Raw genomic sequence first — 54,042 nt, forward strand, 5'->3', positions numbered from 1 at the left:
CGTGATCAAGACCGTCGCCCGTGACGCTTACGGCTTCCGCAACCCCGAATCCCAACGACTCCGCACCCGCTGCGCCACCACGCGAAAGAGCCGCGGCTGCCTCAACCCCGCTTAACTTCGAAGAGCCCGTATTTCCCAGATAGAAAGCCGTGAAGTGCTGGCCTCCCGGCTCCCAGAGCACGAGCCACTGACCGCCGGCGTGGCGTTGTAGATGGAGCGCCCACGCCCACCCGAGCTCGTCCGGAACGTGCGCCTTGTTGGCAGACACCGCCACGGACAACCGCGGAACTCGGGAGATCATCTTCTCCAAGTCGGAAAGGAAGTCGGTGGTCATCAGGAGCGCCTCACATCACGGCATGTTCGGGAGGGTGCAACGAAAGCGGGCGAAGCTCTGTGGGGCGGAGTTCGGCGTACCGCTGGGCTATGCGGCGGGCGGCCGCGACAGGAAGTGCTGCAGAATGTGCGGGCCACGATGCCCGACGGCCTCGCCGAGGGTCCAGCAGTTGGCCGTGTCCTTCACGGTGAGCATGGCCTCGATCATGTTCCGGCAGGTCAGCCGGGTCTCCCTACGCGGGAAGCAATCAGCCAGCCGCTCCATCAGCCCCGCAAAGCAGCTCGGCCATCGTTCATGCGCTACCGTGACCCCTGCGGCCACCGTGTCTATGTTCGTCGTCACAAACGATCATGATGCTGGTGGCCGTTCCCATGCCCACAGGCGCCCCCACGGATCGCAGCCCTCGAAGATCCCGAACTACAGCTGCCGTAACCGATCACACAGCGTCACACCGAACCATCAACCATTCGACATTGAAATCGCCCTGGTACACCCTCGTAGCCTATTCTATTGGACGAAGCTCCACGAGCAGCAGAGGCCTCGCTTGAGCTTGCGTCTCAGCATTCGTGATGAAGCTACTAATTCGTGGGTCATCACGGAAATCATAGGACGCTATTTCGCCGATACTTAATAGATTCTTTTTCCATTTAGTCGACGTCATTTGTATTCTATCGGAAGTCCCGTCATCGATGGCCCACCCTCTCTGCTGAAGATCACCAGCCGCTTTGCTGATCGCAGCCTGTATATCCGAGCCGCCGGCGTCGATCACCAGGATCTCTAGAACCCGGGTAGTACCATCCCAGCCATCTTCAAGAACTGTTTGCGCGACCACACTACCAACACTACGGACGTCAGCAACGGCACCGGGATCGACTCGGTACTCTTGAGGGAACACCCATGAGCCACAGCTTGAGCTGAGCAGGAGCGCGCAGGATAAAACTACGCTCAACCCAAAGCGCTTCAGGTTCAGATGTCTAAACGCTCTTACACATACGGCAGGTGGCATATATCACAGAAGCCTCTCTATTACATGCCCACGGATTCCCAGTACGAATCTACTATTTCGCGACCAACACCGATCATCCATCGCCTGCGATCCATCGCAGCATCGATGTTCTTGTTATTGTAGTGCATGCGCACTAGCTCCGCACTGGAATAGCCACTCTGGGCCCATCTCGCGAACTGCTTCGCGTTGCTTGCCGCGCAGCCGCAGTAGGCGATTGCCGCTTCCCAGTCGTTGATAGGGCGAGTCGCCGCCTCCCGGCCGGACCTCAGTGGTCCCTCGTAAATATAATACGTGTCCTTCAGGTGGGCCATGCGGGCGGCGGCGAGCCGTATCGACCACCCATCGTTATAAATCAACAGATTTGCGATCTGCTTGTCTGTCATGTTTTCCGCATAGACACCATTTACCTTCTTTCCTGTATAATATTTCTTTAGCAGGTGCTTTGCCTTGTATACCTCCAGTTGGGAGATTCCAAGAGAAGCACCTTTCGCCTCTTTCCAGTAAGAGTATTCACCTGCCCCTATCTTGCTTATTTGGGTTTCAAGGAAGAGACCTTCGTAAATAAGGACAGCTGACAGAGCGCGTTTGTCCACGCCAAACTCTTTTGCTGCATCGGCAATGGCTTGCGCATGTGACACAAGTGCCGAGTATAGGGAGTAGTATTTCCGCGCTTCGCGGGTACCAGGACCTGGTGGGCCTGCATCGCCTCTCGCGAAGCGCGCAGATCCGATATTCTCGGAGCTGGCTTGCAGCATCTTCTTCCAGCCACGGAGCCGTACGTCATCTGGGCTATAGGTCTGGGCTTTCTGCATGGCGTTAAAGCTTTCTAGGCCGCCTACAGAGACCCAAAGCACTGCCAGGGAGTCACCGTCCAGTTCTGGCAACCATCGTGCCATGTAGTCGTTCTGCACCTTTTCGCTGGCGAACCAGAAGTTGGGCTGGTCGACGGGGCGACCATTGGGCATGTACTCCCAGCCGAGTCTCTCGATTTCATCCTGGCCGAGCCAGAAGTTTTTCTCGAATTCCAGCTGGATGAAGCGGATCCAGTCCGCGCCGGGATTGGCAGCGCCGCAATCTCCGACGAATTCTGCGAGGCATGCGATGGGTCCGCCGCCGCCGCCATACATACCGCAGGCTCCGATACAGTAGCCCCCTCCGCCGCTGCTGCCGCCACCGCTCACGATGCCGTGCTGGGCGTAGATGTCGATGGCCGATTGGTAGTCGACGCCGGGTGTGTAGGAGGAGCTCCCGATGCTGGCGGTGGCGTGGCCGGTGGGGTCGGTGCCGGTCAGGGGTGAGGCGTTGGCGTAGGTGTAGCGGTTGGCCTGGACGGAGGGGCTGGGGTTGAGGGTTGCGGTGTCGCGGCTGGTGAAGGTGCCGGTGCCGGGCTGGTACCAGCGGGCGTGCATGTTGACCTTGCCGGTGTCCGGGTCGGTGTACTCGCCCTGGTAGCCGAGCTGGGTCTTGGTGCCGGTCTGGGCGGTGACGGTGCCGAACGGGTCGTAGGCGGTCGAGGTCTGCAGGCTCGTGGTGAAGGTGGCCACCAGGTCGCCGTGCAGGTCGTTCAACGCTGCCACCGCTGCGCCGGTGCCTTCCTTGAGCCCGAGCAGGCCGCCGCCAGGGTCGCGGGCGTACTTGGCTTGGACGGCGCCGCCGCTGTCGGTGATGGCGGCCTGGCGACGACGACGCCAGGCCCGCGCCCGCTGGTTCCACCAACGCGCCCGCCTAGCCACCGCATATACCCTTGGCCGGCGATCCGCGCGGAGAAACTGTTCCACACGCTGGCCCACCGCTACGAACCCAGCGCCACCCAGCTCGCCGCCACCGTGCTCCACGAGCTCCTGCGCCCGTAGCCGGCACGGTCAAGCAACCCGTGCGTTATCCCCGGGGTCGGGGATGCCCACGCCGGGCAGGCGAAGCCGGTGAGGTCCGCGGGCGAGGCTGATCCAGCGGCCGGGGTTGATGAGGCTGTGCCAGGCTGCGCCCATGTCGGGGCTGGTGGACCGGTGGCCGGTCGGGCGGCGAGTTCCACGGAGGTCACACCGCGCGGTAGTGGTGGAAGGTGGCCCCGCTCACGCCCTCCTTTATGTCATGCGCGGGGCCACCAGCTCAGCTCGCCGCCTGGTGACGCAGCGATGAGCCGAGCAGCTTCATGGGATTGGCTCCAGGCACATGCCGTCCAACCGGACAACCAGTTGCAGGGCGAGGCAAGATGCCTGCTGGGCGAACTCGTCGAACCCGACGTAGATGTTGTGCCCGGTGTGGATTGCGGTGCCGCCCGGACCGGGGGTGAAGGTGTCGGCCAGGACTCCCACCGGTTCCGCGCTGGCGGCGGTGTAGACGGCTGAGTTCTTGCGGAGTTGGGGACAGTAGGCCAGCGACTCGGGGATGCACGCGGGACAGGTGGGCGGGGCGTTCGTGAGCCCGCTGTCTCGGCTCATCGCGCGGAACGCGGTCTCGGTGATCACCCACCACATGCGCCCGGTTCGTGGGTCCCTGCCGGTCTTCCCGCAGACCTGACAGAGGCCGCGAAGCATGGCCAGCCACTGACGTCTGACATTCAGCATCCGCCACAGCGGTTGCCCGCGCCGGTTCTGACGGATACGGCCCCGAAGGAAACCCCCGACCCAATCGCTCGGACGTGGATCGGGATATGTGAGCCGAATGTCGCCGAAGGGGTGATGCTTGGCGAACAACAGGCGGTGTTCGATGGCTTCGCCAGACCAGGCGATGACGTAGGGGACACGCAGTGGTGCGGGGCTCTCGGCCGCGCTGCTCGATGGTCGTTGCAGGGTGGTCATCGGCAGGTCTCCGCCTCCCGCCAGGTGTGAACCACGCTCTTGGCCATCGCGAGCGGCGCAAGCCGTCGAGGAGAGTCGGCCTCGATGAGGTCGCATGACGCGCGGTGCCTGCCGTGTAACGTGTCGCCGACTCGCCAAGTGTCGAACTCCAGGATCACCGGGACCGACGTGGCGTTGCGCTCGCGTGCCTGATGAGAACGGTGTTCGGAGGGCATGACTGTGACGCTAAGAACGTGAGCTGTGGTGTCTCAAGGAGGTTGCCGAGCGTTGCCGTGAAGATCCTTGCCTCGGGATCGGCCCACACGTTGTGCGCAATCTTTGGCAACTTTCTTGATGACCTGTCAGGGCGGGCGCAAACTTAGGCATGACACATCCGTTCGGCGAGGAGGATCTCCGATGAGCCTGGAATTCCTGGGAAAGGACCCGGACAGTCCCAACGGCGGCTCGCCAACCATCTGGCAAGACAGCGAAACGGGCGACCTCTGGATTCAGGGCTGGGCGGCCCAGGACTTGGTCGCCGAGATCGGCAAGATCCCTGACGGTGAAGCCGTCGTCCGCATCCCCCGACGCATGCTCCAGTTCCTTCCGGAGGTGAACGGTGACCTCAGGCGCGGCGATTGATGAGGCCCTCCGCCGCTGCAAGCGATCCGCCGTACACCTGGAGATGCGCGACGGATACATGCTGGACGACCCCGACTTCCACGCCTGGCAAGCCGGTCACCGGCTCGATCCCGACGACCGGTCCTCCTGGTGGCGACCCTGGCTCCAGAACATCGTGGACGCCGCCGCGCGGGGAGCCGAAGTAAAGCGAGCCCGTATCGTCTCCGAGCCCGTGAGCGACTACATCCGTTACGAGTACGACGTCACCTTCCCCAACGTCCGCGCAGGCGAGCAGGTGAGGTGGCTTCCCCGCCGACAAGCCACTGACCTGGCGCTCCCGGGGAACGACTTCTGGCTGTTCGACCAGGAGACGCTCCTGATCAACCACTTCAGCGGCAACGGCGACTGGTTGGACGTCGAGCACGTCACCGACCCTGCAGTGATCAAGCTGTGCAGCGAAGCCTTCGAGGCGGTCTGGCATCACGCCATCCCGCACGACGACTACCACGTCGATTGACCCTTGCGCTCCTCATCATCCAGCGCACACGAGGCGCTCCAAATCCTCGCCGCCCGGCTCCGCAGGATCCGTAAGGATGCCCGCCTGTCGGGCCGCGAGCTTGGGCGGCTGGCGGGTTGGCACGCATCCAAGGTCAGCCGGATCGAGCATGCACATCGACCACCCTCGACCCACGACGTACGGGTCTGGTGCCAGCTCTGCGGAGTCCCGGAGCAGGCCGAGGACCTCATCGCCTCTCTGGAGGCGATCGAGGGCATGTTCGTCGAGTGGCGGCACATGGAACGCACAGGACTCCGCCACGCCCAGGAGTCGGTTCTGCCGCTCTGGGAGCGTACGCGGCGGTTCCGCTTCTACGCCCCCAACCTCATACCCGGCCCGCTCCAGACGCGCGCCTACATCGCCGCCGTGCTGACCGCCCTCCAACAGCGCCGCGACCTCCCCGACGACGTCGAGGATGCCGTACAGGTCCGGGTGGATAAGCAGCAGGTCCTCCACAAGGGCGATCATCGTTTCGTCGTCATCGTTGAGGAGAACGTCCTACACCAGCCGATCGGAGGCCCCGACGTCATGACGGGCCAGCTCGGCCACCTGCTGACCGTCAGCACCCTGCCCTCCGTGTCCCTCGGCATCATCCCGTTGGGCGCAGACAGGTCCAGCATGTGGCCCACCGAAGCGTTCTTCATGTTCGACGACGAGGAGGTGACCGTTGAACTCGTGTCGGGCCACCTGACGGTCACGCGGGCGCACGAGATTGCGATGTACTCCCGTACCTTCACGGAACTGGCCGAATTGGCTGTCTACGGCAAAGCCGCCCGCGCGCTGATAACGAGAGCGATTCAAGTCGTAGACGGGCAGGCGTCAGGTTCTCCCTAATCAAGAAGAGGACCACCCCGAAACGGTGGAAGCGTCCCTGCCGACCCTGCGACTACTCAACAGATCGGCCTCCAGCAGGCGCCCCACTTCCCGTTGCATCGTCGTCAGCGGCACTCCGACACGCTGTGCAAGCTCGGTCAACGTGAACTCGCGATCGGGTTGAAGGTAGAGCAAGGTGAGCAGATCCGCCTGATGCCGCGACCGGATCGGCAACAACGGCGGCGGCTCACTACGCATAGACGAAACTTGTCACCCATCTATGCGTACGAAAACACTGTGCGCGCGGGCCAGATGACCGCCCATACTGGGCCGCGTGGATCTCGTGGCGTACGTGCGGGAAGCGTTCGGCTGGGATGAGGACGTCGTGGCGTCCCCGGGGCCGCGGGGTGCCCTCGGGCAGATCTGGCGGCTGGAGGTCGGCCCGGAGCGCTACGCGCTGAAGGAGATCTTCGGCGAGCCGCCGTCGGAGGTGCTGATCAACGCCGAGCTGGCGTTCGCGCGGCAGGCCGCCGCGGCCGGGGTGCGGCTGCCCGCCAGCCACGCCGACCGCGACGGGCGCTATCTGCTCACGACGCCCGATGGGACGTGGCTGCGCCTGTACGACTGGGCCGACCTGCGGCCGGTCGAGCTGACGGCGCAGACCACGCCGCAAGAGCTCGGGGTGCTGCTGGCGCGCCTGCACCGATGCGCCGGACCCATGGCCGTCGAGCAGGATGGCCGGCCGCCCGACCCCTGGTACGACCGGGTGCCCGCCACTGATGAGCTGGCGAAGCTGTCCGCGTCGGGTCCGGCGTGGGCGGCGCGGCTGGCCGACCGGCTCGTCATGGTGCCCGAGTTGTGCGCGGCGGTCGTGCCGGTCGATCCTGCCGGCCTGCTCGTCTGCCACCGGGACCTGCACCCGGAGAACGTCCTGGCCGATCCCGCCGGCGGGCTGGTGGTCGTCGACTGGGACAACCTCGGGCCCGCCGCGCCGGGCCGGGAGCTGGCCCGGGCGCTGTTCGACTGGTTCTGCGACCACTCGGTCGCCGACCTCGACGCCATGCGCGGCATGTACGAGGCCTACGTGCGCGCGGACGGCCCCGGGCGCATCACCCAGCCGGCGGACTTCTCGATGCTGGTCGCCTCCCGGCTCAACTTTCTGCTGGTCCAGGCACGCCACGCCCTCGACCCGGGAGCCGAGCCGCGCCACCGCAAGTGGGCGGAACGCGAGATCGACGAGGCGCTGCGGATCCTGCCGACCCCGCGGCAGCTGGCCGACGTGCTGGAGATGGCCCTCAGGGCTCCTTGACCGCCAGCACGGGGCAGGACCAGTCCAGCGGGCTGCCTTCCAGTGCCCTCCGGAGCGCGAGTGCAACCGCTCTGCCTTGCCAAACCGATATTGGTCATAATTCAGACCGGTCGCTAAAATGACCTGTATGGAGACCATTCCAATCACCGAGGCCAAGGCTCGTATCGCCGAACTCGCCGACCGCGTCGCCCGCGAGCATGACCACTTCACCATCACCCGCAACGGCCGCGCCGATGTCATGCTGATCTCCGTGGCCGAATACCGGTCGATGCAGGAGACTCTCGAGATCCTCAGCGACAACGAGACCTTGGCCGACCTGCGCGCTTCCCGCGAGGACTTCGCCTCGGGAGATACCTTCACCGCCGAAGAAGTCCGTGCTGAGCTCGAGCGCCGCCGGAGTCAGACCGAGTGAGCACCTCACCGCCCGATCCCGCCGAACCGTACACCGTGCTCTTCTCCCGCTGCGCCCGGCGCAACCTCCACGAAGATCTCCCGCTGGACGTCGCCTTCGCCGCCATGGAAACCATCGAAGGTCCTCCCGCCACCAATCCTCACAGGATCGGCAAACCCCTAGAAGAGCCCTACGACGGCTATCACTCCGCCCGTCGCGGCACCTACCGCATCATCTACCGCATCAACGAGGCCAAGCACACCATCGAGATCCACTCCATCAGGCATCGCCGACACGCCTACAGGACCTGATCTCGCGCATTCACGGGCGAATGTACGCCCGTGAATGCGAGCTCGCCGGTCACACCTGGACCGTGCTGGAGATGGCCCTCAGGACTCCTTGACCGCCAGCACGGGGCAGGGCGAGTCCAGCAGGATGCGCTGAGCGGTGCTGCCCATGATGAGCTTGCCGACCGGGGAGCGGCGCGGCACCCCGATCACGACGAGGCTCGCCGACTCCTGCTGCGCCACGTCGAGCACGGCGGCGGCCGGGTCGGTGTCCTGCACCTGCCGCACCTCGTGTCCGTCGCCCACTCGGCGTTCGAGGTCGGCCACCACCGCGGTGTCAGGGTCGATGTACGAGCCGGGGCGGGAGACGTTCACCACCACGAGCCTGGCCTTCCTGAGCTCGGCCTCGGCCAGCGCCTGGTCGAGGACGGCCTGACCGAGCGCCGTGGGGACGTAGCCGGCGACCACTGTCATGCTTCCACCTTCTCTCGGGACGAGTCCTTGCGCTTGGACAGGCGCAGGACCGGGGGCACGACGATGATCAGGACGATCACGGCGAGCAGCGTGGCGGTGATGGGCTGGGTGAGGAACCCGGTCACGTCGCCGCCGAAGATGCGCATCGACCGCCGGAACGACGACTCCAGCAGGCTGCCGAGCACGAACGCCAGCACGAGCGGCCCCGGCTCGTAGCCGGCCTTCTTCATCAGGTAGCCGAGCACCCCGAGACCGACCATGAGGAACATGTCGAAGACGCTCATCCTGACCGTGTAGACGCCGATCATGGTGACGAGGATCGTCAGCGGGGCCAGAATCGCCTGCCGCACCCGCAGGATGCGCACGAACACCCCGATCAGCGGCATGCTCATGGCCAGCAGCAGCAGGTTGCCGACGTACATGGAGTTGACCACGCCCCAGAACAGGTCGGGCTTCTCCGCCACCAGCATCGGGCCGGGCGTGATGCCCTGGATGAGCAGCGCCCCGAACATGATCGCCATGGTGGCGTTCGCCGGGATGCCCAGTGTCAGCAGCGGGATGAACGACGAGGTCGCGGCGGCGTTGTTCGCCGTCTCCGGCCCGGCCACGCCCTCGATGGCGCCCTTGCCGAACTTCTCCGGCTCCTTGCTCGCCCGCTTCTCCACGGCGTAGGCGACCATGGACGACATGGTCGCGCCGCCGCCCGGCAGGATGCCGAGCAGGAAGCCGAGGAACGAGCCGCGGGTGATCGCGCCTTTGGACTGGCTGAGCTCCGCGCGGGGGGGGTAGACCGAGCCGACGGACGCGGCCGGCTCCGGGGGCCGGCGCAGCGACTCCAGGTTGTAGAGGATCTCGCCGACGCCGAACAGGCCCATCGCGACGATGACGAAGTCGATCCCGTCGAGCAACGGGTCGACGCCGAGGGTCAGGCGCGAGACGCCTTCCAGCGGGTCCTGCCCGACGGTGGCCAGCAGCAGCCCGACCGTGGCCATGAGGATGCTCTTGAGCGGCGATCCGGTGCCGAGCGTGGTGATCAGCAGGATGCCGAGCAGGGCCAGCGCGGTGTACTCCGAGGGCCCGAAGTCCAGCGCGAAGCCGGCCACCAGCGGCGCCACGAACGTCAGGCCGATGATCGCGACCGTGCCGCCGATGAAGGAGCCGATGGCGGCGATGCCGAGCGCGGAGCCGGCCCGGCCCTGCCGGGCCAGCGCGTGCCCGTCGATGGCGGTGACCACGCTGGACGCCTCGCCGGGCAGGCGCAACAACACCGAGGTGATGGTGCCGCCGTACTGGGCGCCGTAGAAGATGCCGGCCAGCATGATGATGGCCGCGGTCGGCTCGATGTTGTACGTGATCGGCAGCAGCACCGCGATGGTGGCCGCCGGCCCGAGGCCGGGCAGAACCCCGATCAGCATGCCGAGGGTGACCCCGAGCAGGCAGTAGAAGAGGTTCTCCGGCTGGAAGACCACGCCGAAGCCGTCGATCACCGGGGAGAGGAAGTCCATGTCCAGTCTCACAGTTGGATGATGTGGGGCAAGGACACCCCGAGCCCTGTGATGAACAACAGGTAGAGCGCCGCCGTCGCGACGACCGAGACCACGGCGGTCACCCGCCAGCTCTCCCGGCCGAGCCCCTTGAGCCACAGCACGAGCAGCGCGATGGTCGGCACCTCGAAGCCGACGAGCTCGAACAGGAACGCGTACCCGATCAGCGAGGCGGCCGCGATGGCGACCGTCACGACGTCCTTGGTGAACCGTTCCTCGTCACCGCGCGGCCGCGACTGCAGCACCAGCACCGCGGCGACGACCACCATGGCGACGCTGACCACCAGCGGCCACATGCCGGGCCCGGGGGCTGACAGGCTGCCGACCCCCAGGCTCCACGACATGATCGCGGCCAGCACGCCGATGGTCAGCGGAACCACGGCGGCCACCACGTTCAGCCGGCGTTCGTAGCTCACTGCTGCGCCTTCAGGTCGATGCCGAGGTCCTTGGCCAGGGTCTCGAATCGCTTGAGGCTCTCGTTCAGCTGGGTGCCCACCTGCTCGCCGTTGGCGTCCCAGCGGCCGATGTAGTTGGCCTTCAAGATCTCGTTGTACTCGGGCGAGGCGATGGCCTTGTCAATGGCCGCGGCCAGCTTGTCGCGCACCTCGGCGGGCAGCCCGGCCGGCCCGGCCACGAACCTGCGCTGGTCCACCACGACGTCGTAGCCGGCTTCCTTGGCGGTCGGCACCTCGGGCATGGCCTCGAGACGCTTGTCGGAGAAGACGGCGAGCGCCCGCATCTTGCCCGCCTGCACGTGCTTGAAGCCCTCGGCGATCTGCACGGACGCGGCGTCGACCTTGCCGCCGAGCACCGCGGTCACGGTCGGCGCGCCGCCGTCGAAGGGCACCGGCGCGGCGTTCGTCTTGCCCAGGCCGAACAGCAGGGTCTGCGACAGCTGGCTGCCGGTGCCGGGGCCGGTGGTGCCGTACTTGACGTCGGAGGCCTCGACCAGGTCCTTGAGCGTCTTGTACTTCGAGTCTGCGGGCACGACCAGGACGTAGTCCTCCACCGCCAGGCCCTTGATGAAGGTCATGTCGGTGAGCTTGACCGGGTCGGCGTCCGTCAGCATGAGCGGACCGATGGCGAACAGCGACTGCGGCATCACCGCGATGCGGTAACCGTCTGGCTTGCTACCGAACACATCCTTACCGGCGATCTTGCCGTTGGCGCCCGGCTTGTTCACGACCACGGCCTTGGCGCCGAGCGGCTGCTCGATGCTCTTGGCGAGGGCGCGGGTGAGCAGGTCGGTGCTGCCGCCCGGGTCCGTCGGCACGGTGAACTCCACGGGCTTGTTCGGGTAGCCGGACGCGGCGGCGCTCTTGTCAGCGCTGCCGCCCTGCACGGAGCAGGCGGAGGCGGCCAGCGCGACGGCGGCCAGGAGGACTCCGATTCTCATGATTTTCTCCGTTTTCACCAGCGAGGGAGTGAGGGCTGGACCCAGTCGGGGTGGACCTTGCGCATGGCGGCGACGTCGTCGCGGTCACGCATATCGGGGCGGGCGAGCCAGCGTTCGTGCAACGCGGCCAGCGCGTCCCTGTCGAGCTCGACGCCGAGGCCGGGAGCGTCGCTCACCTCGATCGCGCCGCCGACGAAGCGGTGCGGCTCGGTGATGACGTCCTCGGTCTGCCAGGGGCGGTGGCTGTCGCAGGCGTAGCTCAGGTCGGGGATGACTCCGGCGACGTGGGTCATCGCCGCCAGGCTGATCCCGAGGTGGGTGTTGGAGTGCATGGACAGGCCCACGCCGTACGTGCGGCACAGCGCCGCCAGCTCGCGGGTGGCCTGCAGCCCGCCCCAGTAGTGGTGGTCCGACAGCACGACCTGGACGGCGTCCTTGGCGAACGCCTCCGGCACCTCGGCGAACGTGGTGACGCACATGTTGGTGGCCAGCACCGCGCCGGTGCGCTCGCGCACCTCGGCCATGCCGGCCACGCCCGCGGTCGGGTCCTCCATGTATTCGAGCAGGTCGCCGACCTCCTCGGCCACCCGCACGCTGGCCTCGACCGACCAGCCGCCGTTGGGGTCCAGCCGGAGCGGGTAGCCGGGGAACGCCTTGGCCAGCGCCTTGACGGCGGCGATCTCCTGCTCGGGCTCGAACACGCCGCCCTTGAGCTTGAAGGAGGTGAAGCCATAGTCGTCGGCGAAGCGCTGGGCTTGCCGGACGACGCCGTCGGGGTCGAGGGCGGCGCCCCAGTCGTCGGGCGCCTCGCCGCCGGGGTGCTCGGCCCAGCGGTAGAACAGGTAGCCGCTGTAGTCGACGCGGTCGCGCACCTTGCCGCCGAGCAGACAGTGCACCGGCAGCCCGGTCGTCTTGCCGAGCGCGTCGAGGCTCGCCACCTCGAAGGCGGACACGACGCTGCGGATCAGCTTCTCGTTGTTCCGGGTGCCGCGCAGGCCGGCCGGGTCGAACTCCTTGACGTTGTCCGAGGCTCCGGTCAGCGTCGCGGACGCCAGGGCGTACAGGCCGTTCATGGCGGTCAGGTCGCGGCCGGGGAGGACGTCGGCGAGCTTGCGGGCGACGTCCAGGTAGTCGGTGTCACCGTAGGTCTCGCCGATGCCGGTGACGCCGTCGTCGGTCTCGATCTCGACGATCGTGCGCGGCGTGTACGGCTGGTGCACGCCGAGCACGTTGAGCAGCGGCGGGTCGCTGATCAGGATGGGCGTGACAGTCGCCCGAACGATTCGTGACATGTGAGGGATTCCTTCTAGGCGGCGGCGAGGGCGAGTCCGGTGCTCAGCAGCTCCTCGAGGGCGCGGAGGTGCTCGGGCGTGGGGTCGGCCAGCGGGGCGCGTACCGAGCCGACGTTCGCTCCGCGCAGCCGGGCCCCGGCCTTGACCAGGGAGACCGCGTAACCACTGCCCTGGTCCCGCAGCTCTACCAGCGGGACGTAGAACTCCTTGAGCAGCCGGTCGACGCGCACGTCGTCGCCGGCGTGCAGCGCGCGGAAGAAGGCGCCGGCGATCTCCGGGGCGAAGGCGTGCACCGCGGAGGAGTAGGCCGGCACGCCGATGCTGCTGTAGGCCCGCGCCTGCATCTCGGCGGTGGCCGCGCCGTTGAAGAACAGCCACTCGCTGGGGGCGGCGAGCTTGATGCGCTGCAGCCGGTCGAGGTCGGAGTGGCCGTCCTTGACGCCGATCACGTTGGGGATCTCGGCGAGGGCCGGCACGGTGGCGACGTCGATCCTGACCTGGGCACGCTGGTAGACGATGACCGGCAGCGCGGTGCTCGCGGCGACGCGGCGCACGTGCTCGACCAGCCCTCGCTGCGGCGTCTCGGCCAGGTACGGCGGCAGCAGGAGCAGGGCGTCGGCCCCGGCCCGCTCGGCGGCGGCGGCGAACCTGGCGGCCTGGGCCCAGCCGTAGCCCACGCCCGCGACCACCGGCACGGCGCCGTCGGCCTCCTCGACCGCAACCTTGATCAAACTCGCGTACTCGTCCTCGGCGAGCGAGAAGAACTCACCGGTCCCGCAGCACGGGAACACCGCGCCGGGACCGGCCGCGATCTGCGTGCGCAGGTGGGCACGGAAACCGTCCAGATCGACCCGCTCGTCGGCGTCGAAGGCGGTCAGCGGGAACGACAGCACGCCTGTGTCCATCCCCCGGCGCAGCCGTCCGGATATCTCCTCGCTCGTATACGTGGCAGGCAAGCTGTCTCCATATGTAGATTGCTGAGCATGTGGCGAGCAGTTAAGCTCCATTTTGGTAATGTGTCAACACTTTGACCGAGGCGCGCAGACTCCTGTGAGGTTCAATGACCCATCCCGAGAGCGGGGTGCGTAGCGTCAAGTCCGCAGCGCGGACCATCGAGCTCCTCGAACTTCTGGCCTCCCGCCAGAACCGCCCGGCCCGCCTGCGTGAGCTGAGCGAGGCCCTGGGCGCCCCCCGCAGCAGCCTGTACGCCCTGATCCGCACCCTCGTGGAGCACGGCTGGGTCCGCACCGACGAGACCGGCAGCCTCTACAGCATCGGCATCCGCGCCCTGCTGGCCGGCACGACCTACCTCGACACCGACCCCTACCTGCGCATCGCGCAGCCGCACATCAACGACCTCAGCGCCCAGCTGGACGAGACCATCCACTTCGGCCGGCTCGATCGCAATTACATCGTCTACCTGGCCACCAAGGAGTCGAGCCGGTACGTGCGCCCGTTCAGCCGGGTGGGCCGCCGGCTGCCCGCCTTCAGCACCGCCATGGGCAAGTCGCTGCTGGCCGAACGGATCGGCACCCCGCACGAGGTGCCGATCCCGCAGCCGATCGTCCCGCTGACCGCCAAAACGATCGTGGACCAGGGTGCCCTGCGGCGCGACCTGGAGCTGACCCGCGAGCGCGGCTACGCCATCGACAACGAGGAGAACTATGCCGGCGTGAAATGCTTCGGCTTCGCGCTGCGCTACAGCTCCCCCGCGACGGACGCGATCAGCTGCTCGGTGCCCATCGCCAGCCTGAACGACGAGCGGGAGCAGGAGATCGTCGAAGCGATGGGGAAGGTCAGGCTGGCCATCGAGCGCATGGCGCCGGTCGATCTGTCCGCACCCGGGTGGGTCTGACGGTTGGATCTCCTCTCCGTGGCCCTGCTGGTCGCAGCGGGGCTGGGCTCCGGCCTGGCGGGCTCCATCGGCGGGCTCGCCTCCCTGGTCAGCTATCCGGCGCTGCTCGCCTTCGGCCTGCCCCCTGTCGTCGCCAACGTCACCAACACCGTGGCGATGTTCTCCACCACCGTCGGCACCGCCGCGGGCTCCCGCCAGGAGCTGCGCGGCCACGGCCGGCGCGTCGCCAAGCTCGTCGCCGTGGCAGCGGTGGGCGGCACGGCCGGGGCGTGGCTGCTGCTGGCCACCCCGGCCAAGGCGTTCGAGTTGGCCGCGCCGTTGCTCATCGCGTTCGGCTCGGCGCTGCTGCTGGCCAGGGATCCGCTGCGGCGACTGGCCGACGCGCGGGCGCCGAAGACGGCGTCGTTCCTGCCGGTGGCCGTGGCGGTGGCGCTGGTCGGCGTGTACGGCGGCTATTTCGGCGCGGCCTCCGGCGTCATCATGCTGGCCGTGCTCTGCGCCAGCGTCACCGAGCCGCTGCCGGTCACCAACGCGGTAAAGAACATGGCGACCGGCGCGGCCAACATCACGGCCGCCGTCGCGTACGCGTTCCTGGCCCCGGTTCACTGGGTGGCCGCCGGCGCGCTGTCGTGCGGGTGCCTCGTGGGCAGCTGGCTCGGGCCGATGGTCGTGCGGCGGCTGCCGGAGCGCCCGCTGCGCTTCACGATCGCCCTGGCCGGTCTGGGCCTGGCCGTGAGCCTGTGGATGGCCTGACTACTTCACCGCCCCGCCCGTGATCCCAGAGATGATCTTCCGCTGCGCGACCGCGAAGACGATCAGCAGCGGCAGGCTCATCAGGATGATGTACGCGAAGATCAGGTGCCAGTTGTTGAGGTAGAGCCCGGCGTTGGCGACCTGGAACAGGTTCAGCGGCAGCGTGTCGAGCCGGCCGCCGATGACGAAGAAGGCGTAGAAGACGTCGTTCCACACGTACAGGCAGATGAGGATGGTCGCGGTGGCCAGCACCGGCCGCAGCAGCGGCAGGATGACCGACACGAACACCCGCACAGGGCCCGCGCCGTCCATGCGGGCGGCCTCCTCCAGCGACAGCGGCACGGTGCGGACGAAACCGGTGACGAAGAAGATCACGGTGGACATGTAGATGCCGGCGTAGACGCCGATCATGCCGACCGAGGTGCCGGCCAGGCCGAGCTGGCGCAGCAGGAGCACGATGGTGACGACGGCGGGCGGCAGCACGATGCCGCTGATCGCCAGCGCGTACAGCACGGCGTTGAGCCTGGTGGTGCGGCGGGCGAGGACCCAGGAGGCCATCGAGCCGAGCGTCAGCACCAGCGCCACGGACGGCGCGACGACGAGCAGGCTTCCGAAGAACGCGGTGGGGACCTCGCCCTGCTGCCAGACCTGGGCGAGGTTGTCCCACAACTGCCAGCGCGACGGCAGGGACAGGTCCGGCGAGAGTGCCTCGCCCTGCGACTTGCCCGCGGTGACGACGACGAGCCACAGCGGCACACCCATCACGAGGGCGACGAGCACGACGACGGCGAAGGGCCGCAGCCGGGCGGCGATCCCGCGCGAGCCCGGCGCGGGCACGCGGCTGCGCACCTTGCTGCCAAAGGCCTGAACTGTCACAGGATTTCCTCCCTCTTACGCAGGATCCGGATGACGGGGAAAGCCAGCAGGGCGACCATGAGGAACAACACCAGGCTCATGGTCGTGGCCTGGGCGAACAGTCCCTGGCCGAACGTGCGGTAGATGAAGATGTTCAGGATCTCGGTGCTGCGCGCGGGCCCGCCGCCGGTGAGCGCCTGCACGATGTCGAAGCCGTTCATGGAGCCGAGCAGCGAGGTGGCGACGTTGAACGTGACCGCCGGGGCCAGCAGCGGGAAGCGGACCGACCAGAACGCCTGCCAGCCGGAGGCGCCGTCGATGCGGGCGGCCTCGGTGACGTCCTCGGGGATGGTCTTGAGCCCGGCCAGGTAGATGAGCATGGACAGGCCCATCCACTTCCAGGCGTGGATGACCGCGGCGAGCACGAGGGTCCAGGTGGTGCTGCCCAGCCAGGCGATGCTCACCTGCTGCCCGGTCAGCGCCGACAGCAGGTCGTTGAGGCTGCCGTCCGGCTTGAGCAGGGCCTGGAAGACGTACCCGACGGCCAGGGCGGACATCAGCACGGGGATGATGAAGATCAGGCGTGCGGCGCGGTTGAGCCAGGTGTCCTTCTCCAGCAGCACGGCCAGGCCGAACCCGAACAGGTTCTGGAAGAGGGCGACGAGCACGGCGTAGATGACGGTGATGCGCAGCGCGCTGAACAGCGTGCCGTCCGACAGCAGATAGCTGAAGTTGTCGAAGCCGACGGGCCGGATGTCGCTCTTGAAGCTGGACCAGTCGGTGAAGGCGTAGATGAAGTTGAAGACGGTCGGCAGGAAGAAGAAGACGAAAAGGATCGCGAACGCCGGGATGAGGAACCACATCGGGTGGGTGTGACGCCTGGCGGCCGCCGCTGGGGCGCGGCGGCGGGCGACGGCGAGCGTGAGCGTCTCCTGACCGGTGGGCACGAGGCGCCTCCTAGAAGGGAGGGCGGGAGGCCGCGTGAGCCTCCCGCCGGGCGTACGTGGGTCAGAAGCCGGAGGCCCCGGCGGCCTTGGCGAGCTGCGCGAACTGCTTCTGGGTGGCGGCGGCCACCTGCTCGGGCGTCAGGCTACCGGTGATCATGTCGGCCAGGTTCAGGTACAGGTCGGGGTTGGCCACGGCCAGCGCCTGCATGGACCCGACCGAGGTGCCGACCGACTTGTGCACGTCCAGCAGCGCCTGCGGCACCCCGGCGGGGGTGGGCACGTCGCTGCGCAGCGACACGGTCTTCCTGTCGGCGACGAAGCCCTGATAGCCGGGGCCCATCCAGTACGAGAGCAGCTGCCGCGCGGCGGCCTCCCGCTTGGCGTCGCCGGTGCGGAAGGCGACCAGCGCGTTCGACTGGTCGGGGATGAACGTGCCCACGTTCCCGGACGGCGAGATCGGGAAGAAGCCGATCTTCTTGTCCAGCTCCGCCGTGTCGGCCTTGGCCTGGAGCTGGCCGAAGAACGAGTTCACCTGCATGGCCATCGCGGCCTTGCCGGACAGCAGCGCCTCGCCCTGGTCCTCGAACTTCGCCGTCTTGATGTCGGAGTTGAACAGCCCCTCATCGATCAGCGACTTGTACTTCTTGATCGCGTCCAGGATCGTCTTGTCCTCGAACGTCTCCTTGCCGGTGTTGACCCGGTCCCAGAGACCGCTCTTGGCGGCGTCGGCGAGCTGCACCTGCACCCACCACTGCGTGGCCCACTTGTCACCGGCCATCTCGAAGAACGGGGTGACGCCCTTGGCCTTGAGCTTGCGCCCGGCCTCCAGCAGTTCGTCGAAGTTCTTCGGCGTCTCGGTGATGCCGTTGGCCGCGAAGACCTCCTTGTTGTAGTAGACGCCCTCGACGGCCGGGCTCGTGATCAACGCGGCGTAGCGGGTCTTGTCCAGCAGGCCCGTGATGTCACGCAGCTCCGGCGCCAGGGTCGACACCCACGGCGCGCCGTCGAGCGGCTGCAGGTTGGAGCGGGCGTTGAGCGCGGTGAGCATGGACGCGGTGGGCTGCCAGAAGGCCAGGTCGGGCTTGTCGCCGGTGGCCACCTTGGTCTGCACGCCCTGCTCGTACGGATCCGGGATGGTGACGACCTCGACCTTGGCCCCGGTGGCCTGGGTGAAGGCGTCGGTCACGGCCTTGGGCACGGTGTTGCTGTTCTGGGCGGCCCAGATGGTGAGCGTGACCCCGTCCAGGCGGGCGGTGGGCGAGGGCCAGGCGGTGGGGGCGTCGCCGGCGGCGGGCGTGGCGGGCCCCGCTGCGGGATCGCTGCAGGCGGTGAGTGCCAGGGCTGCGGCGGTCGCGACCGCGGTGAAGGCTGCGAGTCTCACGGTGAGCTCCTTTGCGGGTCAGAGAGGGCGGAGCCGGAGGATGCGGGCGGTGGGTGCGGGGCGTGCGGCGGTGACGGTGAGCTCGGCGGTCCGCGGGTTCCACGTGTGCGTCCAGCCGTTCGCCGCCTCGGGGTAGACGACCTCCACGCTCAGGTCCCGGCCCGACAGGTGGGGCAGGGAGAGCACGGTGGTGTCCATGGCGCCGGGCCGGCGCCAGATCCCCAGGTGGGTGCTGTCCCCGGCACGCAGGCCGAGGGCGAGCCAGGGGTCGTTCCAGCCGGGCAGGCCGAGCGGCCAGCACGGCGTGGCTCGGATCAGGTCCGGGCGGAGGCTCTGGTGGAGCCGGACACCCTCCTTGACCAGCGCGAACTGCTGCGGGGTCATCCTATGCAGGTTGCCGGACAGGTAGAGACGGCCCAGAATGCCCGTGACCAGGGTGAAGGCGATCTCCTCGTCCGTCATCTCGGGCTGGGGGTAGGCCCAGTTGGCGGCCTGCTCGGGCAGCACCGACAGCGGCGCGGCCACCGCGATCGGCGGGTAGCGCAGGAAGTCCTGCTGGTCGCTGGTGGACTGCAGCTGCATGCGGGTCAGCAGCGCGTAGTCCATGCGCATCGCGCCGGAGCCGCAGTTCTCCAGCACCAGGTGGGGGTGCCGGTCCAGGACGCCCTCCAGCCAGGCCAGGTGGGCCCGGTTGTGGGCGAGCAGCCCGGCGCCGACGCTGGTCGCGTCCCGGTCGGTGCCGGCGCCGGGGTTGATGTTGTAGTCCAGCTTGAAGTAGCCGACGCCCAGCTCTTCCACCAGCCGGTCCACCACCTGGTCCAGGTGTGCGACGGCGGCCGGGTGGCGCAGGTCCAGGTGGTAGCGGCCGTGCTCGGCCAGACGCTCGCCGCCGCGCTGGAGGAAGGCCTCGGCGGGCAGTTTGTCGGCCATCGGGCTGCGTACGCCGATCACCTCGGGCTCCAGCCACAGGCCGGCCGTCAGGCCACGGCCGGCGATGTGCGCCAGCACCTCTTCCAGCCCGTTGGGGAAGCGGGTCTGGGAGGGCTGCCATTCGCCGACGCTGTCCCACCAGTCGCCGCCATCGTCGTACCAGCCGGCGTCGACGCAGAAGACCTCCGCCCCCGCCGCGGCGGCCGCGTCGATCAGCGGCAGCAGCTTGTCCGTCGTAGGGTCGCCCATCAGCGTGTTCATGTAGTCGTTGAACACCACCGGCAGCGCGGCCCGGTCGGGGTGCGGGCGCCGCAGCGCCCGCCGGTGCGCGGTCAGGGCCGCCGCCGCGCCCTCCACGCCGTCGTTCGAGACGGCGATCGAGACGGGCACGGAGGTGAACGACGCGCCCGGCGCGAGCAACTCGCTCCACTGGTGGTCCAGGTCGGTCGGCCCGGACAGGGCGACGTAGACGCCATCCATCCGTTCGCCGGTCTCCCACCGCCAGGGGCCGTTGTGCTCGATCTGCCACAGCCAGGTCTGGCCGGTGCGCCGGTCGGTCAGCCCGCCCATCGGCACGTGCTCCCCGCTGGACCAGGTGCCGGTGCTGGTCAGGGCGAACACGCCCTTCCCGTGCTGGCCGTGCCCGGCCACGCCGAGGTCGGCGACATGCTCGCTCAACGGCCCCCGGGACCAACGGCTCTCCCCCAGCCATTCGCTGCTCGCCCGCAACACGTCGAGCTCGCTCACCGGCCGCCCGAGGAAACCCGCCGCGAACGAGGTGACGGCCAGCAGCAGCACGGGCCTGTCGCTCAGGTTGGTCACCTTGACCTGGGTCTGGACCGCGGCCACGCCCTCGAGCGAGCGCATCGTCACCTCGGCGCCCAGCCCCGACGTCTCATCCCGCAACCGCACGCGCAGCTCGCGCCAGTCGCCGTCGCTCGACTGGTCGGAGCCCGCGTACCGCAACCGGCAGCCCACCGCCGTCTCCGACAGCCGCTGCGAGGCGCGGGCCCGGCCCTCGCCGGGGATCAGCACCTCCACCAGCGGCTGCGACACCCGCGCCGGAGAGCCGGCCGGGCCGGCCGACAACTCGCGGAGCGCCACCGGGCGATCCGGGTGGATCTCCACGACGGCGTCGAGGCCGGCATGGCCCCAGCGCAGGGTCTGGGCAACGTCAGCAGGCTTCAAGATCTCTCCTCAGGTAACGCACGACCTCAGCTGAGTGCCGTTTGTGACCGGTCACATCGGCTGTAGGCGTTAGTGTGAGCGGTCACACAACAAGAAGAGAAGCCTCTTTGCGGGATCGTTACGTGCCGATTTCAGGAATGAGGCGGCGGCGCGGTCGACTCGCGGACCACGAGCGCGGGCGGCACGAGGGCGGGCCGGGCGCCGCGAGCTCCGGTGGGCTGCGCCTGGCCGGTCAGCTCGGCCACGGCGGCGTGGAAGCAGGCCCGGCCCAGTCCGGCGAAGTCCATCCGCACCGTGGTCAGGGCAGGAGTCCAGTACGCCGAGCCCGGGATGTCGTCGAACCCGACGATGCTCACGTCGCCGGGTACGTCCTTGCCCGCGTCGTACAGCGCACGCCGAACCCCCTGGGCGATGTCGTCGTTGCCGCACAGGATCGCGGTGACCTCCGGCTCGGCGGCCAGCCGCCGCCCCGCCTCGTAGGCCGACTTGATGTCCCACCCGCAGCCCAGCACCTCGGGGATCTCCGCCCCGGACTGCGCCAGCGCGTCCTGCCAGCCCGCCAGCCGGCCGCCCGGGCCGCCCTCGGACGGGATCGCCACGTGGTGGACGGTGCGATGGCCCAGCTCCAGCAGGTGCCGGGTGGCGTCGGCGGCGGCCCGGCGCTCGTCCAAGGCGATCGCGACCCGGCCCCGGTCGGGCGCGGCCGGCTCCACCACGGCGACGGCGGGAACGTCCGGCGGCAGCGCCTCCAGCACCGCGATGCCCATGGGATCCCACGCGATCACCACCACGCCGCCCGCGCTGGCGTCGCTGACATAGTCCACGGCCTGCTTCACCTCGGCGGGCGCGGCCGACTCCACGACCCTGATGCCCATGGCCAGGCCCTCGGCGCGGGCCGCCTCCTCCAGGCCCTGCAGCGTGGTGGCGTAGCCATACAGCACGGTGTTGGACGTGACCACGGTGATGCCGCGGGCGCGGCCCAGGCTTAGGGCGCGAGCCGCCCGGCTGGGACGGAAGCCGAGCCGCTCGATGGCCGCCAGCACGGCGGTGCGCGTTTCCGGCCGCACGCGCGGGGAGTCGTTGAGCACGCGGGAGACGGTCTGGTAGGAGACCCCCGCGGCGGCGGCGACGTCCCGGATGCTGGGCACGGATCGAGGGCTTGGGCTCACGGTCACATGGTAGGGCGGAGCGCGGACCGGGTCGCCGAGCTGTCCTAGCCCCTACCATGCGCGCATGACCACGCACCGATTCACGCTCACCGCCCAAGGCCCGTTCGACTTCTGCGCCTCGCTGCGGTTCGTCGAGGACTGGCCGGCCACCAGCGTGCTCCCTTCGGACGGGCGGGCGCTGCGCTTCGCCTACTGCGCGGAGTCCGACTGGCTGCCGATCGGCGTGACCGTCATGGGCGTGCCGGGCGGGGTGAGTGTCGCCACGACGCGAGCCGCGGGGCCCGGGATCCGGGGCGAGGTGGCGCGGATCCTCTCCCTGGACGTGGACGGCGCCGGCTTCGCCAAGCTGGGCGAGGCCGACCCGGTGCTCGGCGACCTGCAACGACGCCGCCCAGGACTGCGGCCGGTGTGTTTCTGGAACCCATGGGAGGCGGCGTGCTGGGCGGTGATCGTACAGCGCTCGTCGATGCTCATCGCCTCCCGGCTCAAGCAGCGCATCGCCGAGCGGTACGGCGCGCAGGTGACCGTCGACGGGCGAACCTACGCGGCCTTTCCCCCGCCCGTGACGCTGCTGGAGGCAGGCGGACTGGGCCTGCCCGCGCAGAAGGAGGAGTGGGTGCGCGGCCTGGCCCGTGCGGCGCTCGACGGCCTGCTCACCGCCGATCATCTTCGGTCGCTCGGCCCGGAGGAGGCGCTGGCCGAGCTGCGTGGCCTGCCCGGGGTGGGGCCGTTCTCCGCGGGGCTGATCCTGATCCGCGGCGCGGGCGCGCCGGACGCGTTCCCCGGCGACGAGCCGCGCCTGTTCGCGATTCTGCGCGAGGCGTACGGGCTGCCGGAGGACGCGCCGCCGGCCGCCTACCGGAGGCTGGCCGACTCCTGGCGGCCCTACCGCTCCTGGGCGTCTTTCCTGTTCCGAGCCTCCGCGTACGGCGTCATGGACACGTGAATCCCGGCACCGGAAGTTACGCGTGGCCCGCGGTGTTGCCCTGGGCATGGACAATCGCTACGCGGATGAGAAGGTCATCAAGCGGCTGCTCGGACAGGCACAGACGTGGGCTTTCGTAGGCCTCGGCAACCACCCGCACCGTACGGCCTACGACCAGGCGCGCCTGCTCCAGTCGCGAGGCAGGCGGATCATCCCCGTCCATCCTGCCGCCGAGACCGTGCTGGGCGAGCCTGGATACGCGTCGTTGTCCGACGTGCCGGCGAAACTGGACGTCGTCGCCGTGTACCGGCGTTCGGAGCACGCGGGCGAGGCCGTGGACGAGGCGATCGCCGTGGAGGCCGGGGCGGTTTGGTTGCCCCTTGACGTGATCGACGTGGCCGCGGCTCAGCGTGCTCGCGACGCCGGCCTCGAGGTCGTCATGGATCGTTGCCCTGGGGTCGAATGGGCATTGCGCCGTCCTTCTTAGGTCAAACTCAATTTGCGGTCACCCCTCCGCCCGGATTATTGGGCTAGTTTGAGAGATACGTCCGATTTCACACCGGGGATGCACATCCCAGGCTCCCTCGGTTGCTCCCACAACTCTGAAGAGGAGCGAAGCCATGACTATTCACCGCACCAAGACGGCCGCCCAGGTCTGCATGTCGCTGGTCCGTCTACCGGAGCCGGGTGAAGGCGACAGCGGCGACCGTTCGCGAAGACGCCGTCGCCGCCGGTGACCTGATCACTTCTTGGAGATGATGCGGCCCTTGAACATCGGGTGCTTGGTCTCCCAGTACCGCCAGCCTTCGACCCTGGCCGGCACGTTGGCGATACCTGAGTCGATCTTGACGTGGCGGCAGGTACGCAGCACCGACCACGCCGACCAGCCGACACGGTAACCGAGCACCCGGTACCACATGTTGCCGTACATTCCGTCACTGATCTCCTGGGTGTATTCGTGCCCAGTGAAGACCATGTGCCGCTCTTCGAGGTGAGGAAGGCCCAGCTTCCGCAGTTCCTTGACGACCTCAGTAGTACCGAACGTACGTGTGACCTCGTGCCGCTTCGAGAACTCTGTCTCCAGGAACGCGAGAACTTCATGTTCCCGCGTGACGGACACCGTCATGGAGCCGCCAGGGCCGTCGATGAAGCGGGTGCGGGGAACGAAGAAGTTCCTGGGCGACAGGTGGTGACGTTTGAAAAAGATGCGCGGTTCGCACCAGTCGTGATCGCGAAAAACATGCTGATCGTGCTTCTGCTTCTGCACCTGCTCGTGATCATCGTCGGCGCCCGCACTGGTCGTCAAGGAGGCGACCAACACGACCGAGAGCGAGCCGCTCATGGCCAGCCTCGTCGCCCTCCTCACCGAGTGACGGGGCTTCGGCCGGTCGGGAAGGGGCGTGAACATGTGCCGTTCCTTTCGAAAAATGCGACCACACGGCCGCAGGGCGGAATGCGATCCGTGGTGAGCGAGTCGATCAGACCAGCACGATGCTTACAGTTGATGTGATTCACGTCACAGCGCCACACCGGAGCCGAATCTTTTGCATCGAATAAAGAATTGGCGAAGAATTGTCAATTTGCATTTCCCGCCGCCGATTCATCTGTGCTCGCCCACGAGCCCTCGGTAGCCGGAACCGATGGCCGCGCACCACTTCCTCCCGGTCTGTCCGATCCGCGATGCTGGATCGGGTAACCGGCGAAAGGAACCGATCCATGCACGAGACCGGACGTGTGCTGCCCTCACAGGCCTCGGCGGTCATCATCGGAGGCGGCGCCATGGGCGTCAGCTCGGCGTACGCACTGGCGGCGGCCGGGGTGCACGACGTGGTCCTGATCGACAAGGGGCCGCTGGGCTCCGGCTCCACCTCGAAGGCGGCCGGGGGCGTGCGCGCGCAGTTCTCCGATCGGGTCAACATCGAGCTCGCCGTACGCAGCCTGGAGACGTTCGAGACCTTCGCCGACCGCTTCGGGCAGGAGATCGACCTGCACAAGCCGGGCTACCTGTTCCTGCTCGACTCGGCGGAGTCGGTCGCGGAGTTCGAGAAGAACGTGGCGATCCAGAATGACCTGGGCGTGCCCAGCCGGATGATCTCTGTGCGGGAGGCCGCGGAGCTGTCACCGTTGATCGACACCGACGGGCTGCTCGCCGCCGCCTACTCCCCCAGCGACGGCCACTGCACACCCGAGTCCGTGGTGCTCGGGTACGCGGGCGCGGCCCGGCGGCTGGGCGCGCGACTGCTGCCCAACTGCGCCGCGACCGGCATCGAGACCGTAGACGGCCGCATCGTCGCGGTCCAGACAGAAGGCGGCCGCATCGAGACCGGCACCGTGATCTGCGCGGCCGGCGCCTGGTCTCGGGAGATCGGCGCGTGGGTGGGCGTCGACCTGCCGGTGACCCCGCTACGCAGGCAGATCCTCGTCACCGAACCGATCCCCGAGCTGCCGCCGACCGCGTTCACCATCGACTTCGGCACCACGCTCTATTTCCACCGCGAGGGCCCGGGGCTGCTGCTCGGCATGTCCGACCCGGACGAGACCCCGGGGTTCAAGCTGGACCGATCCGACGCCTGGCTGCCGCGCCTGGGCGAGGCCATGGCCCGCCGCGCCCCGGCGCTGATGGAGACCGGCATCGCCGGCGGGTGGGCCGGCCTGTACGAGGTGACGCCGGACCACAACGCGCTCATCGGGACCGCTCCGGACGTCGACCGGTTCCTTTACGCCACCGGCTTCTCCGGCCACGGTTTCCTCATGAGCCCGGCCGTCGGGGAGGTGGTCCGGGACCTCTGCCTGGGCCGGACGCCGTTCGTGGACGTCACCGGCTTCGACGCGGGCCGCTTCGCCCTGGCCGGGGCGAGGCCCGAGCTGAACATCGTCTGACCGCGACCGTCAGCCGGGTTCGGCGATCTCGAGCAGGATCTTCAGGAGGTCCTGCGGGGCGTCCCGCATGAGGTTGTGCCCGCTGTCCAGCGCGTACGTGGTCCATGAGGGGTCCTCGCGCAGCCGCTGATATGTGGGGGTGAACGGTGATTGGTCCGCCCACCCCGCCGCGTACACATAGACGTTGCGCCGCACGTGCGCCGTGTCCCCAGTGATCGCGAGCGGTTGGAGGAGCGAGGCGAGCGGGTGCGGCGTGGCTCGCGGATCGAAGAAGGGCAGCGGACGCACGGCGTCGCCGGTCTCCACCACGTCCAGGTACCACTGCCGCTCCCGGTCGGAGACCAGGCTCCACATGGAATCGCCGGGCCGCGGCACGACGGCGTCCAAGTAGACCAGCGAGTCCACCCGGTCCGGCACGCGGCCGGCGACCCCGGTGATCACCATCCCCCCGTAGCTGTGGCCGACCAGCACCGCGTCCTGGATGTTCTCTGCCGTCAGCACGGCGGTCACGTCCTGGATGTGGGTCTCCAGGTTCACACCGCCGTGCAGCAGATGGCTGCGCTCGCTGAGCCCGGTCAAAGTCAGCGGGTACGTACGGTGCCCGTGGCGGCGCAACTGTTCGGTGACTTGCTCGAAGCACCAGCCGCCGTGGCACATGCCGGGAATCAGAGCAAAGGTGGTCACTGCCGTTCTCTTTCTCTCGTGGCCGGCGGTGCGGGGCGCGCACGGCCTGCAGGGGTGGCGGCGATCGCGGCTGCCACCGCGCACAGGATCGCGGTCCAGGCGAGTGTGGCGTCGGTCGAGGTGTGATCGGCGAGGATGCCGGCGATCCACGGCCCGGCAGTCTGGCCGGCCGCGAACAAGGTCGTGAAGGCCGCCAGCGTGGCCGTCCAGTCGGCGGGGGACGTGCCGTTCTTGATGAGCGAGGTGACGGCGGCGGGAACCGCCATGAACGTCGCCCCGTAAACGACCGCGGAGGTGAGGATGACCGGCACCGCTGAGGACGTCAGGGCGAGTGCCGCTCCACCCGCGAGGATCGCGAGCAGCACGGCGAGGGCTCTGCCACCGGGCCAGGTGGTGATGGGGCGACTCCACAGGGAGGGCGCCGCCATGACGGCCACCCCCAAGACCGTCCAGGTGAGCGTCACCTGCGCGACCGGCACGTTTCGGTCCGCGAGGTAGGCGGACAGGTACGTGATGTAGGTGATGTAACCGGCGGCGAACAGCAGATAGGCCAGGGCGGTTCGCCAGACCGGCCACACCCGCGCTCGCCCGGCGGTGGCGGCCGACGCCTCCTTGTCCTCACCGGTGCGTGCGGCGCCCCAGCTGACCAGCGTCGCCAGACCGGCGGCGACGCTGAGGCCGACCCAGGCGAGTTGCCAGCGATCCCCCATGGCAGGGATGAGCGCGCCGCTGAACACGATGCCCAGCCCGGTTCCGGCGAAATAGACGGTGATGGGCACGCCGGAGGAGATGTCGGTGGCGATGCGCGCCGCGATCACACCGCCGGCGATGAACACCGAGGCCCCCGCCGCCCCGGCCACGGCCCGTGCGGTCAGCAGCGCCAGGTGGTCACCGCTGACCGCAGTGGCGGCGAGCGCCACCACGGTGAGGGCCATCCCCCAGCGGAAGGTGCCGGCGGTGCCCAGCCGGCGCCGGACGAGGGGTGTCAGCAGCGCGCCGAGGAGGTAGCCGAGCCCGTTGGCGGCGCTCATCACCCCGGCTTCGGCCAGGCTCCAATGCAGGCCGTCACGCATGGCCGGGACAAGCAATCCGTACGCGAAGCGCGCCAACCCGAGCGCCGACGCGGTGCCGAGAGCCAGCCGAAGCGCCTGCCACTGCACCGTCTTCATTGGGCCGTCTTCATTGGGCCGTCTTCATTGGGCCGTCTTCATAGGGGCCGTCTTCACGCGGGCCGGCCTCACGGGCGTCGCGCCAGGAAGCTGACGATCGTACGTGCCAGTGTCACGCGGTGGTCCGACAAAGCATGGTCGGTCGCGAAGACGTGGTGTTCGAGGTGTTCGACGGGCTGCGCCTGGTAGGCCTTGACGACCGGTTCGTGATGCACCTCGTGCGGGGTGACGGTGTCGAGACTGGTGCCGATGAGGAGCACCGGGCGGTCCGCCAGCAGCGGCGCGAGCCTGGCCAGCCGCCACGACTCGCCGCCCGCCTCCATCTCGGCGACGAGCGCCTCCCCGCTGGTGCCTCGCAGCGGGCCGAGCTCACCGGCGAACGCCTCGACATAGCTCGCCCGGAGGCTCGGGTCAGCACGGCACAGCGCTGCCACCGCACCGAAGTCGAACCCGGCCACCGAGACGACCGCGGCGATCGACGGCTCCGCCGCGGCGGTCATCAGGGCGGCGAAGCCACCGAGGCTGTGGCCGATCAACACCAGCCGCCGCGGATCAAGCCGGTGGGCGGAAGCGAAGTCGGGGTCGCGCAGTCCGGCCACGACCGCTGCCGTGTCCTCGAGCACGTGGCCCCACGACCACGAGCCACCGACGCCCCACGAGCCACGATAGTGAAACACCAAAGACGCGTAACCCGCACGGCGCAGCACCTGCGCGAGATCGAAGTTGCGTTCGTTACCCGGGAATCCGTGCAACAGGACGACGACCGGGTGCGGCCCCGGGCCGGCCGGCACATGCAGGACACCCAGCAAGGCCACGCCGCTGCTGTCTAAGGTCACCGCAGGTGTGGCGGCCGGAAAGCCCGGGTCACGAGGAGGGTCGGTGGCAAGCGGGTCCATCATCGAAGGCTCCCCAGATCGAACCGATCGGTACGATCCATGACGCTAGCATCCCATCGAACCGATCGGTACTATCTATGGCATGCCAGTCGCCAAGGGATCGACGATCGACCCGGCACGCACCCGCGCCGCCATCCTCGAAGCGGCCACTCCGGTGCTCTACGAACGCGGAATCGACGGCATCGGCGTCGCTGAGCTGTGCGCCCGCATCGGGGTGTCCAAGGAAACGCTCTACCGGCACTTCGGCACCAAGGACGGCCTCGTGCAGGCCATACTCGAGGCGCGCAGCGAGCGGGTGACCGGTTGGCTGACCGAGGCCGTCGCGGCGGCCGGAGACGACCCCCACGACCAGCTGGCCTCGGTCTTCGACGCTCTCCAGCGGTGGTACGACAGGCCGGCCTTCCGCGGCTGTGCGATGGTGAACGCGTCCGCCCAGCACCACGACGACGCCGTGCGCGCCATCACCACGCGGCATCTGGACCGCTACGTCGATCTCCTCACCGGTATCGCCGCGCGCGCGGGAGCCGCCGATCCCGGCGCCCTGGGCCGTCAGCTGCTCATGCTGGTCGAGGGCGCGACCATCGTCGCCGCACACCACGGCACCGCCGACACGGCCGGACAGGCCCGCACCGCCGCCCTCACCCTGCTGGCGACCGCCTCCTCCCGCTCGGACACCTCCTGACGTCGCGGGGCGCCGCGGCACTACCAGGCAAGCCCCCTCAAGGGCCGGCGAGGTAGCCGTGGGCGACGATGTGGGAGGCGCGGCGGGCGTAGAGCGCGGGGTCGTCGGGAGCGGCCGTGGACAGGCCGTCCACGTACCTGTTGTACATGCAGAACGCGGCCGCGATCAGCACCGTGTCATGGATCTCGAGGTCAGTGGCGCCGGCCTTCCTGGCCGCCTCGACGTCCTCAGGGGTGACCGCGGTCCCGCCGCGCCGCACCGCCGCCGCGAGGCCCAGCAGGGCCCGGAGCTTGTCGGGGACGGGCGCGGTGTCGGGGGCCGAGCAGACATGGGCGACGACCGGCTCACCTCCGGGAAGCTGGGCGGCGGCGAACGCGCCGTGGGACATCGCGCAGAAGCGGCATTCGTTGAGCGCGGAGACGTACGAGGCGATGAGCTCGCGTTCGCCCCGCGACAAGGTGTTGTCGCCGCGCAGCAGCACCTCGGCGAGCTCGCTCAGCACTTTGCCGGTCTCGGGACGGTACTGCAGCAGCCCGACGATGCCCGGAGCATCATTGCCCAGCTCGATGTACGGCATCGATTTCCTCCTGAGAGTCGGTCAGGTCGTGATGATCACCTCCTTGATTACCTCATGCCTGCCGCAGGCAGGAAGGGATCAGGCGGCGTAGTTGCGTACGACGCGGAGCGCCTCGGCGGCGCGCGGGCCCTCGACGGTGAGGCCGGTCTGCTCGGGCGCGAGCCGGCGGGCGCCGACCCGGCAGAACTCCGAGGCCAGCCCGGTGATCCGGTTCGGGGCGTCCGGATCGCCGAAGGTCCAGCGGGTTCCGTCCGGTGCGGTGAGCTCGCAGAAGACCGGGGCGTCCGGGAGGCCTGTGACGGCGAAGGCGTACGGCAGCGTACGGTGGGCCAGCCAGGCCACATGGCGCAGCCGGGCGGTGTCGGGGTAGGCGAGGTCCAGTGGAACGGTGATGTCCAGGGCGTGCGCCCAATGCTCGGCGATCCTGGTCGTGGCCAGGGTGCGCGGCGACAGCGGGGTTCTGACCCAGGACAGGCGCGTGCCCGGTGGATGGGCGCGAAGTGCGTCAGGAGTGGCGAAGGCGGCCTTGCGCCAGCGGGCCAGCACGTCGGCCGGCGGCATCCCGCGCTCCGCGGCGACCATCTCGTCGGCCAGGCCGTCCACGGTGGTCTCGGCGGAGGGCAGGAGGGCCGTCCCCTCCGTGATGGACTGGCCGGTGACCGTTTCCTCGGTCTGGGCGAGGTGCAGGACGACGTCGGAGACGGTCCAGCCCGCGGCCGCCGAAGGTTGGGACCATTGATCCGGGGACAAGGACTCCAATACCGCGTCCAGTTGACGGTATTCCGCAGCCAGATCATCAAAGATGTCCGTCATCGCCTCATCATACAGAACTTTGTTCGGTAGAGGGTTCCACCGGCTGCCACTTTCATATCCATATGCGCATACGTTGAGTCAGATCGACTTCTCCGCACGTACCTCCGAGCAGCAACTGTCCGGTTTCGGGAGGTACGTAATGCACCGCAGAGTCGCCCTGCTCTCCGCCGTCGCGCTCACCGTGGCAGGCGCCCTGGTCCCCGTGGGCGCCGCCCAGGCCAGTGCCTCGACCGGCCTCGACCCCAGGCGGCCCGTCGGATGGTCCGGCGCCGACTCCTGGTCGGAGCGCAGGACCGTCCTGCAGTACTGGACGCCGCAGCGCATGCTGGCGGCGCAGCCCTTGGGCGCGCCCGCACCGCGCCGCACCAGCCAGTGGGACGACCCCAGCCAGGGCACCCCGTGGGCGACCCGCGGCGCCTCGTCCACCACGGCCCGGCGCACCCCGTGGACCTTCGGCAACTCCTCGGCGGTCAGCGCCCAGAGTGCCGCGTGGTCGGTCCGGGGCGTCTCGGCTGAGCAGCGGACTCTGGTGCCCAACAGCCCCGGGCTGCGGTGGATCGACGGGGGCGCGGTCGTGCGCACCGTCGGGCGGGTGTTCTTCACCACGGCGGAAGGCCGCAACTCCTCCTGCTCCGGCACGGCCGTGACCAGCGCCAACGAAAGCGTCGTGATCACGGCGGGGCACTGCGTGAAGCTGAACGGCGCCTCGCACCGCAACTGGGTGTTCGTCCCCGGGTTCGACAACGGCCGGCGCCCGTTCGGCACCTGGGTCGCCACCAGGCTGCTGACCACCCAGCAGTGGAACGCTCGAGAGGACATCAACTTCGACGTCGCCGCGGCCGTGGTCGCGCCGCTGCAGGGGCAGACGCTGACCGACGTGGTGGGCGGGCAGGGCGTGGCGTTCAACCAGCCCAGGCGGCGGCAGATGTACTCCTTCGGGTACCCGGCGGCGGCGCCGTTCGACGGGTCGCGGCTGATCTACTGCAGCGGGCGCGCGTTCGACGACACCGTCATGACCAGCGACCTGGGGCTGCGCTGCAACATGACCGGCGGGTCCAGCGGCGGACCCTGGTTCCAGGGCTTCGACGAGTCCACCGGGCAGGGCTGGCTGAACTCGGTCAACAGCTTCAAGTACAACTTCGCGCCGAACTTCATGTTCGGCCCCTTCTTCGGGAACGAGGCGATGGCCGTCTACCAGGCAGCCCAGAACACCAACGCGCTCTGAGCCGTCATAGCCGAGGTGTCTGGCTGCGGTAGGAATGGCCGAGCTCAGGGCCGAGCCCGAAGTAGTGGCGGAAGTTGTAGATGAGCGGGCTCCAGGCGGCCGGGTCCACGTGGTGGGTGCCGGGGACGACGATGCGCGGGTCCGCGTGGACCTTGCCGACGACGGCCTCGGCGATGACGAACCCACCCGAGACGCCCGGCCGTACCCGTTCGGCGCGAGCCTCCAACTGAAGGGGGCATTCGGCGACGCGCGGCGGCCGTACGGTGTCGGACGGCTCGGCCCGCAGCCCCGCCGCGCCGAACTTGTCCGGCTCGAAGCGGCAGCCGTGCGGCTTGCTCGCGGGCACCGGATGGCGGCCGGTGAGGGGCGCCAGCCGCTCCACCGCCGCCCACTGGTGCGGCGCGGGCAGGTTGATCACCACCTCGGGGCGGCGCGAGAGGTTGTACGCGGTCTGGCCCTCCGCACCCAGCCCGAGCACGATCACCTGGCCGAGCGCCCACGCCGAGGAGATCGGGGCGAGATTGGCCGATCCGTCGTCGTTCTCGGTCGAGAGCAGCACGACCGGGGTGCCGAAGTACAGGATGGCGGGCTCGATGGCGATCATGGACTGAAGCCTAGGAGGCGGACGTTCAAACGGCGGTCGAAGGATCGCGCCGTGCCCGCGGCCCCACACGCGAGCAACCCCGTCAGCCAGCGGCAGCGCGGCCGGCCTGACGGCCGGAGAACAGGCAGCCCCCGAGGAACGTGCCCTCCAGCGCGTTGTACCCGTGCACCCCGCCGCCGCCGAACCCGGCCACCTCCCCCGCCGCGAACAGCCCCTCGACCGGCCGCCCGTCCGGGCCCAGCGCCCGCGAGTCCAGGTCCGTCTGGATGCCGCCGAGCGTCTTGCGGGTCAGCACGTGCAGCATGACGCCGATCAGCGGACCGGCGGCCGGGTCGAGGAGCCGGTGTGGCGTGGCGACGCGGCCCAGCCGGTCGCCGACGTAGCGGCGGGCGTTGCGGATGCCCTGGACCTGGGCGTCCTTGCTGTAGGGGTTGGCCAGCTGCAGGTCGCGTGCCACGATCTGGCGGCGCACCAGGGCGGGGTCCAGCAGCGGCTCCTTGGTCAGCTCGTTCATCCGGGCCACCAGGTCCTCCACGGTGGAGGCGACGACGAAATCCGCTCCGTGCCGCTTGAAGGCCTCCACCGGGGCGGGCGCCCCCTTACCGACCAGCCGCTCCTTGAGGAAGGCCCGCCGGTCCTTGCGCGTGATGTCGGGGTTCTGCTCCGAGCCCGACAGCGCGAACTCCTTCTCGATGATCTTCTGCGTCAGCACGAACCACGAGTGATCGTGCCCCGTGCTCCGCAGATGCCGCAGCGTGCTCATCGTGTCGTAGCCGGGCAGGCACGGGTCGGGCAGCCGCCGCCCCCGCGCGTCGAGCCACAGGGAGGAAGGGCCGGGCAGGATCCGGATGCCGTGCCCCGGCCAGATCGGGTCCCAGTTGCGCACGCCCTCGGTGTAGTGCCACATGCGGTCCCGGTTGACCAGCCGCGCCCCTGCCTGGGCGCTGATCTCCAGCATGCGCCCGTCGACGTGGGCGGGCACGCCCGTGAGCATGCTCTCCGGCGCCGGGCCGAGCCGCTCGGGCCAGTAGCGGCGTACCAGGTCGTGGTCGCCGCCGATCCCGCCGCTCGTGACGATCACGGCGGGCGCGGTGAGCTCGAACTCACCGATCGGCTCGCGGCTGGACGTGACGCCGCGCGGCGAGTCGTCCTCGGCCAGCAGCGTGCCGCGGACGCCCTGGACGGCACCGCCGGACACGACGAGCTCGTCGACCCGGTGGCGATGGTGGAAGGTGACCAGCCCTTCGGCGGCGGCCTGCCGGACCCGGCGGACGAACGGCTCCAGCACGCCGGGCCCGGTCCCCCACGCGACGTGGAAACGCGGGACGGAGTTGCCGTGCCCGTCCGCGCGCAGGCCGCCCCGTTCGGCCCATCCGACGGTGGGCAGCAGCTTGACGCCGAGGCGGTCGAGCCAGGCGCGCTTCTCCCCGGAGGCGAACTCCACGTACGCCCGCGCCCACTGGACCGCCCAGCAGTCCTCGTCCTCGAGGCGGTCGAACCCGGCGCTGCCCTGCCAGTCGCTCCAGGCCAGCTCGAAGGAGTCGCGTACGCCGAGCCGTCGCTGCTCCGGCGAGTTCACCAGGAACAGGCCGCCGAAGGACCAGTGGGCCTGGCCGCCGAGGTTGGCCGCGTTCTCCTGGTCGAGCAGGAGAACCTTCTTGCCTCTGTCGACGAGCTCGCAGGTCGCCACCAAGCCGGCCAGGCCGGCTCCGACGACGATGACGTCAGCGTTCATGCTGGGTGATCCGTCCGTTAGAGCTTTCACGCGATGGACATGGAGACTACCGAGCGGTTCTGTGGGGACCAACGTTGACATGAGCGACATGTACGACCAAGTGGCCGTCGTCACCGGGGCCGACTCCGGCATCGGCAAGGCCACTGCCGTGGCACTGGCCGAGCAGGGGTTCGACGTCGGCATCACCTACCACAGCGACCGCGACGGCGCGGAGGAGACGGCCGAGCTGGTACGCGGGCTCGGCAGGGCCCCGGCCGTGCGCCGGCATGACCTGACCGATCCCGAGCGGGCTGCGGCGGTCAAGGGCGGCCTGCGCCTGCTCAGCCGCGTCCTGGCGCTGGAACTGGCCGACTACGGCATCACCGTGAACACCGTGGCGCCCGGCGAGATCGCCACCCCGATGACCGGGCAGGAGGACGTGCCGCCGCAACCCGGCTCCCGGCCGGGCTATCCGATCTCCCGGCCCGGCGACGCCCGGGAGGTCGCCGCGGTCATCGCCTTCCTCGCCGGTCCCGCCGCCTCCTACGTCACGGGTGCGACCGTGTACGTCGACGGCGGCCTGGGGCTGATGGGCCCGCAGGCCGCCGGGGCGCTCGGGTCGGGCGACTGGCGTACCGGATGACCCGCTCAGTCCTGCAGTTGCTTGCGGAGCTTGGCGAGCACGGCCCGCAGGATGCGGGACACGTGCATCTGCGAGATGCCGAACTCGGCGGCGATCTCGGACTGGGTCATGTTGCCGTAGAAGCGCATGAGGAGAATGTTGCGTTCCCTGTCCGGCAGCGCGTCGATGAGCGGCTTGATCGCCTGCGCGCCCAGCATGTCGTCCAGCGTGTCGTCCTGCGCGGGCAGGAAGTCGCCCAGGTCGGCAGCGTCCTCCTCGCCGCCGACCGGCGCGTCCAGTGACAGCGTGTTGTACGCCGCCGACGCGTCGAGCGTGAGCAGCACGTCCTCATCCGAGATGCCCATCTTGACGGCCAGCTCCGCGACGGTCGGCGCGTGGCCGAGCGTCTGCGTGAGCTCCGCGGTGGCCTTGTTGAGCTCCAGCCGGCGCTCCTGGTAGACGCGCGGCACCCTGATGGCCCAAGTACGGTCGCGGAAATGCCGCTTGACCTCGCCCACCATCGTGATCATCGCGTAGCCGCGGAACTCATGCCCCAGCTCCGGATCGAAGCCGTTGATGGCCTTCATCAGGCCGACGTACGCGGCCTGGCGCAGGTCCTCCATGGGTTCGCCGCGGTGGTAGTAGCGTCGCGTGACGTCGTTGACCAGACCTGCATACATCTCCACCAGACGCTCACGGATGCGGATCTTCTGCAGGTCCGAGGTCTCCGGCCGGTTCATCTCGGCCAGCAACTGCTCGGCGGTCATCTCTTCGAACGCGATTTCCAGGACTGCCATCCGATACTCCAAGAGTAAGTCTCAGGCGCCCCTGCACACCAAAAAAGTCCAGGCAGAGGCACACCACGTCTGTCGCGTGAGTCGAAGCCCTCTGCTGGACTTCGGAATCAGTGATTCCCAACAAATCCTGACTTATCACCATGTTAGATCACGAAACGATCACGCCGCAAGTCGCCTTCCGGGGTGGACGACCTTGCCCCGGTGGCGGAAAGTGGCGGGTGGACTCTCACCTCACGGCGGGCGCGGCCCCTCCGATCTCCCGCGTCCCTGACACAGAGGAGGAAGTATGCCCGCGATCCACCACGCCGAGCACGTCGGGAGCCTGCTGCGGCCACCCGAGCTGCTGCAGGCCAGGCAGGCGCGCGAAAGGGGCGAGCTGAGCGGCGAGGAGCTGGCGCAGCTGGAGGACGACGCGGTGCTGGCCGCGATCCGGCTCCAGCGTGAGGCCGGGATCGAGGTCTTCACCGACGGCGAGATGCGGCGGGCCACCTGGATGGCGGGCCTGCTGGAGTCGCTGGGCGGAGTGGTGCCCGTGGAGGCGCCCACCTCGGCGTGGTTCAGGGACGACGGCATGCCGCCGCCCGAGGAGACCGCGTTCCAGATGGTGGCCGCGAATGCCAAGCTCACCCAGAAGGCGCTTCTCACCGCCGTCGAGGCCGGTTTCATGGCCCGGCACGCGCCCGGCCAGTTCAAGATCACGATGATGAGCTCCTCGATGGGGAATCTCCTGTGGCGGCCGGACCTCAGCCAGTCCGTCTACCCGACGCCCGGCGACATGATGCGCGATCTCATCGCCCTGCGGATCAAGGAGATCCAGGAGCTGCTCGGCCAGGGGGTCACCTGGATCCAGCTGGACTCCCTGAGCTACAACATGGTGTTCGACGCGGACTTCCGCGCTCGCCTCATGGGACCCGGCGCCCCCGGCCCTGAGGCGATACTCGGCGCGACGGTCGCGGTGGACGCGGAGCTAGTGCGCGCGACCAAGGCCATGAACCCCGACGTCACGGTCGGGATGCACATCTGCAGGGGCAACAACCGCAGCGCGTGGATGTCCACGGGCGGTTACGAGCCGATCGCCGAGCGGCTGTTCGGCGAGGTCCCGGTGGACCGGTTCCTGCTCGAGTACGACACCGAGCGGGCCGGCGGGTTCGAGCCGCTGCGGTTCATTCCACAGGGCACCACCGTCGTCCTCGGGCTGGTCTCCTCCAAGGTCCCGAAGCTGGAGTCGCAGGACGACCTGCGCCGCCGGATCGACGAAGCCGCCAAGTACGTCCCGCTGGAGAACCTCGCGATCAGCCCGCAGTGCGGCTTCGCCTCCACGGCCAGGGGCAACCTGCTGACCGTGGACGAGGAGCGGCGCAAGCTGGAGCTGATCGTGGACACCGCCCACAAGGTGTGGGGCTGAGCGCCGTCAGGCGATGGCCTTGAGGTTGAGCACCCAGAGGGTGTCGCCCGCGCTCCGCGCCACCAACGTCCGGCCGTCGTTGAGGTGGAAGTGTTCCTCGACGGCGGCCGCGTCCGGCGGGGCGAACCCGGCGGACACCCCTGCGGACAGGTCGAGCACGCGTTCCCCTCCTTCCAGGACAAGGAACCTGTTCAACGCGGGGCCTTCGAGCGCCATGCCCGGCAGCTCCACCGACCGCCTCCGCCCAGCGCCGTCGCGATCTCCTCGTCCGGCAGGTCGTGCGGGTTGCCGGCCAGCACATTGCATCCTCCGCTCAGTGTGCGCGTCCGCGGCCCTCCGCTCCATGCGCGGACAACAGCCGGTGCCGTGGCAAGGGCTCAGCCCGTCAGTGCGACTCGAGCGACTGGTCCTGTGAGAGGTCGTGCTGCGTGAACATCTCGATGAGGAGGCGGACGGGCAGCTTGGCCTCGGTCGGGTAGCGGAAGGACTGATCGAGATTGAGGCTGTAGCGGTTGCGCCGCCCCACCCGCTCGCGCGCCAGGTAGCCGGCCTCGTGCAGGTCGGTCACGATGCCCTGCACGGCGCGTTCAGTGATGCCGATGCTGGTGGCGATGTCGCGCAGCCGGACCTCAGGGTCGCGGGCGATCTCCAGTAGAACCCGGGCGTGGTGAGTGAGGAAGGTCCAGGAGGAAGAACGCTCGTGGTAACTGCTCACCGATTCTCACGCTCCTGACCTCGGGCAGAGCACCGGCCCCTCCACTGGAACATGCGGCTCATTTCCCGAAGATCCTTTAGCGAACTCGTCTTCTGCCATCTGCCTAGCAGAATAATCTGCCCTTCGGCAGCGAAGGCTCGCGGATGTTTCGGTGCCCAAAGCCGGGTATGACCTTGTTCCGGATGACGATCGTACCGGGCGGAAAGGAGCCCCACATGGAACAGCCGGGTATCGACGGCCGGCGGACCACCGTGCCCCCTGGGCACGTCTCCTGCACTCCGGCTCCGGCCGCCCAGCTTTTCGAGATCGCCGTGCTGGACTCCACCGGCGAGGACGGGCTGGGCCGCTGGTACACGATCGGCTGGGGCGTCGACCGGGTGCATGCTGACAGCATCGCCGAGTCGTTCGTCACGCGGCCGGTCTTCCCGTACGACGCGGCGCAGATCCGGCAGAACGGCCACCTGGTCGGCGAGCACCGCCGACCAGCCCAGTAAGCCTACGAGGACCGGCTTTCCGGCTCGTCGAAGGGCCGCAACCGCATGAGCCGCATCAGGCGGCGCATCTGGCACGGGGTGTCGCGGACACGGGCGTGGCCCTGCTCGGCGAAGGACACCAGTGCCCGGATTCCCGTGACGTCGGTGAAGCCGACCTGGCCGACGTCGACGACGAGCCGGTCGTCGATCCGCTGGACCTGCTCCAGCGTGCTCAGCACCCCGGCGCTGTTGGTCCTGTCGAGATCGCCGATGATCCGGATCAGCGCCGAACCACGCGTCACAGTGCAGGTTACGCGCACGAGATGATCGGCGTACAGCAACTGGTGGGCGGTGGTCATGGGTTCGCCGTCCGCCTTGCTGACGCGGCGCATTCCACATCTCACCCCTTCCTGCTCGCGACGGGAAGGATCGTTCTGGCCGTTATGCCTAAGGTAACGTGCGATGAAGAATACCGGAATAACATTTCTGTATAAAATCTTCTTCCGTGAGACGGCCGTGGCCCCGCCCCTGCGGTTTGGACGCGCCGCGCCGCGCCCGGGCAGCCGCAGCCGAGGCGTGCTGGATTTACGTGTGGCGCCGATGGAACGGCGGCGGCCCCGGCACCGAAGAAGAGGGTGATGCGTGCTGACCCGACGAACCCCCGCAGACGGCGGCTAAGGAGCTCACGACATGACCGCCCATCCCCTCGACCGGCTCACCGCCGACGAGATCCGGCACAACCGCTCGATCCTGGTCCAGGCGGGCCTGGTGGGGCCGGACACCCGATTCCCGCTCGTCCAGCTGCGCGAGCCGCCCAAGAGCGAGGTCCTCGCGTTCACCGGTGAGGCCCCGCCGGACCGTCAGGTGTTCAGCGTGCTGCTCGACACCGGGACCGGCGCCTGCATGGAGACCGTGGTCTCGCTCACCCAGGACAAGCTGGTGAGCAGGCGTGACCTCGACCCGGCCGCCGAGGGCCAGCCCCCGATCATGATCGAGGAGTACGCGCTCGTCGACGACATCGTCAAGGCCGATCCCGGGTGGCGGTCGGCGATGGCCCGCCGCGGCATCACCGACCTGGACCTGACCTGCCCCTGCCCGCTGTCGGCCGGGAGTTTCGACCTGCCCGGCGAGCGCGGCCGGCGGCTGGTGCGGGTGCTCACCTTCGTCAAGCACCGCCCCGAGGACCACCCGTGGGCGCACCCGGTGGACGGCCTCGTCGCGTACGTCGACCTGATCGAGCGACGGGTCATCGAGCTCCTCGATCACCGGCTCGCGCCCGTGCCGGCCGAGGAGGGCAACTTCGACGACGAGAGCGTCGTCGGCCCGCCGCTCGCCACGCTCAGGCCCATCGAGATCACCCAGCCTGAGGGGCCGAGCCACACCGTCGAGGGCAACGTGATCGAGTGGGCGAACTGGCGGCTACGGCTGGGCTTCGACGTGCGCGAGGGGCTGGTGCTACACCAGCTGACGTTCCGCGACGGCGAGCGCGAGCGCCCGGTGCTCTACCGGGCCTCGATCGCCGAGATGGTGGTCCCGTACGCGGATCCGAGCCCGGTCCGGTTCTGGCAGAACTATTTCGACGCCGGCGAGTACTGCCTGGGCAAGATGGCCAACTCGCTGGTCCTGGGCTGCGACTGCCTGGGCGAGATCACCTACTTCGACGCCGTCATGGCCGACGACCACGGGGAGCCGCACACGATCCCGAACGCCGTGTGCGTGCACGAGGAGGACCAGGGCGTGTTGTGGAAGCACAGCGACCTGTTCACCGGGTCGGCCGAGACCCGCCGCTCCCGGCGCCTCGTGTTGTCCTGCTTCGCCACCGTCGGCAACTACGACTACGGCTTCTACTGGTACCTGTACCTGGACGGCTCCGTGCAGTTCGAGTGCAAGTCCACCGGTGTGCTGTTCACCTCGGCCTACGAGGACGGCCGCTACGCCAGCGAGGTCGCGCCCGGCCTCGGGGCGCCGTACCACCAGCATCTGTTCTGCGCCCGCCTCGACATGACGGTCGACGGGGTGACGAACGCCGTGGACGAGGTCGAGATCGCCCCGGTCGAGGCGGGCACGGGCAACCCGTACGGCAACGCGTTCACGGCGACGGCGATGCGGCTGCGTACCGAGGCGGAGGGCGCCCGCCTGGCCGCGCCGGGCTCGGGACGGTCCTGGCACGTCAGCAACCCGGCGGTGGTCAACCGGCTCGGCCGGCCCGTGGCGTACGCGCTGCTCCCGCAGGGCCGCCCGGTCCTGCTCGCGGCCGAGACCTCGTCGATCGCGCGCCGCGCCGCGTTCGCCACCAAACACCTCTGGGTGACCAGGTACGACGGCGCGGAGCGCTATCCGGCCGGCGACTACGTCAACCAGAGCCCGGGGCAGGACGGGCTCCCGGCGTGGGTGGCGCGGGACCGAGACATCGACGGCGCGGACCTCGTGCTGTGGCATACGTTCGGGCTCACGCACGTGCCCCGCTTGGAGGACTGGCCGATCATGCCCGCAGACAGCTGCGGCTTCACCCTGAAACCCGTCGGCTTCTTCGACCGGAACCCGGCACTGGACCTGCCGAGACCGGGAGGCCATCACTGCGCCGCGCCGCGGTGACCGGCAGGCCACCGCGGCGCCTCGCCCTCTCACATGGTCGTGTCCAGGGTCAGGGCGGGGTCCAGCGCCAGCGTGGCCACCGCCAGGGCGAGGAAGACCGTCGCCAGGTAGAACTGCGGCGAGAAGTCGCTCACCCGGAGGTGGGTGTAGAGGGCGCAGACGAAGTACAGGACCAGGCCGGCCGCGGCGGCCGTGCCCACGAGCGGCACGCCGGCCAGCCCGAGCGCCAGGCCGAGCGCGCCCAGCGCCTTGAGCGCGCCGATCGGCCAGATCAACCACGACTCGGGGACGCCGGCCCGCTCCAGCGCGGGCCCGAGCGTCCGCATGATGGGCTTGAACCGGGTCATCGCCGCGAACCCTGAGAACGTGTTGAACGCGATGGTCACCACGGCCGTGACGACATAGGCGGTCGACACGGCTAGCTCGGATCGTGTGCCTGGAAGGCCGCCGCGTGGTCGGCCACCCAGTCGGCGAACGTACGCGGCGGGCGGCCCAGGACCTTCTCCAGGTCTCCCGTCACGGGATGTTGCTCCTGGCCGGCGTAGTGGGTGTATCTGTCCATCAGGGCCCGTACGAACGGCTCGGGCAGGCCGATCCCGATCATGTGATGGGCGATGGCCTCCGGCGGCACCTCCTCGAAGCGCAGCGGCCGGCCGATGACCTCGCCGATGACGGCCACCATCTCCTCGTGCGACAACGACTGCGGGCCGGTGAGCTCCAGCCGCCGGCCCGCCAGGTCGTCGGTGAGCAGCGCCAGGGAGGCGGCCTCCGCCAGGTCCCGCTCGTCGAGCGGCGACTCCTGGAAGGCCGCGTACACGTACCGGACGACGTCCCCTCTGCGGATCTGGGCGCCCCACGCCTGGAGGGCGTTGGAGGCGAAGGCGCTGGCCCGCAGGCTGGTCCAGGCCAGGCCGCTGGCGACGGCGGCCGCCTCGGCCTCCTTGTTGCGGTCGCCGCGCAGGCGGGAGGGTTGCAGGTCGAGCGGGTCGTCGACGTTCAGTGCCGACAGGGCGGCCACCCGCCGCGCACCCCGCTCCGCGGCCAGGGCGAGCAGCCGGTCCGCGGCCGTGCCGATGGTCCGCGAGTGCAGGAAGACGGCCTCGACGCCGTCGAGGTGCGGCGCGAGCGTGTCCGGCCGCGACGGATCGCCTTCGACGATCTCGACGGCGGCCGGCAGACCGGCCTTCTCAGGGGTACGGGTGACGGCGCGGACCTGGGCGCCCGCGCCGGCGAGCCGCTCCACGACGAGCCGTCCGACACCGCCCGTCGCCCCGGTTACCAGAATCTTCATGGCATTCTCTTTCGCTCTCCGAGTGAACTTTCACCCTGAGAGGAGTCCTGGAGACCGGAGTGTGACAGCCGAGCCGCGAATGTGAGCCGCGCCTCACTCCCTGGCTTTTGAAGCGTGCGGCTCGTCGTACTCGACCGCGTAGTCGTACTGCGAGCGATCCTTCAGCGCGAACGCCGCCACCACGCTGATCAACGCGCAGATCGCCATGTAGATCGCGATGGCCAGCGAACTCTGGTACGTCGCGTACAGCCAGACGGCGATCAGCGGCGCCGGCCCGCCTGCCGTCAGCGAGGCCAGCTGGTAGCCGAGCGAGGCGCCGCTGTAACGCAGCCGGCCGGTGAAGCTCTCGGCGATGAACGTGGCCTGAGGACCGTACTGGATGTCGTGGATCGGCGCGGCCAGCACGATGGCCAGGAAGACCAGCGACGGGACGCGGGTGTCCAGCAGCGGCCAGTAGATGAAGGACCAGGCGACCATGGCGGCGGCGCCGATGATGTACAGGCGCCGGCGGCCCACGATGTCCGAGATGTAGCCCCAGAACGGCACGGTGAAGAGCGACACCACGCCCGCGACGATCACGTACGTGTAGACGTCGCTGGCCTCGAACCCCAGCGTCTTGGTGGCGTACGTCAGGACGAAGACGGTGAAGATGTAGAACGGCGCCTGCTGCCCGGTGCGCAGGAGCGCGCTCAGCACGATCTCCCGCCAGTTCCTGACGATGACCTCGCGCACGGGGACCCGCTCGACCTTGTTCTCCGCGAGGACCTTGGCGAAGACAGGAGTCTCCAGGATGCCGAGCCGAATGTAGAGCCCGACCGCGGCCATCACGATGCTGAGCAGGAACGGGATACGCCAGCCCCAGTAGGGGTCGATCGGCTGGAAGATCTGCAGCGCCAGATAGCCGAGCACGAGACCGACGGGGACGCCGAACTGCGGCCAGCTGCCGAGGAAGCCGCGCCGCCCGCCGCGCGACTTGCCCCACTCGGTGGCGAGCAGCACGGAACCGCCCCATTCGCCGCCGACGCTGATGCCCTGCAGCAGGCGCAGAAGGGTCAGCAGGATGCCGCCCCAGATGCCGATCTGCTCGTACGTCGGCACCAGGCCCACGAGCGCGGTGGCGACGCCCATGGTCAGCAGTGTGATGATCAGGGTGGCCTTGCGGCCGATGCGGTCACCGTAGTGGCCGAAGATCGCCGCACCGATCGGGCGGGCGGCGAATCCACCGAAGTAGGTGCCGAGCGCGAGCAGCAGGCCCGTGGTCGGATCGCTCTTCGGGAAGAACAGCTGCGCGAAGATGGTGGTGGCCGCGAAGCCGTACAGGAAGAAGTCGTACCATTCGATCGAGGTGCCCACGGCCGAGGCGATCACCGCCCGGACCAGTTGTCGTTTCTTTTCCTGGCCAGTGGCGTCGAGCGCCCGCTCCTCAACCATCTACCGCTCCTGGGTAGGGTCCCGCTTTCCCGTGACGTTACCTGAAGTGTTGGTGATGGTCACGAGGCAGATTTCGCGGGAAATGGAATGACCGGCTCGGCCGGTGCCGTCGCGGCTTCCGTACGGGCTGGGTTCAGGGTGGAGCTGACGGGTAGCGGAGCGGCAACCAGGGGTGCGAGAGGAGGGCGGTGCGATGCGTCCCATCGCTTCTGCCGTGATCGTCGTGGCCTTGGCGGCCGCCGCCGGTTGTCAAGGCCACGCGGGATTCGACTACAGCTCGACGAACATCCCCCAGAACCAGGGCGCCAACGTCGATGTGGGGAAGACCCTGCATCTGCGTAACGTCTTCCTGCTGGGTGGCGCCGACCCGGCCTCGCCCGCCCCGCAGCAGGCCCTGTACGCGGTGCTGATCAACGAAGGCGACCAGCCCGTGAGGCTCGAACGCATCACCATCGACGGAGGCGGGTCGGCGCAGCTCGCCGGGCCCGTCACCCTGCCTCCCGGCCAGCCCGTCGGCACCGGCGAGAAGCCATTGTGCATGGTCACCGGGGTGCGTCCGCGCGGCACCACGGTGCCGATGACGTTCGTCTTCAGCGGTGCCCAGCCTGTCCGCGTGAACGTCCCGATCAAGGAGGAAACCGGCGTCTACACCCAGCTGACACCCCCGCCGACCGGCTCGCCCTCCCCCACAGCCCCGGGCATCCCGCCCTCCCCCACTCCGCCGGGCACCGCGTCACCGACCCCGTCCTGACCGCCGCTCATGGTGACCTGGTGGCGCCGGACACGCCGGCCCGTGCCGTGGTCAGGGAGCGGTGTCCGCCCAGCTGTGGGACCCGCGGATCACGTTCGACTCAGCAGCGACGATCTTGTAAGGCTTGGTGAAGTCGATCGGGGCCGTTTTCAGCAGGGCCCGGCGGCCGAGGGCGGCGGAAACCCGCGGGCCGGAGATCACCGGTTTCGTCGCCACCGTCACCTGGTCGGTCTCGCTGCCCTTGGCCGCCCACTGGATTGTCCACGTGCCCTTCCCGCCGTCGATCGACAGGAGCGCGATCCTGCCGTCCTGCTCGATGGAGACGGTCCATCGGCTGCGGCTGTTCACCTCCGAGGGTGCGGCCGCGGGGATGGCGCCGGCGGTGGTGAACTCGATGGTCACGCCGTCTTGGGTGGGCCGCATCACCGCGGCGAGGAGATCGGCGTACGGAAGGATCGTTCCCGCGTTCTGGCCGCTCTTGGCGTCGCCGTGCCCGTCCTTGATGGCGGCGCTCTGGAAGGCCGGCGATGGCGAGGGGTTGGAGCATTTCAGCTCCACGCGGGTGGTCCTGGCCGGCTTGACCTGCGCCGTCGTCGAGCAGATGCTCTCGCCCAGGGTGGTCTGGAGGCGGTAGCCGCCCTGCGGGAGCGAGAAGCGGAACCCGCCCTGATCTGCCCGCTGGCCGGCCACCCGGCGGCCCTTGAGGGTGAAGACCTCGACCAGTCCTGGCCGGTAGCCGTTGGCTGACGGCTGTCCGGGAGATGGTCCTCCGACGTGGACGATGCCGCCGACCAGCAGGCCTGTGGCGGGAACCTGGTCACGTACGTCACCGGTCGCCTCGGCTTTCACCGACGTGTCAGGTTCGGCGGTCGTGCCGGTTTTCGCGCGCGGGTCTGTGGTCGGGGGCGTGTCGCGGGGTTCGCCGTCATGCGTGTGCGTCATGGGATCCAGTGACGGTTCCGTCGCGGTGGACGGCTGGGTTTCGCCGGTGAGCGTCTGAGACGCCGATGGTCGCGGCTGATCGGTCTGTGCCCAGTACGCCACCGGGGCCGCGATCGCCACGGCGGCCAGCCCGCCTCCCAAGGTCAGCGCCGTCCGGCGCCGGCCCGCGGTCCTCTCGCCGGTCGGGGAGCCGGACGGGGACACGGTCGGGGAGCCGGACGGGGACACGGACGGGGAGCCCGTCGGGGCAGGGCGAGGCGGCAGCCGGTCGTTCCCGAGAGGGCCCTCGGCGTCCAGGCCGTCCGCGAGGGCACGGGCCGCCGCGGCCAGGGCGGCGGCGCTCGGCCAGCGGCCCGCCGGGTCTTTGGCCAGGGCTCGCATGACCACCTCGCCGACGGCGGCCGGGACGTCATCGGGCAGCGGCGGGGGCATCTTGTGCAGGTGCTTGAGCGCGATCGCGACCGCGTTCTCACCGTCGAAGGGCACCCGCCCCGCCAGGCACTCGTACGCGACCACCCCCAGCGCGTACACGTCCATCGCCGGACTCGGCGCGGCGCCCTCCGCCTGTTCGGGGGCACAGTACGTGGCGGTGCCCAGCACGATGCCCGTGGCGGTCAGCTTGAGACTCTCCGCCGTCCTGGCGATGCCGAAATCGGTCAGCACGACCGTGCCATCGGGCAGGATCATGAGGTTGCCCGGTTTGACGTCCCGGTGCACGACGCCGGCCAGGTGCGCCGCATGGAGCGCCTCGGCGGCCTGCGCGACCAGGTCCATCGTGGCGCCGGGGGCGAGGCGTCCCCGGCGGGTCAGCAGCAGGTGCAGCGGCTCCCCGTCGAGGTACTGCATGACCAGGTACGGCGTACGCCTGCCCGGCATCTCGGCGATCCCGTAGTCGAACACGCCCACCACGCCGGGATGGTCGATGGTGGCCATCGAGCGGGCCTCGGCGTGAAAGCGGGCCACGAACTCGGGGTCGCCGTCCAGCCCGGCTCGTACCGTCTTCACTGCGACGACCCGGTCGAGCAGCATGTCCTGGGCGCGCCAGACCTCGCCGTGCCCGCCGCCGCCGAGCCGCGACAGCAGGCGATACCGGCCCGCCAGCGCCCTGTCGGGAACGATCATCTTCGCGTGGCCGCCCTTCACTCCGGTTTCGAGAGCCCGTTCTTGGAAGACGTCCGGAGTGGGCCACTGGTTCGAAGATCCGGGACATCCGCACGACATTCCCTCATCCCGGCCCGAACAGTGGTGTGATCGCGTCTATACACCGAACCAAGCGCTTGCTACGCTCCGCCCATGGTGTCCACGGTGATCTGGGGTACCGGCAACGTCGGCCGTGCGGCCATCCGCGCCGTCGAGGCGCATCCCGCACTGAAGCTCGCCGGCGTACTCGTCCACGACCCGGCCAAGGCCGGCCGCGACGCCGGTGAATTGGCCGCACTCGGCTATGAGGTCGGGGTGGCGGCGACCACCGACGTCGACGCCGTCCTGTCCACCTCCCCACGCGCTGTCGTCTACGCCGCCTCCGGCGATCTGCGCCCCGATGCCGCCCTGGCCGACGTCATCAGGATGCTCCGCGCGGGAGCCGTGGTCGTCACCCCCTCCCTCTACGCGCTCTACGACCAGCGCGGCGCCCCGCCCGAGTTGCGGGCCCACGTCCTGGCCGCCATCGCGGAGGGCGGCGGCTCGTTGTTCGTCTCGGGCATCGACCCGGGCTGGGGCAACGACGTACTGCCCGTCCTGATCAGCGGACTGGGGTCCGTCATCGACGCCGTCCGCTGCCAGGAGATCTTCGACTACTCCACGTACGACCAGCCCAACTCGGTCCGCTACCTGGTCGGCATGGGCCAGCCGATGGACTACGAGCCGCCGATGCTCGCGCCGACCGTCCCCTCCATGGTGTGGGGCGGCCAGGTACGGCTGATGGCCCGCGCACTGGGGGTGGAGCTGGACGACCTCCGCGAGAGCGTGGAGCGGCGACCGCTCGAGACCACCGTGACCACGCCGGAGATGGGCGAGTTCGCGGCGGGCACGCAGGGCGCGGCGCGGTTCGAGGTACAGGGGATGGTCGAGGGCGAGCCGCGTATCGTCGTCGAGCACGTCACCCGCATCCACCCGTCCTGCGCGCCCGACTGGCCGTCGCCCCCGAGCGGTGAGGGGGCGCACCGGGTGATCATCGAGGGCCACCCGCGCATCGAGGTCACGGTCGAGGCCACCGACGAGGGCGGCAACCGCTCCGCGGGCGGGAACGCCACCGCCGCCGGCCGCCTGGTGAACGCCATCGACTGGCTCGTGACGGCCGAACCAGGACTGTACGACGCGCTCGACGTGCCGCTGCGCCCCGCGACCGGCAAGCTCGGAAGGAAGCACCCGTGATCATCGACGTCCCCGAGGGCAAGGACCCGATCGCGTACGTGTGGGGCGAGATGGTCCCCGGCATCGGCGCCGCCGCCTCCCAGTTCTCGTTGTCGGTCTACGCGAACACGACGCTCGGCCTGCGTGAGTTCGAGGCGGCCCGGCTGCGGATCGCCCAGCTCAACGGCTGCGTCTTCTGCCTGGACTGGCGGACGGAACGCGACGGCCAGAAGGTCGAGGACGGCTTCGCCGACTCGGTGGCCGAGTGGCGCACCACCACCGCCTTCGACGAGCGCACCCGCCTGGCCGCCGAGTACGCCGAGCGGTACGCCCTGGACCACCACGGCCTCGACGAGGCGTTCTGGGCCCGGATGACCGCGCACTACAGCCAGGCCGAGATCGTGGAGCTGAGCATGAGCATCGGCTCCTGGTGGGCGTTCGGCCGGCTCAACCGCGTGCTGGGCCTGGACACCGCCTGCGTGTTGCCCGGCGGCCCATCCCCGGCCGGCGACCAGCATCGATTAGAACGTCGATGAGAGCGAGGAACCCCCATGAGCGACACCGTCTCTCGCCGCGGCTTCATCACCGGCGCCGGCACCCTCCTGGGAGCCGCCGCCCTCGCCGCCCCCGCCCGGGCGGCGGCCGGCCCGATCGCCTCGGGGGCTCACGTCCCCGCCCTGGTGATCGGGACCGGGTACGGCGGCGCCGTCGCCGCGCTGCGCCTGGCCCAGGCCGGCGTGGACGTCCACATGATCGAGATGGGCATGGCCTGGGACACCCCCGGCTCGGACGGCAAGATCTTCTGCAACACGCGCGAGCCGGACTACCGGTCGTACTGGCTGCGTACCAGGACCAAGGCGCCGCTCAACTACTTCCTCGGCTTCCCCATCGACCGGGACATCCCACGCCACACCGGGGTACTGGACGCCGAGGAGTTCGGCGGGATCACGGTCTACCAGGGCCGCGGCGTCGGCGGCGGCTCGCTCGTCAACGGCGGCATGGCGGTCACGCCCCGGCGCGAGAACTTCGGCTTCGTGCTCCCGTCGGTGAACGCCGACGAGATGTACAACGTCTACTACCCACGCGCCAACGCCGGGCTGGGCGTGGCCACCATCGACCCTGCCTGGTTCGACACGACCCCCTACTACCAGTACGGCCGCGTCGGCCGTAAGCACGCCCAGCGCTCCGGCTTCCCGTTCGTTTTCGTGCCCGACGTGTACGACTGGGACTACATGAAACAGGAGGAGGCCGGCACCGTCACGAAGTCCGCGCTGGCCGGCGAGATCCTCTACGGCAACAACCACGGCAAGAAAACACTGCAGAAGACGTACCTCGCCCGCGCCAAGGCCACCGGCAGGGTGGCGATCTCACCGCTCCACAAGGTCACCTCGGTCGCCCCCGCGTCCGGCGGCCGCTACACGGTGACCATCGAGCAGATCGACACCTCCGGGAACGTCACCGCGACCAAGACCGTGACCGCGGACCGCGTCTTCTTCGCCGCCGGCAGCGTCGGCACCAGCAAGCTGCTGGTCAGGCTGAAGGCCACCGGCGTGCTGCCGAACCTGAACGGCGAGGTCGGCAAGGGCTGGGGCGACAACGGCAACGTGATGTGCGGCCGCGCCAACCACATGTGGGACCCGACCGGCAGCCTCCAGTCGGCGATCCCGTGCTGCGGCATCGACAACTGGGCCGCCGGGGGCGCGTTCGCCGAGGTCGCGCCGCTGCCGACCGGGATCGAGACCTTCGCCTCGTTCTACCTGTCGATCACGAGGAACCCGAACCGGGCCCAGTTCTCCTGGAACGCGGCGGCGGGCAAGGTGGAACTGAACTGGCAGACCGCCTGGAAGCAGCCGTCCATCGACATGGCCAAGACGATCTTCGACAAGATCAACGCCAAGGAGGGGACGATCTACCGTACCGACCTGTTCGGCGTCTACAAGATCTGGGGCGACCACCTGACGTACCACCCGCTCGGGGGCGCCGTGCTGAACAAGGCCACCGACAACCACGGCCGCTTGCACGGCTATCCGGGCCTGTACGTCATCGACGGCTCGCTCATCCCCGGCAACACCACCGTCAACCCGTTCGTCACCATCACGGCGCTGGCCGAGCGCAACATCGAGCAAATCATTGCAACCGACCTGTGAGGGCTGGCACCGGCCCGGTCCGTCGTCCACGATGAGCGGGCCGGATCAATCATCACAGGGAGGTCGAAAGCCATGCGTTTACGGTCGTGGCTGGCGTTGACCGCGGCGGCCGCCGCTCTCTTGGCGGCTCAGCCCGCGGCGGCCCAGGCGGTGGTGAAGTTCTACGCCGACTCAGGGGACTCCTGCCGTCGCGGGGTCACGGAGGGAACGCTGGACTGGGTGGAAGGGCCCGTCGTCCGGCCGACCGTCAGGGTCAGCGGTTATCTGGCCGATGAGGGCGTCAACTCACCCTGCGCTCAGGACGGGATGTTCTCCAAGGCCACGTTCAGCGCCTACAACGGCGACACGCTCGTCGACTCCGAGACGTACAAGGCCGACAACCAGCGGATCGTGCTCTCCTTCGCGCTGTCCGACCCCTCGGGGGTGACCGCCATCAACCGGGTGGTCGTGCAGGTGTGCCGGTTCAGCGTCACGCCGATCGGGATCAGCTACTGCGGCCGTGCCGCGGAATACAAGATGCCCTGACATTCATCGGACAGCCGTCCGCGTCACGAACACATGGAAACGCCACCGTAACAACGCCGCCTTACCAGGCTTCGTATCCGCGGTTGGGGCGGGCAGCGCTATGCTCGCTCCAACCGCCGCTGTGCGGACACACGGCCACGACGGTCTAGAGTCGGATCCGAGCAGGGAGGCGTTTCATGGCACGTGCTGACACCGGTCCCGATTTCATCGAGGCGCTGGCCCGCGGCCTCGATGTGATCCGGGTGTTCCAGCCGGGCCGGCCCATCATGTCCCTGACCGAGGTGGCCACCGCCGCGGGCCTGGCCCGGCCCACGGCCCGCCGCATCCTGCTCACCCTGCAGGAGCTTGGTTACGCCAGGAGCGAGCCCGGCGGCTACGCGCTCACGCCCCGGGTGCTGGAGCTGGGGGTGTCGTACGTTCGCTCGATGGGGTTGTGGGAGGTGGCCAGGCCGCACATGGAGTGGCTGGTGGCGCAGACCCACGAGTCGTCGTCCATCGCGCAACTCGACGGGTCCGACATCGTGTACGTCGCGCGGGTGGCCGTACCGAAGATCGTCACCCTGTCGGTGCAGATCGGGACGCGTTTCCCCGCCCTGCAGACGTCGCTGGGGAAGGTGCTGCTGGCCGCGCTGCCTCCCGACGAGGTGGCCCGGGTGCTCGCCGAGCCCAGCCGCTCGGGGGTGGAGCCGCGCTGGCGGCCGGACGTGGCCGAGCGCGAGGCGGCGCTGCGCGAGGTGCGGGCGAAGGGGTGGGCGCTGACGGACGAGGAGCTCGCCCTGGGCATCCGCAGCGTTGCCGCACCGCTTAGGGACGGACTCGGCAACGTGATCGCGGCGATCAACGTCAACGCGAACGCGGCGGAGACGTCGGTGGAGCGGCTGGCGGAGGTGCACCTCCCACTGCTGCTGAAGACGGCCGGCGCCATCAGCGCCGACTGGGCCCTGTACGAGACCGTGCCCCAGGTCACGATGACCTCCTGACCGCCGGGCCAGTGAGCACGTGGGTCAAGAGGGTTGCAGGGTCAGGACGATGCGGCCGGATGTGGCGCCCGCGGATTGGCGGCTCCACGCGGCCTCGATCTCGTCCAACGGCACGACCTCGTGGGACACCTCAAGGTGCCCCAGCGTCGCCAACTCCGCGATCCGCCCAATCGCGGTGGCACGTTGTTCCCTGGTCAGCTCGTTGTTCGTGTAGCCGAGCACCCGCAGGGACCGGCTGCGCAGGGTCGCGGAGTCCAGCGGGCACGTGTCCCCCGCCGAGCTGCCCAGATTCACCAGCCGCCCGTACGGCCGCAACGTCCGGGCGGCCGCGGCGGCCGGAACGCCGAAGAGTGGATCGAGCACCAGGTCCAGCGGCCCTTCACAGGCGGCCGCGAAACGTCCGGCGAGTTCTGTCACGTCGTCCGTGTCGAGCGCGACCACGGCGTCCGCACCCGCCTCCTCGGCCCGTTCCCGTGCGGCCGCGGAGCGGGCCGCCGCGACGACCCGCCGCGCGCCCGCGACGCGGGCCAGCTGCACGGCGGCCTGCCCGACCACGCCCCCCGCCCCCAGCACCAGCACTTGCTCACCGGCGGCGAGCTCGCCGCGCCAGGTCAGCGCCATGTGGGCGGCGACCGCCGACAAACCCAGCGCGGCCACGGCGACCGGATCGGTCCCGGCGGGCAGCTCCACAAGGTCGTCCGCGGGTATGGAGGCCAGCTCGGCCATGCTCCCGTCGCCAGGCGCCATCCCAGCGACCGTGGGGAACCACACGAGCGTGCCGTCTCCGACCGTCCCGACGCCCTGGACGCCCGGGACGTACGGGGTTGCCGGGACACCGAAATAGGAGGAGCCACTGGCGCACAGCAGATCGAGGGGGGTGATGGGCGCGGCGATCACCCCCACCAGCCGTTCCCCCGGCCCCGGCTCCGGCACCGGTCGCTCGGCCAGCCGGGGTGGCTTCCCGCAGGTCTCGATCTGCACGGCACGCATCAGTGGCTCCCCTCACGATCGGATCAGGTCGCGATGTCCGGGTACGGCAGGTCGTGGTGTGCCAGGCGCCGGGCGTACTCCAACTGGAAACCGAGTGGCTCGGCGTAGTCCCGCTCGAACATCGCGATGAACAGCGTAAGTGTCAGGAACGGGTGCGCCCCCAGCTCGAACAATTTGGGATAGTCGTGCGTGGCGAGCGCCTCCCGCTCGGTGTCGTCGAACCGCAGCCAGGTGGACGACTCACCGGTGTGGCAGCCGAGGATCCGGTTGGCGTACTCGGCCTCCCACCACTCGACCGTGGCCCGCGGCTGCTCCCGGTAGCGTTCGACCAGCTCGGGATCGCGATCGACGGTGAACAGGAACTTGTTGAGCAGATATTTGCTCACGGTCGGCTGCCTCCGTTCGGATACCAGGTGAAGTACGCCTCCATGGTGTGGAACAGGTCGTAGGTGTCGACGTAGTCGGCCTTCCGGCCCTCGCCCGCGACGCCCATCATCAGCATGAAGTCCATGAAGCCGTGGGTGGCGTTGCCGGGTGCGTGGAGGCTGTCGAGCGTCACCTCGGCCAGGCAGCCTTCGATGTCTCCAGAGGAGATCCATTCGACGGCCCGCCGGTCGAACTCCGGGTCGGGCCCGTGCGGGCCGAACTGGCGGGGGCCGCCGAGCTCGAGCGACAGGTGCCCGGTCCCGATGACCGCGACCCGTTGATCGGCCGGCCAGGATTCGACCAGCTGCCGGATCGTCCGCCCCAGCTCCACGAACCGCTTCGGCCGCGGCAGCGGCGGGGCGAAGATGTTGGTGTAGATCGGCACGATCGGCAGGTCGTTCTGCGGGCGCAGGGTGATGATCGGGCAGGTGATCGAGTGGTCGATCCGCAGCTCGTTGGAGAAGGCGAGGTCGAAGCCGGCGTCGAGGCCCTCGCGCAGGATGTACGCCGACAGGTCCTCCTGGCCGGTGAAGAACATCCTGGGCAGGCCGAACTCGCGTTCCTCGTTGTAGAAGTTCGCGTCGTAGAAGGGGGCCTTGCCGACCAGGAACTGCGGCATGTTGTCCAGCCACAGCTGGTGGAAGTGGTCGGAGCCGACCATCACCAGCACGTCAGGCCTGGCCTTGGTCAGGGTCTCGCGGAACGCCTCGACCTTGCGTACCCACTCGTCGGCGAACGGTGGGCGGTCCTCGCCGGTGCTGGTGGAGGCGCGGTAGTAGAAGGGATGGTGGGTGGACGCGATGACCGCGACGAGTTCAGCCATGCAAGCCTCCGTTGGCGTACGGCTCGGGCGGGATGGACTGGTTGTTGAGGTCCACTGAGAGGAAGATGTCGTTGGCGACGGGACGGCGCAGCTCCTCGGCCAGCTGGCCGATCAGGCCGGCGGTCCTGGCCAGCAACGCGAAGGCGCGCAGCAGCTCCAGCGGCAGGCCCAGGTCGGCCAGCGCCGCCCCGCACACGCCGGCCCCGTTGAGCGGCAGCGTGCGGCCCAGGACCTGTGGGTGGACGCGGCCGATGGCGGCGAACAGCGACAGGTGCGGCCCGTACAGGCCTTCCTCGGTGGCGATCTGGAACAGCCGTGGCGTGCGGGGGTCGCCGTCCTTGTGCACGTGGTGGCCGAGGCCGGGGATGAGCTTGCGTTCCGCGCGCCGGGCGCGGACGGTGTCCAGGGCGAGCGCGTCCCAGCCGGCGTCGTCGTCCGGGATCGGGTGCTCGCGCAGCACCTCGTTGAGGAAGCGGCCGCAGTCCTCGGTGACGCCGAGGAAGCGCGAGCCGCCGCCGAGCAGCCCGGCCGCGAGCGCGCCCTGCACGGAGTCGGGCGCGGACAGGTACGTCAGCCGTGTCACGATGGCGGTCGGTGTGAATCCGTGGTCGGCGAGCGCGGCCAGGACCGCCTCGAAGACGCGGATCTCGCCGGACGTCGGGCGGCGCTGCGTGGCCAGCCAGAACGCCAGCTCGCCGAAGCCCACCTGGCCCATGACGTCCTCGGC

At 69.2% G+C, this 54,042-nt stretch carries 61 protein-coding genes (1 of these 61 only partly in view); 23 read left to right on the forward strand and 38 right to left on the reverse strand.

What is annotated here, in order from left to right:
- From ACTWPT_RS31545 to ACTWPT_RS31570, 6 genes are all read right to left on the reverse strand, one after another.
- Positions 1-334: hypothetical protein (locus ACTWPT_RS31545; protein WP_443181131.1), on the reverse strand; the 334-nt coding region annotated here is incomplete at its 3' end.
- An 87-nt stretch (positions 335-421) separates the two neighbouring features.
- Positions 422-676, reverse strand: coding sequence for a hypothetical protein (locus ACTWPT_RS31550; RefSeq protein WP_443181132.1), 255 nt, complete (start codon positions 674-676; stop codon positions 422-424).
- A 160-nt stretch (positions 677-836) separates the two neighbouring features.
- A complete protein-coding gene (locus tag ACTWPT_RS31555) occupies positions 837-1,166 on the reverse strand; it encodes a hypothetical protein (RefSeq protein ID WP_443181133.1) in 330 nt (109 codons plus the stop codon).
- 194 nt (positions 1,167-1,360) lie between these two features.
- Positions 1,361-3,175, reverse strand: a complete 1,815-nt coding sequence (locus tag ACTWPT_RS31560) for an RHS repeat-associated core domain-containing protein (RefSeq protein WP_443181134.1) — start codon at positions 3,173-3,175, stop codon at positions 1,361-1,363.
- 315 nt (positions 3,176-3,490) lie between these two features.
- On the reverse strand, positions 3,491-3,808 hold the full coding sequence (locus ACTWPT_RS31565) for a hypothetical protein (RefSeq protein WP_443181135.1): 318 nt from the start codon (positions 3,806-3,808) through the stop codon (positions 3,491-3,493).
- 329 nt (positions 3,809-4,137) lie between these two features.
- Complete coding sequence (locus tag ACTWPT_RS31570; protein ID WP_443181136.1) at positions 4,138-4,356, reverse strand: hypothetical protein; 219 nt, start codon at positions 4,354-4,356, stop codon at positions 4,138-4,140.
- A 181-nt stretch (positions 4,357-4,537) separates the two neighbouring features.
- Here ACTWPT_RS31570 and ACTWPT_RS31575 point away from each other — a divergent pair, with 181 nt between their 5' ends.
- Genes ACTWPT_RS31575 through ACTWPT_RS31585 form a run of 3 tightly spaced genes read left to right on the forward strand, consistent with a single transcriptional unit; the run spans position 4,538 to position 6,131 of the window.
- Complete coding sequence (locus ACTWPT_RS31575) at positions 4,538-4,762, forward strand: hypothetical protein (RefSeq protein ID WP_443181137.1); 225 nt, start codon at positions 4,538-4,540, stop codon at positions 4,760-4,762.
- A gap of 43 nt (positions 4,763-4,805) precedes the next feature.
- Positions 4,806-5,258, forward strand: a complete 453-nt coding sequence (locus ACTWPT_RS31580) for a DUF6879 family protein (protein WP_443181138.1) — start codon at positions 4,806-4,808, stop codon at positions 5,256-5,258.
- Positions 5,259-5,261: 3 nt separating this feature from the next.
- Entirely contained in the window at positions 5,262-6,131 is an 870-nt protein-coding gene (locus ACTWPT_RS31585) for a helix-turn-helix domain-containing protein (protein ID WP_443181139.1), read from the forward strand.
- On the opposite strand, the gene ACTWPT_RS31590 is transcribed toward ACTWPT_RS31585, so the two are convergent.
- Positions 6,132-6,368, reverse strand: a complete 237-nt coding sequence (locus ACTWPT_RS31590; protein ID WP_443181140.1) for a winged helix-turn-helix domain-containing protein — start codon at positions 6,366-6,368, stop codon at positions 6,132-6,134.
- A gap of 76 nt (positions 6,369-6,444) precedes the next feature.
- Here ACTWPT_RS31590 and ACTWPT_RS31595 point away from each other — a divergent pair, with 76 nt between their 5' ends.
- From ACTWPT_RS31595 to ACTWPT_RS31605, 3 genes are all read left to right on the forward strand, one after another.
- A complete protein-coding gene (locus ACTWPT_RS31595) occupies positions 6,445-7,419 on the forward strand; it encodes a phosphotransferase enzyme family protein (protein WP_443181141.1) in 975 nt (324 codons plus the stop codon).
- A gap of 127 nt (positions 7,420-7,546) precedes the next feature.
- Positions 7,547-7,831: a type II toxin-antitoxin system Phd/YefM family antitoxin gene (locus tag ACTWPT_RS31600; RefSeq protein ID WP_443181142.1), complete on the forward strand. Its 285-nt coding sequence runs from the start codon at positions 7,547-7,549 to the stop codon at positions 7,829-7,831.
- Positions 7,828-8,121 (forward strand): type II toxin-antitoxin system RelE family toxin, encoded by a 294-nt coding sequence (locus ACTWPT_RS31605; protein ID WP_443181143.1) that lies wholly within the window; start codon positions 7,828-7,830, stop codon positions 8,119-8,121. The genes ACTWPT_RS31600 and ACTWPT_RS31605 overlap by 4 nt, the downstream gene beginning before the upstream one ends.
- Positions 8,122-8,199: 78 nt before the next feature.
- On the opposite strand, the gene ACTWPT_RS31610 is transcribed toward ACTWPT_RS31605, so the two are convergent.
- The 6 genes from ACTWPT_RS31610 to ACTWPT_RS31635 are packed head-to-tail and all read right to left on the reverse strand — an operon-like array spanning position 8,200 to position 13,708.
- Complete coding sequence (locus tag ACTWPT_RS31610; protein WP_443181144.1) at positions 8,200-8,571, reverse strand: universal stress protein; 372 nt, start codon at positions 8,569-8,571, stop codon at positions 8,200-8,202.
- The gene (locus ACTWPT_RS31615; RefSeq protein ID WP_443181145.1) at positions 8,568-10,088 is read right to left on the reverse strand and encodes a tripartite tricarboxylate transporter permease; all 1,521 of its coding nucleotides are present in this window, start codon (positions 10,086-10,088) and stop codon (positions 8,568-8,570) included. The genes ACTWPT_RS31610 and ACTWPT_RS31615 overlap by 4 nt, the downstream gene beginning before the upstream one ends.
- Entirely contained in the window at positions 10,085-10,531 is a 447-nt protein-coding gene (locus ACTWPT_RS31620; protein ID WP_443181146.1) for a tripartite tricarboxylate transporter TctB family protein, read from the reverse strand. The genes ACTWPT_RS31615 and ACTWPT_RS31620 overlap by 4 nt, the downstream gene beginning before the upstream one ends.
- On the reverse strand, positions 10,528-11,511 hold the full coding sequence (locus ACTWPT_RS31625) for a Bug family tripartite tricarboxylate transporter substrate binding protein (protein ID WP_443181147.1): 984 nt from the start codon (positions 11,509-11,511) through the stop codon (positions 10,528-10,530). Before ACTWPT_RS31625 ends, ACTWPT_RS31620 begins: the two co-directional genes overlap by 4 nt.
- A gap of 14 nt (positions 11,512-11,525) precedes the next feature.
- Entirely contained in the window at positions 11,526-12,803 is a 1,278-nt protein-coding gene (locus ACTWPT_RS31630; protein WP_443181148.1) for a glucarate dehydratase family protein, read from the reverse strand.
- Between the two features lie 14 nt (positions 12,804-12,817).
- Positions 12,818-13,708, reverse strand: coding sequence for a 5-dehydro-4-deoxyglucarate dehydratase (locus ACTWPT_RS31635; RefSeq protein WP_443181298.1), 891 nt, complete (start codon positions 13,706-13,708; stop codon positions 12,818-12,820).
- 155 nt (positions 13,709-13,863) lie between these two features.
- Here ACTWPT_RS31635 and ACTWPT_RS31640 point away from each other — a divergent pair, with 155 nt between their 5' ends.
- Entirely contained in the window at positions 13,864-14,658 is a 795-nt protein-coding gene (locus tag ACTWPT_RS31640) for an IclR family transcriptional regulator (protein ID WP_443181149.1), read from the forward strand.
- A 3-nt stretch (positions 14,659-14,661) separates the two neighbouring features.
- Positions 14,662-15,411: a sulfite exporter TauE/SafE family protein gene (locus ACTWPT_RS31645; protein ID WP_443181150.1), complete on the forward strand. Its 750-nt coding sequence runs from the start codon at positions 14,662-14,664 to the stop codon at positions 15,409-15,411.
- On the opposite strand, the gene ACTWPT_RS31650 is transcribed toward ACTWPT_RS31645, so the two are convergent.
- The 5 genes from ACTWPT_RS31650 to ACTWPT_RS31670 all read right to left on the reverse strand — a co-directional run bounded on the left by ACTWPT_RS31650 (position 15,412) and on the right by ACTWPT_RS31670 (position 21,881).
- The gene (locus ACTWPT_RS31650) at positions 15,412-16,287 is read right to left on the reverse strand and encodes a carbohydrate ABC transporter permease (RefSeq protein WP_443181151.1); all 876 of its coding nucleotides are present in this window, start codon (positions 16,285-16,287) and stop codon (positions 15,412-15,414) included. It abuts the gene before it with no gap.
- Positions 16,284-17,213 (reverse strand): carbohydrate ABC transporter permease, encoded by a 930-nt coding sequence (locus tag ACTWPT_RS31655; RefSeq protein ID WP_443181152.1) that lies wholly within the window; start codon positions 17,211-17,213, stop codon positions 16,284-16,286. Before ACTWPT_RS31655 ends, ACTWPT_RS31650 begins: the two co-directional genes overlap by 4 nt.
- 61 nt (positions 17,214-17,274) lie before the next feature.
- Entirely contained in the window at positions 17,275-18,594 is a 1,320-nt protein-coding gene (locus ACTWPT_RS31660) for an ABC transporter substrate-binding protein (protein WP_443181153.1), read from the reverse strand.
- An 18-nt stretch (positions 18,595-18,612) separates the two neighbouring features.
- Positions 18,613-20,712, reverse strand: coding sequence for an alpha-galactosidase (locus ACTWPT_RS31665; protein WP_443181154.1), 2,100 nt, complete (start codon positions 20,710-20,712; stop codon positions 18,613-18,615).
- A 131-nt stretch (positions 20,713-20,843) separates the two neighbouring features.
- On the reverse strand, positions 20,844-21,881 hold the full coding sequence (locus tag ACTWPT_RS31670) for a LacI family DNA-binding transcriptional regulator (RefSeq protein ID WP_443181155.1): 1,038 nt from the start codon (positions 21,879-21,881) through the stop codon (positions 20,844-20,846).
- A gap of 64 nt (positions 21,882-21,945) precedes the next feature.
- Here ACTWPT_RS31670 and ACTWPT_RS31675 point away from each other — a divergent pair, with 64 nt between their 5' ends.
- Positions 21,946-22,827, forward strand: coding sequence for a DNA-3-methyladenine glycosylase family protein (locus tag ACTWPT_RS31675; protein ID WP_443181156.1), 882 nt, complete (start codon positions 21,946-21,948; stop codon positions 22,825-22,827).
- Positions 22,828-22,873: 46 nt separating this feature from the next.
- Positions 22,874-23,293: a CoA-binding protein gene (locus tag ACTWPT_RS31680; protein WP_443181299.1), complete on the forward strand. Its 420-nt coding sequence runs from the start codon at positions 22,874-22,876 to the stop codon at positions 23,291-23,293.
- A 255-nt stretch (positions 23,294-23,548) separates the two neighbouring features.
- Here the strand turns inward: ACTWPT_RS31680 and ACTWPT_RS31685 are convergent, their stop codons facing one another.
- On the reverse strand, positions 23,549-24,148 hold the full coding sequence (locus ACTWPT_RS31685) for a hypothetical protein (protein ID WP_443181157.1): 600 nt from the start codon (positions 24,146-24,148) through the stop codon (positions 23,549-23,551).
- Positions 24,149-24,522: 374 nt separating this feature from the next.
- Between ACTWPT_RS31685 and ACTWPT_RS31690 the strand changes: the two genes are divergently transcribed.
- A complete protein-coding gene (locus ACTWPT_RS31690) occupies positions 24,523-25,686 on the forward strand; it encodes an NAD(P)/FAD-dependent oxidoreductase (RefSeq protein WP_443181158.1) in 1,164 nt (387 codons plus the stop codon).
- Positions 25,687-25,695: 9 nt separating this feature from the next.
- Here the strand turns inward: ACTWPT_RS31690 and ACTWPT_RS31695 are convergent, their stop codons facing one another.
- The 3 genes from ACTWPT_RS31695 to ACTWPT_RS31705 all read right to left on the reverse strand — a co-directional run bounded on the left by ACTWPT_RS31695 (position 25,696) and on the right by ACTWPT_RS31705 (position 28,438).
- Complete coding sequence (locus tag ACTWPT_RS31695) at positions 25,696-26,370, reverse strand: alpha/beta fold hydrolase (RefSeq protein ID WP_443181159.1); 675 nt, start codon at positions 26,368-26,370, stop codon at positions 25,696-25,698.
- Positions 26,367-27,539, reverse strand: a complete 1,173-nt coding sequence (locus tag ACTWPT_RS31700; protein WP_443181160.1) for a YbfB/YjiJ family MFS transporter — start codon at positions 27,537-27,539, stop codon at positions 26,367-26,369. The genes ACTWPT_RS31695 and ACTWPT_RS31700 overlap by 4 nt, the downstream gene beginning before the upstream one ends.
- Positions 27,540-27,607: 68 nt before the next feature.
- The gene (locus ACTWPT_RS31705) at positions 27,608-28,438 is read right to left on the reverse strand and encodes an alpha/beta hydrolase family protein (protein ID WP_443181161.1); all 831 of its coding nucleotides are present in this window, start codon (positions 28,436-28,438) and stop codon (positions 27,608-27,610) included.
- A 79-nt stretch (positions 28,439-28,517) separates the two neighbouring features.
- Here ACTWPT_RS31705 and ACTWPT_RS31710 point away from each other — a divergent pair, with 79 nt between their 5' ends.
- The gene (locus tag ACTWPT_RS31710) at positions 28,518-29,117 is read left to right on the forward strand and encodes a TetR/AcrR family transcriptional regulator (RefSeq protein ID WP_443181162.1); all 600 of its coding nucleotides are present in this window, start codon (positions 28,518-28,520) and stop codon (positions 29,115-29,117) included.
- Positions 29,118-29,154: 37 nt separating this feature from the next.
- Here ACTWPT_RS31710 and ACTWPT_RS31715 read toward each other — a convergent pair whose 3' ends face one another.
- Together ACTWPT_RS31715 and ACTWPT_RS31720 are read right to left on the reverse strand one after the other, a co-directional pair.
- Complete coding sequence (locus ACTWPT_RS31715) at positions 29,155-29,694, reverse strand: carboxymuconolactone decarboxylase family protein (RefSeq protein ID WP_443181163.1); 540 nt, start codon at positions 29,692-29,694, stop codon at positions 29,155-29,157.
- A 78-nt stretch (positions 29,695-29,772) separates the two neighbouring features.
- Entirely contained in the window at positions 29,773-30,507 is a 735-nt protein-coding gene (locus ACTWPT_RS31720; protein WP_443181164.1) for a maleylpyruvate isomerase family mycothiol-dependent enzyme, read from the reverse strand.
- Between the two features lie 139 nt (positions 30,508-30,646).
- Here ACTWPT_RS31720 and ACTWPT_RS31725 point away from each other — a divergent pair, with 139 nt between their 5' ends.
- Positions 30,647-31,732: a trypsin-like serine peptidase gene (locus ACTWPT_RS31725; RefSeq protein ID WP_443181165.1), complete on the forward strand. Its 1,086-nt coding sequence runs from the start codon at positions 30,647-30,649 to the stop codon at positions 31,730-31,732.
- Between the two features lie 4 nt (positions 31,733-31,736).
- On the opposite strand, the gene ACTWPT_RS31730 is transcribed toward ACTWPT_RS31725, so the two are convergent.
- Together ACTWPT_RS31730 and ACTWPT_RS31735 are read right to left on the reverse strand one after the other, a co-directional pair.
- Positions 31,737-32,336: a flavin reductase family protein gene (locus ACTWPT_RS31730; protein ID WP_443181166.1), complete on the reverse strand. Its 600-nt coding sequence runs from the start codon at positions 32,334-32,336 to the stop codon at positions 31,737-31,739.
- A gap of 82 nt (positions 32,337-32,418) precedes the next feature.
- The gene (locus tag ACTWPT_RS31735) at positions 32,419-34,071 is read right to left on the reverse strand and encodes an FAD-binding dehydrogenase (protein ID WP_443181167.1); all 1,653 of its coding nucleotides are present in this window, start codon (positions 34,069-34,071) and stop codon (positions 32,419-32,421) included.
- Between the two features lie 79 nt (positions 34,072-34,150).
- Between ACTWPT_RS31735 and ACTWPT_RS31740 the strand changes: the two genes are divergently transcribed.
- Entirely contained in the window at positions 34,151-34,693 is a 543-nt protein-coding gene (locus tag ACTWPT_RS31740) for an SDR family oxidoreductase (protein ID WP_443181168.1), read from the forward strand.
- A 5-nt stretch (positions 34,694-34,698) separates the two neighbouring features.
- Here the strand turns inward: ACTWPT_RS31740 and ACTWPT_RS31745 are convergent, their stop codons facing one another.
- Positions 34,699-35,469 carry a SigB/SigF/SigG family RNA polymerase sigma factor gene (locus tag ACTWPT_RS31745; RefSeq protein ID WP_443181169.1) on the reverse strand — a complete coding sequence of 257 codons (771 nt, stop codon included), beginning with the start codon at positions 35,467-35,469 and terminating at the stop codon, positions 34,699-34,701.
- A 286-nt stretch (positions 35,470-35,755) separates the two neighbouring features.
- Here ACTWPT_RS31745 and ACTWPT_RS31750 point away from each other — a divergent pair, with 286 nt between their 5' ends.
- The gene (locus ACTWPT_RS31750) at positions 35,756-36,874 is read left to right on the forward strand and encodes a cobalamin-independent methionine synthase II family protein (RefSeq protein WP_443181170.1); all 1,119 of its coding nucleotides are present in this window, start codon (positions 35,756-35,758) and stop codon (positions 36,872-36,874) included.
- A 6-nt stretch (positions 36,875-36,880) separates the two neighbouring features.
- Here the strand turns inward: ACTWPT_RS31750 and ACTWPT_RS31755 are convergent, their stop codons facing one another.
- Positions 36,881-37,090, reverse strand: coding sequence for a hypothetical protein (locus ACTWPT_RS31755; protein WP_443181171.1), 210 nt, complete (start codon positions 37,088-37,090; stop codon positions 36,881-36,883).
- 169 nt (positions 37,091-37,259) lie between these two features.
- Positions 37,260-37,589 (reverse strand): helix-turn-helix transcriptional regulator, encoded by a 330-nt coding sequence (locus ACTWPT_RS31760; protein ID WP_443181172.1) that lies wholly within the window; start codon positions 37,587-37,589, stop codon positions 37,260-37,262.
- A 215-nt stretch (positions 37,590-37,804) separates the two neighbouring features.
- Here ACTWPT_RS31760 and ACTWPT_RS31765 point away from each other — a divergent pair, with 215 nt between their 5' ends.
- Complete coding sequence (locus tag ACTWPT_RS31765; RefSeq protein ID WP_443181173.1) at positions 37,805-38,083, forward strand: hypothetical protein; 279 nt, start codon at positions 37,805-37,807, stop codon at positions 38,081-38,083.
- A gap of 2 nt (positions 38,084-38,085) precedes the next feature.
- Here ACTWPT_RS31765 and ACTWPT_RS31770 read toward each other — a convergent pair whose 3' ends face one another.
- Entirely contained in the window at positions 38,086-38,454 is a 369-nt protein-coding gene (locus ACTWPT_RS31770; protein WP_443181174.1) for an STAS domain-containing protein, read from the reverse strand.
- Positions 38,455-38,752: 298 nt separating this feature from the next.
- Here ACTWPT_RS31770 and ACTWPT_RS31775 point away from each other — a divergent pair, with 298 nt between their 5' ends.
- Entirely contained in the window at positions 38,753-40,657 is a 1,905-nt protein-coding gene (locus tag ACTWPT_RS31775) for a primary-amine oxidase (protein ID WP_443181175.1), read from the forward strand.
- A 29-nt stretch (positions 40,658-40,686) separates the two neighbouring features.
- Here the strand turns inward: ACTWPT_RS31775 and ACTWPT_RS31780 are convergent, their stop codons facing one another.
- From ACTWPT_RS31780 to ACTWPT_RS31790, 3 genes are all read right to left on the reverse strand, one after another.
- Positions 40,687-41,073, reverse strand: coding sequence for a DoxX family protein (locus tag ACTWPT_RS31780; protein WP_443181176.1), 387 nt, complete (start codon positions 41,071-41,073; stop codon positions 40,687-40,689).
- 2 nt (positions 41,074-41,075) lie between these two features.
- Positions 41,076-41,948, reverse strand: a complete 873-nt coding sequence (locus tag ACTWPT_RS31785; RefSeq protein WP_443181177.1) for an NAD(P)H-binding protein — start codon at positions 41,946-41,948, stop codon at positions 41,076-41,078.
- Positions 41,949-42,041: 93 nt separating this feature from the next.
- A complete protein-coding gene (locus tag ACTWPT_RS31790; RefSeq protein WP_443181178.1) occupies positions 42,042-43,379 on the reverse strand; it encodes an MFS transporter in 1,338 nt (445 codons plus the stop codon).
- A 193-nt stretch (positions 43,380-43,572) separates the two neighbouring features.
- On the opposite strand from ACTWPT_RS31790, the gene ACTWPT_RS31795 reads away from it, so the two are divergent.
- The gene (locus tag ACTWPT_RS31795) at positions 43,573-44,130 is read left to right on the forward strand and encodes a hypothetical protein (RefSeq protein ID WP_443181179.1); all 558 of its coding nucleotides are present in this window, start codon (positions 43,573-43,575) and stop codon (positions 44,128-44,130) included.
- Positions 44,131-44,181: 51 nt separating this feature from the next.
- Here ACTWPT_RS31795 and ACTWPT_RS31800 read toward each other — a convergent pair whose 3' ends face one another.
- Complete coding sequence (locus ACTWPT_RS31800) at positions 44,182-46,194, reverse strand: serine/threonine-protein kinase (RefSeq protein WP_443181180.1); 2,013 nt, start codon at positions 46,192-46,194, stop codon at positions 44,182-44,184.
- 171 nt (positions 46,195-46,365) lie between these two features.
- Here ACTWPT_RS31800 and ACTWPT_RS31805 point away from each other — a divergent pair, with 171 nt between their 5' ends.
- The 5 genes from ACTWPT_RS31805 (at position 46,366) to ACTWPT_RS31825 (ending at position 51,076) form a co-directional block, all read left to right on the forward strand.
- A complete protein-coding gene (locus tag ACTWPT_RS31805; RefSeq protein WP_443181181.1) occupies positions 46,366-47,445 on the forward strand; it encodes an NAD(P)H-dependent amine dehydrogenase family protein in 1,080 nt (359 codons plus the stop codon).
- Positions 47,442-47,960, forward strand: a complete 519-nt coding sequence (locus ACTWPT_RS31810; RefSeq protein WP_443181182.1) for a carboxymuconolactone decarboxylase family protein — start codon at positions 47,442-47,444, stop codon at positions 47,958-47,960. The genes ACTWPT_RS31805 and ACTWPT_RS31810 overlap by 4 nt, the downstream gene beginning before the upstream one ends.
- A gap of 15 nt (positions 47,961-47,975) precedes the next feature.
- Entirely contained in the window at positions 47,976-49,571 is a 1,596-nt protein-coding gene (locus ACTWPT_RS31815; RefSeq protein ID WP_443181183.1) for a GMC oxidoreductase, read from the forward strand.
- 72 nt (positions 49,572-49,643) lie between these two features.
- On the forward strand, positions 49,644-50,096 hold the full coding sequence (locus tag ACTWPT_RS31820; RefSeq protein ID WP_443181184.1) for a hypothetical protein: 453 nt from the start codon (positions 49,644-49,646) through the stop codon (positions 50,094-50,096).
- 176 nt (positions 50,097-50,272) lie between these two features.
- Positions 50,273-51,076 carry an IclR family transcriptional regulator domain-containing protein gene (locus ACTWPT_RS31825; protein ID WP_443181185.1) on the forward strand — a complete coding sequence of 268 codons (804 nt, stop codon included), beginning with the start codon at positions 50,273-50,275 and terminating at the stop codon, positions 51,074-51,076.
- 24 nt (positions 51,077-51,100) lie between these two features.
- On the opposite strand, the gene ACTWPT_RS31830 is transcribed toward ACTWPT_RS31825, so the two are convergent.
- The 4 genes in view from ACTWPT_RS31830 to ACTWPT_RS31845 are tightly spaced (at most 23 nt apart) and all read right to left on the reverse strand, a layout consistent with a single transcriptional unit that may run on beyond the window.
- The gene (locus tag ACTWPT_RS31830) at positions 51,101-52,066 is read right to left on the reverse strand and encodes a quinone oxidoreductase family protein (protein WP_443181186.1); all 966 of its coding nucleotides are present in this window, start codon (positions 52,064-52,066) and stop codon (positions 51,101-51,103) included.
- Between the two features lie 23 nt (positions 52,067-52,089).
- The gene (locus ACTWPT_RS31835; protein WP_443181187.1) at positions 52,090-52,452 is read right to left on the reverse strand and encodes a hypothetical protein; all 363 of its coding nucleotides are present in this window, start codon (positions 52,450-52,452) and stop codon (positions 52,090-52,092) included.
- Complete coding sequence (locus ACTWPT_RS31840; RefSeq protein ID WP_443181188.1) at positions 52,449-53,315, reverse strand: extradiol ring-cleavage dioxygenase; 867 nt, start codon at positions 53,313-53,315, stop codon at positions 52,449-52,451. Before ACTWPT_RS31840 ends, ACTWPT_RS31835 begins: the two co-directional genes overlap by 4 nt.
- On the reverse strand, positions 53,308-54,042 hold the 3' portion of the coding sequence (locus tag ACTWPT_RS31845) for a citryl-CoA lyase (protein WP_443181189.1). The gene runs 108 nt beyond the window's last position; only the last 735 of its 843 coding nucleotides appear in the window; its start codon lies off the right edge, out of view; it ends in the stop codon at positions 53,308-53,310. The genes ACTWPT_RS31840 and ACTWPT_RS31845 overlap by 8 nt, the downstream gene beginning before the upstream one ends.

This window comes from Nonomuraea sp. 3N208 (assembly GCF_052245935.1).
Lineage (GTDB): Bacteria > Actinomycetota > Actinomycetes > Streptosporangiales > Streptosporangiaceae > Nonomuraea.

Excerpts from the sequence above, each read along its gene's own strand:
- ACTWPT_RS31720 (WP_443181164.1), bottom strand. The coding sequence starts at position 30,507 with ATGACGGACATCTTTGATGATCTGGCTGCGGAATACCGTCAACTGGAC.
- ACTWPT_RS31710 (WP_443181162.1), top strand. The coding sequence starts at position 28,518 with ATGCCAGTCGCCAAGGGATCGACGATCGACCCGGCACGCACCCGCGCC.
- ACTWPT_RS31740 (WP_443181168.1), top strand. The coding sequence starts at position 34,151 with ATGAGCGACATGTACGACCAAGTGGCCGTCGTCACCGGGGCCGACTCC.
- ACTWPT_RS31630 (WP_443181148.1), bottom strand. The coding sequence starts at position 12,803 with ATGTCACGAATCGTTCGGGCGACTGTCACGCCCATCCTGATCAGCGAC.
- ACTWPT_RS31795 (WP_443181179.1), top strand. The coding sequence starts at position 43,573 with ATGCGTCCCATCGCTTCTGCCGTGATCGTCGTGGCCTTGGCGGCCGCC.
- ACTWPT_RS31790 (WP_443181178.1), bottom strand. The coding sequence starts at position 43,379 with ATGGTTGAGGAGCGGGCGCTCGACGCCACTGGCCAGGAAAAGAAACGA.
- ACTWPT_RS31690 (WP_443181158.1), top strand. The coding sequence starts at position 24,523 with ATGCACGAGACCGGACGTGTGCTGCCCTCACAGGCCTCGGCGGTCATC.
- ACTWPT_RS31765 (WP_443181173.1), top strand. The coding sequence starts at position 37,805 with ATGGAACAGCCGGGTATCGACGGCCGGCGGACCACCGTGCCCCCTGGG.
- ACTWPT_RS31575 (WP_443181137.1), top strand. The coding sequence starts at position 4,538 with ATGAGCCTGGAATTCCTGGGAAAGGACCCGGACAGTCCCAACGGCGGC.
- ACTWPT_RS31580 (WP_443181138.1), top strand. The coding sequence starts at position 4,806 with ATGCGCGACGGATACATGCTGGACGACCCCGACTTCCACGCCTGGCAA.
- ACTWPT_RS31700 (WP_443181160.1), bottom strand. The coding sequence starts at position 27,539 with ATGAAGACGGTGCAGTGGCAGGCGCTTCGGCTGGCTCTCGGCACCGCG.
- ACTWPT_RS31805 (WP_443181181.1), top strand. The coding sequence starts at position 46,366 with ATGGTGTCCACGGTGATCTGGGGTACCGGCAACGTCGGCCGTGCGGCC.
- ACTWPT_RS31770 (WP_443181174.1), bottom strand. The coding sequence starts at position 38,454 with ATGCGCCGCGTCAGCAAGGCGGACGGCGAACCCATGACCACCGCCCAC.
- ACTWPT_RS31745 (WP_443181169.1), bottom strand. The coding sequence starts at position 35,469 with ATGGCAGTCCTGGAAATCGCGTTCGAAGAGATGACCGCCGAGCAGTTG.
- ACTWPT_RS31800 (WP_443181180.1), bottom strand. The coding sequence starts at position 46,194 with ATGATCGTTCCCGACAGGGCGCTGGCGGGCCGGTATCGCCTGCTGTCG.
- ACTWPT_RS31625 (WP_443181147.1), bottom strand. The coding sequence starts at position 11,511 with ATGAGAATCGGAGTCCTCCTGGCCGCCGTCGCGCTGGCCGCCTCCGCC.
- ACTWPT_RS31755 (WP_443181171.1), bottom strand. The coding sequence starts at position 37,090 with ATGGCGCTCGAAGGCCCCGCGTTGAACAGGTTCCTTGTCCTGGAAGGA.
- ACTWPT_RS31825 (WP_443181185.1), top strand. The coding sequence starts at position 50,273 with ATGGCACGTGCTGACACCGGTCCCGATTTCATCGAGGCGCTGGCCCGC.
- ACTWPT_RS31785 (WP_443181177.1), bottom strand. The coding sequence starts at position 41,948 with ATGAAGATTCTGGTAACCGGGGCGACGGGCGGTGTCGGACGGCTCGTC.
- ACTWPT_RS31635 (WP_443181298.1), bottom strand. The coding sequence starts at position 13,708 with ATGGACACAGGCGTGCTGTCGTTCCCGCTGACCGCCTTCGACGCCGAC.
- ACTWPT_RS31830 (WP_443181186.1), bottom strand. The coding sequence starts at position 52,066 with ATGCGTGCCGTGCAGATCGAGACCTGCGGGAAGCCACCCCGGCTGGCC.
- ACTWPT_RS31590 (WP_443181140.1), bottom strand. The coding sequence starts at position 6,368 with ATGCGTAGTGAGCCGCCGCCGTTGTTGCCGATCCGGTCGCGGCATCAG.
- ACTWPT_RS31735 (WP_443181167.1), bottom strand. The coding sequence starts at position 34,071 with ATGAACGCTGACGTCATCGTCGTCGGAGCCGGCCTGGCCGGCTTGGTG.
- ACTWPT_RS31705 (WP_443181161.1), bottom strand. The coding sequence starts at position 28,438 with ATGATGGACCCGCTTGCCACCGACCCTCCTCGTGACCCGGGCTTTCCG.
- ACTWPT_RS31840 (WP_443181188.1), bottom strand. The coding sequence starts at position 53,315 with ATGGCTGAACTCGTCGCGGTCATCGCGTCCACCCACCATCCCTTCTAC.
- ACTWPT_RS31675 (WP_443181156.1), top strand. The coding sequence starts at position 21,946 with ATGACCACGCACCGATTCACGCTCACCGCCCAAGGCCCGTTCGACTTC.
- ACTWPT_RS31640 (WP_443181149.1), top strand. The coding sequence starts at position 13,864 with ATGACCCATCCCGAGAGCGGGGTGCGTAGCGTCAAGTCCGCAGCGCGG.
- ACTWPT_RS31610 (WP_443181144.1), bottom strand. The coding sequence starts at position 8,571 with ATGACAGTGGTCGCCGGCTACGTCCCCACGGCGCTCGGTCAGGCCGTC.
- ACTWPT_RS31600 (WP_443181142.1), top strand. The coding sequence starts at position 7,547 with ATGGAGACCATTCCAATCACCGAGGCCAAGGCTCGTATCGCCGAACTC.
- ACTWPT_RS31730 (WP_443181166.1), bottom strand. The coding sequence starts at position 32,336 with ATGATCGCCATCGAGCCCGCCATCCTGTACTTCGGCACCCCGGTCGTG.
- ACTWPT_RS31750 (WP_443181170.1), top strand. The coding sequence starts at position 35,756 with ATGCCCGCGATCCACCACGCCGAGCACGTCGGGAGCCTGCTGCGGCCA.
- ACTWPT_RS31815 (WP_443181183.1), top strand. The coding sequence starts at position 47,976 with ATGAGCGACACCGTCTCTCGCCGCGGCTTCATCACCGGCGCCGGCACC.
- ACTWPT_RS31715 (WP_443181163.1), bottom strand. The coding sequence starts at position 29,694 with ATGCCGTACATCGAGCTGGGCAATGATGCTCCGGGCATCGTCGGGCTG.
- ACTWPT_RS31680 (WP_443181299.1), top strand. The coding sequence starts at position 22,874 with ATGGACAATCGCTACGCGGATGAGAAGGTCATCAAGCGGCTGCTCGGA.
- ACTWPT_RS31820 (WP_443181184.1), top strand. The coding sequence starts at position 49,644 with ATGCGTTTACGGTCGTGGCTGGCGTTGACCGCGGCGGCCGCCGCTCTC.
- ACTWPT_RS31775 (WP_443181175.1), top strand. The coding sequence starts at position 38,753 with ATGACCGCCCATCCCCTCGACCGGCTCACCGCCGACGAGATCCGGCAC.
- ACTWPT_RS31685 (WP_443181157.1), bottom strand. The coding sequence starts at position 24,148 with ATGAGCGGCTCGCTCTCGGTCGTGTTGGTCGCCTCCTTGACGACCAGT.
- ACTWPT_RS31725 (WP_443181165.1), top strand. The coding sequence starts at position 30,647 with ATGCACCGCAGAGTCGCCCTGCTCTCCGCCGTCGCGCTCACCGTGGCA.
- ACTWPT_RS31570 (WP_443181136.1), bottom strand. The coding sequence starts at position 4,356 with ATGCCCTCCGAACACCGTTCTCATCAGGCACGCGAGCGCAACGCCACG.